Annotated in this window: 56 protein-coding genes, 1 pseudogene and 1 riboswitch; of the genes and pseudogenes, 37 read left to right on the top strand and 20 right to left on the bottom strand. The window is 68.0% G+C overall.

Annotation, left to right across the window (positions count from 1 at the left end; genetic code table 11):
* Nucleotides 1-249: 249 nt before the first annotated feature.
* Nucleotides 250-1,044, bottom strand: coding sequence for an enoyl-CoA hydratase (locus tag OXM58_20290; protein MDE0150703.1), 795 nt, complete (start codon nt 1,042-1,044; stop codon nt 250-252).
* Nucleotides 1,045-1,358: 314 nt separating this feature from the next.
* On the opposite strand from OXM58_20290, the gene OXM58_20285 reads away from it, so the two are divergent.
* Nucleotides 1,359-2,387, top strand: coding sequence for an IS110 family transposase (locus OXM58_20285; GenBank protein ID MDE0150702.1), 1,029 nt, complete (start codon nt 1,359-1,361; stop codon nt 2,385-2,387).
* 472 nt (nt 2,388-2,859) lie between these two features.
* Complete coding sequence (locus tag OXM58_20280) at nt 2,860-3,138, top strand: GYD domain-containing protein (GenBank protein ID MDE0150701.1); 279 nt, start codon at nt 2,860-2,862, stop codon at nt 3,136-3,138.
* 95 nt (nt 3,139-3,233) lie between these two features.
* Here OXM58_20280 and OXM58_20275 read toward each other — a convergent pair whose 3' ends face one another.
* On the bottom strand, nt 3,234-4,373 hold the full coding sequence (locus OXM58_20275) for an alkylhydroperoxidase-related (seleno)protein (protein MDE0150700.1): 1,140 nt from the start codon (nt 4,371-4,373) through the stop codon (nt 3,234-3,236).
* 235 nt (nt 4,374-4,608) lie between these two features.
* Between OXM58_20275 and OXM58_20270 the strand changes: the two genes are divergently transcribed.
* Nucleotides 4,609-4,773, top strand: a complete 165-nt coding sequence (locus OXM58_20270) for a hypothetical protein (protein ID MDE0150699.1) — start codon at nt 4,609-4,611, stop codon at nt 4,771-4,773.
* On the opposite strand, the gene trmFO is transcribed toward OXM58_20270, so the two are convergent.
* Nucleotides 4,757-6,148, bottom strand: a complete 1,392-nt coding sequence (gene trmFO, locus OXM58_20265; protein ID MDE0150698.1) for a methylenetetrahydrofolate--tRNA-(uracil(54)-C(5))-methyltransferase (FADH(2)-oxidizing) TrmFO — start codon at nt 6,146-6,148, stop codon at nt 4,757-4,759. The two genes, OXM58_20270 and trmFO, sit on opposite strands and share 17 nt — an antisense overlap.
* A 247-nt stretch (nt 6,149-6,395) precedes the next feature.
* Nucleotides 6,396-7,193 (bottom strand): enoyl-CoA hydratase-related protein, encoded by a 798-nt coding sequence (locus tag OXM58_20260; GenBank protein ID MDE0150697.1) that lies wholly within the window; start codon nt 7,191-7,193, stop codon nt 6,396-6,398.
* A 181-nt stretch (nt 7,194-7,374) separates the two neighbouring features.
* Here OXM58_20260 and OXM58_20255 point away from each other — a divergent pair, with 181 nt between their 5' ends.
* The 13 genes and pseudogenes from OXM58_20255 (at nt 7,375) to OXM58_20195 (ending at nt 17,728) form a co-directional block, all read left to right on the top strand.
* Nucleotides 7,375-7,653, top strand: coding sequence for a type II toxin-antitoxin system RelE/ParE family toxin (locus OXM58_20255; protein ID MDE0150696.1), 279 nt, complete (start codon nt 7,375-7,377; stop codon nt 7,651-7,653).
* A gap of 22 nt (nt 7,654-7,675) precedes the next feature.
* A complete protein-coding gene (locus OXM58_20250; GenBank protein ID MDE0150695.1) occupies nt 7,676-7,969 on the top strand; it encodes a HigA family addiction module antitoxin in 294 nt (97 codons plus the stop codon).
* A gap of 141 nt (nt 7,970-8,110) precedes the next feature.
* A complete protein-coding gene (locus OXM58_20245) occupies nt 8,111-8,353 on the top strand; it encodes a hypothetical protein (GenBank protein ID MDE0150694.1) in 243 nt (80 codons plus the stop codon).
* Nucleotides 8,354-8,381: 28 nt separating this feature from the next.
* On the top strand, nt 8,382-9,173 hold the full coding sequence (locus OXM58_20240) for an ABC transporter ATP-binding protein (protein ID MDE0150693.1): 792 nt from the start codon (nt 8,382-8,384) through the stop codon (nt 9,171-9,173).
* A complete protein-coding gene (locus tag OXM58_20235; GenBank protein ID MDE0150692.1) occupies nt 9,173-10,039 on the top strand; it encodes an ABC transporter permease in 867 nt (288 codons plus the stop codon). The genes OXM58_20240 and OXM58_20235 overlap by 1 nt, the downstream gene beginning before the upstream one ends.
* 85 nt (nt 10,040-10,124) lie before the next feature.
* A pseudogene (locus OXM58_20230) lies at nt 10,125-10,589 on the top strand (cupin domain-containing protein).
* A gap of 34 nt (nt 10,590-10,623) precedes the next feature.
* Complete coding sequence (locus OXM58_20225; GenBank protein MDE0150691.1) at nt 10,624-11,637, top strand: Rieske 2Fe-2S domain-containing protein; 1,014 nt, start codon at nt 10,624-10,626, stop codon at nt 11,635-11,637.
* A 402-nt stretch (nt 11,638-12,039) separates the two neighbouring features.
* Nucleotides 12,040-12,801, top strand: a complete 762-nt coding sequence (locus tag OXM58_20220) for an SDR family oxidoreductase (GenBank protein ID MDE0150690.1) — start codon at nt 12,040-12,042, stop codon at nt 12,799-12,801.
* A gap of 2 nt (nt 12,802-12,803) precedes the next feature.
* Nucleotides 12,804-13,637 carry an alpha/beta fold hydrolase gene (locus OXM58_20215; protein MDE0150689.1) on the top strand — a complete coding sequence of 278 codons (834 nt, stop codon included), beginning with the start codon at nt 12,804-12,806 and terminating at the stop codon, nt 13,635-13,637.
* The gene (locus OXM58_20210) at nt 13,634-14,425 is read left to right on the top strand and encodes an SDR family oxidoreductase (protein ID MDE0150688.1); all 792 of its coding nucleotides are present in this window, start codon (nt 13,634-13,636) and stop codon (nt 14,423-14,425) included. Before OXM58_20215 ends, OXM58_20210 begins: the two co-directional genes overlap by 4 nt.
* Nucleotides 14,418-16,100, top strand: a complete 1,683-nt coding sequence (locus OXM58_20205; protein MDE0150687.1) for a thiamine pyrophosphate-binding protein — start codon at nt 14,418-14,420, stop codon at nt 16,098-16,100. Before OXM58_20210 ends, OXM58_20205 begins: the two co-directional genes overlap by 8 nt.
* Nucleotides 16,097-16,909: an aspartate dehydrogenase gene (locus OXM58_20200; GenBank protein ID MDE0150686.1), complete on the top strand. Its 813-nt coding sequence runs from the start codon at nt 16,097-16,099 to the stop codon at nt 16,907-16,909. Before OXM58_20205 ends, OXM58_20200 begins: the two co-directional genes overlap by 4 nt.
* Before the next feature lie 114 nt (nt 16,910-17,023).
* Complete coding sequence (locus tag OXM58_20195; protein MDE0150685.1) at nt 17,024-17,728, top strand: gamma-glutamylcyclotransferase; 705 nt, start codon at nt 17,024-17,026, stop codon at nt 17,726-17,728.
* Between the two features lie 43 nt (nt 17,729-17,771).
* On the opposite strand, the gene OXM58_20190 is transcribed toward OXM58_20195, so the two are convergent.
* Nucleotides 17,772-18,026, bottom strand: coding sequence for a hypothetical protein (locus OXM58_20190; protein MDE0150684.1), 255 nt, complete (start codon nt 18,024-18,026; stop codon nt 17,772-17,774).
* 326 nt (nt 18,027-18,352) lie between these two features.
* Between OXM58_20190 and OXM58_20185 the strand changes: the two genes are divergently transcribed.
* The 5 genes from OXM58_20185 (at nt 18,353) to OXM58_20165 (ending at nt 25,366) form a co-directional block, all read left to right on the top strand.
* Nucleotides 18,353-19,189, top strand: a complete 837-nt coding sequence (locus OXM58_20185; protein MDE0150683.1) for a CoA synthetase — start codon at nt 18,353-18,355, stop codon at nt 19,187-19,189.
* A gap of 6 nt (nt 19,190-19,195) precedes the next feature.
* Nucleotides 19,196-19,951, top strand: coding sequence for a CoA synthetase (locus tag OXM58_20180; protein MDE0150682.1), 756 nt, complete (start codon nt 19,196-19,198; stop codon nt 19,949-19,951).
* Nucleotides 19,952-20,198: 247 nt separating this feature from the next.
* Nucleotides 20,199-21,245 (top strand): hypothetical protein, encoded by a 1,047-nt coding sequence (locus tag OXM58_20175; protein MDE0150681.1) that lies wholly within the window; start codon nt 20,199-20,201, stop codon nt 21,243-21,245.
* Between the two features lie 79 nt (nt 21,246-21,324).
* The gene (locus OXM58_20170) at nt 21,325-23,703 is read left to right on the top strand and encodes a TRAP transporter large permease subunit (protein MDE0150680.1); all 2,379 of its coding nucleotides are present in this window, start codon (nt 21,325-21,327) and stop codon (nt 23,701-23,703) included.
* A gap of 28 nt (nt 23,704-23,731) precedes the next feature.
* The gene (locus OXM58_20165; protein ID MDE0150679.1) at nt 23,732-25,366 is read left to right on the top strand and encodes a choline dehydrogenase; all 1,635 of its coding nucleotides are present in this window, start codon (nt 23,732-23,734) and stop codon (nt 25,364-25,366) included.
* A 23-nt stretch (nt 25,367-25,389) separates the two neighbouring features.
* Here the strand turns inward: OXM58_20165 and OXM58_20160 are convergent, their stop codons facing one another.
* Both OXM58_20160 and OXM58_20155 read right to left on the bottom strand, forming a co-directional pair.
* Nucleotides 25,390-26,922 (bottom strand): DNA-processing protein DprA, encoded by a 1,533-nt coding sequence (locus OXM58_20160; protein MDE0150678.1) that lies wholly within the window; start codon nt 26,920-26,922, stop codon nt 25,390-25,392.
* A 1-nt stretch (nt 26,923) separates the two neighbouring features.
* The gene (locus OXM58_20155; protein MDE0150677.1) at nt 26,924-29,002 is read right to left on the bottom strand and encodes a RecQ family ATP-dependent DNA helicase; all 2,079 of its coding nucleotides are present in this window, start codon (nt 29,000-29,002) and stop codon (nt 26,924-26,926) included.
* A gap of 253 nt (nt 29,003-29,255) precedes the next feature.
* Here OXM58_20155 and OXM58_20150 point away from each other — a divergent pair, with 253 nt between their 5' ends.
* The 7 genes from OXM58_20150 to OXM58_20120 all read left to right on the top strand — a co-directional run bounded on the left by OXM58_20150 (nt 29,256) and on the right by OXM58_20120 (nt 35,322).
* On the top strand, nt 29,256-29,699 hold the full coding sequence (locus tag OXM58_20150) for a putative toxin-antitoxin system toxin component, PIN family (protein ID MDE0150676.1): 444 nt from the start codon (nt 29,256-29,258) through the stop codon (nt 29,697-29,699).
* Nucleotides 29,687-29,920 carry a hypothetical protein gene (locus OXM58_20145; GenBank protein ID MDE0150675.1) on the top strand — a complete coding sequence of 78 codons (234 nt, stop codon included), beginning with the start codon at nt 29,687-29,689 and terminating at the stop codon, nt 29,918-29,920. Before OXM58_20150 ends, OXM58_20145 begins: the two co-directional genes overlap by 13 nt.
* 142 nt (nt 29,921-30,062) lie before the next feature.
* Nucleotides 30,063-30,140, top strand: a riboswitch (SAM riboswitch).
* Nucleotides 30,141-30,305: 165 nt separating this feature from the next.
* On the top strand, nt 30,306-31,592 hold the full coding sequence (locus OXM58_20140) for an aminotransferase class I/II-fold pyridoxal phosphate-dependent enzyme (protein MDE0150674.1): 1,287 nt from the start codon (nt 30,306-30,308) through the stop codon (nt 31,590-31,592).
* 277 nt (nt 31,593-31,869) lie between these two features.
* The gene (locus OXM58_20135; GenBank protein MDE0150673.1) at nt 31,870-32,658 is read left to right on the top strand and encodes a PhzF family phenazine biosynthesis protein; all 789 of its coding nucleotides are present in this window, start codon (nt 31,870-31,872) and stop codon (nt 32,656-32,658) included.
* On the top strand, nt 32,655-33,590 hold the full coding sequence (locus tag OXM58_20130) for a DMT family transporter (protein ID MDE0150672.1): 936 nt from the start codon (nt 32,655-32,657) through the stop codon (nt 33,588-33,590). Before OXM58_20135 ends, OXM58_20130 begins: the two co-directional genes overlap by 4 nt.
* A gap of 24 nt (nt 33,591-33,614) precedes the next feature.
* Complete coding sequence (locus OXM58_20125; protein ID MDE0150671.1) at nt 33,615-34,583, top strand: threonine dehydratase; 969 nt, start codon at nt 33,615-33,617, stop codon at nt 34,581-34,583.
* A 16-nt stretch (nt 34,584-34,599) separates the two neighbouring features.
* The gene (locus tag OXM58_20120) at nt 34,600-35,322 is read left to right on the top strand and encodes an alanyl-tRNA editing protein (protein ID MDE0150670.1); all 723 of its coding nucleotides are present in this window, start codon (nt 34,600-34,602) and stop codon (nt 35,320-35,322) included.
* Between the two features lie 37 nt (nt 35,323-35,359).
* On the opposite strand, the gene OXM58_20115 is transcribed toward OXM58_20120, so the two are convergent.
* From OXM58_20115 to OXM58_20095, 5 genes are all read right to left on the bottom strand, one after another.
* Nucleotides 35,360-37,084, bottom strand: coding sequence for an ATP-binding protein (locus OXM58_20115; protein MDE0150669.1), 1,725 nt, complete (start codon nt 37,082-37,084; stop codon nt 35,360-35,362).
* Between the two features lie 107 nt (nt 37,085-37,191).
* A complete protein-coding gene (locus OXM58_20110; protein MDE0150668.1) occupies nt 37,192-37,977 on the bottom strand; it encodes a phytanoyl-CoA dioxygenase family protein in 786 nt (261 codons plus the stop codon).
* Between the two features lie 39 nt (nt 37,978-38,016).
* The gene (locus tag OXM58_20105) at nt 38,017-38,853 is read right to left on the bottom strand and encodes an enoyl-CoA hydratase (GenBank protein MDE0150667.1); all 837 of its coding nucleotides are present in this window, start codon (nt 38,851-38,853) and stop codon (nt 38,017-38,019) included.
* A 35-nt stretch (nt 38,854-38,888) separates the two neighbouring features.
* Nucleotides 38,889-39,545, bottom strand: coding sequence for a 3-hydroxyacyl-CoA dehydrogenase family protein (locus tag OXM58_20100; protein ID MDE0150666.1), 657 nt, complete (start codon nt 39,543-39,545; stop codon nt 38,889-38,891).
* 81 nt (nt 39,546-39,626) lie between these two features.
* Nucleotides 39,627-41,000 carry a 3-hydroxyacyl-CoA dehydrogenase NAD-binding domain-containing protein gene (locus OXM58_20095; protein ID MDE0150665.1) on the bottom strand — a complete coding sequence of 458 codons (1,374 nt, stop codon included), beginning with the start codon at nt 40,998-41,000 and terminating at the stop codon, nt 39,627-39,629.
* Nucleotides 41,001-41,123: 123 nt separating this feature from the next.
* On the opposite strand from OXM58_20095, the gene OXM58_20090 reads away from it, so the two are divergent.
* From OXM58_20090 to OXM58_20075, 4 genes are read left to right on the top strand one after another with little or no spacing between them, the layout of a single operon-like run.
* A complete protein-coding gene (locus OXM58_20090) occupies nt 41,124-41,960 on the top strand; it encodes a crotonase/enoyl-CoA hydratase family protein (protein MDE0150664.1) in 837 nt (278 codons plus the stop codon).
* 11 nt (nt 41,961-41,971) lie between these two features.
* Nucleotides 41,972-42,292 carry a nitrile hydratase subunit beta gene (locus OXM58_20085; protein ID MDE0150663.1) on the top strand — a complete coding sequence of 107 codons (321 nt, stop codon included), beginning with the start codon at nt 41,972-41,974 and terminating at the stop codon, nt 42,290-42,292.
* Nucleotides 42,196-42,633 carry a nitrile hydratase subunit beta gene (locus tag OXM58_20080; GenBank protein ID MDE0150662.1) on the top strand — a complete coding sequence of 146 codons (438 nt, stop codon included), beginning with the start codon at nt 42,196-42,198 and terminating at the stop codon, nt 42,631-42,633. Before OXM58_20085 ends, OXM58_20080 begins: the two co-directional genes overlap by 97 nt.
* A complete protein-coding gene (locus OXM58_20075; protein MDE0150661.1) occupies nt 42,623-43,243 on the top strand; it encodes a nitrile hydratase subunit alpha in 621 nt (206 codons plus the stop codon). The genes OXM58_20080 and OXM58_20075 overlap by 11 nt, the downstream gene beginning before the upstream one ends.
* A 117-nt stretch (nt 43,244-43,360) precedes the next feature.
* Here OXM58_20075 and OXM58_20070 read toward each other — a convergent pair whose 3' ends face one another.
* From OXM58_20070 to OXM58_20050, 5 genes are all read right to left on the bottom strand, one after another.
* The gene (locus tag OXM58_20070; GenBank protein ID MDE0150660.1) at nt 43,361-44,419 is read right to left on the bottom strand and encodes an aryl-sulfate sulfotransferase; all 1,059 of its coding nucleotides are present in this window, start codon (nt 44,417-44,419) and stop codon (nt 43,361-43,363) included.
* Between the two features lie 10 nt (nt 44,420-44,429).
* Complete coding sequence (locus OXM58_20065; protein ID MDE0150659.1) at nt 44,430-45,644, bottom strand: 4Fe-4S dicluster domain-containing protein; 1,215 nt, start codon at nt 45,642-45,644, stop codon at nt 44,430-44,432.
* 71 nt (nt 45,645-45,715) lie between these two features.
* The gene (locus OXM58_20060; GenBank protein MDE0150658.1) at nt 45,716-46,621 is read right to left on the bottom strand and encodes a prephenate/arogenate dehydrogenase family protein; all 906 of its coding nucleotides are present in this window, start codon (nt 46,619-46,621) and stop codon (nt 45,716-45,718) included.
* Entirely contained in the window at nt 46,618-47,721 is a 1,104-nt protein-coding gene (hisC, locus tag OXM58_20055) for a histidinol-phosphate transaminase (GenBank protein ID MDE0150657.1), read from the bottom strand. Before hisC ends, OXM58_20060 begins: the two co-directional genes overlap by 4 nt.
* Nucleotides 47,722-47,762: 41 nt before the next feature.
* The gene (locus tag OXM58_20050; GenBank protein MDE0150656.1) at nt 47,763-48,545 is read right to left on the bottom strand and encodes a chorismate mutase; all 783 of its coding nucleotides are present in this window, start codon (nt 48,543-48,545) and stop codon (nt 47,763-47,765) included.
* 150 nt (nt 48,546-48,695) lie between these two features.
* Between OXM58_20050 and metA the strand changes: the two genes are divergently transcribed.
* Nucleotides 48,696-49,622: a homoserine O-succinyltransferase gene (gene metA / locus OXM58_20045; GenBank protein ID MDE0150655.1), complete on the top strand. Its 927-nt coding sequence runs from the start codon at nt 48,696-48,698 to the stop codon at nt 49,620-49,622.
* Here the strand turns inward: metA and OXM58_20040 are convergent.
* The 3 genes from OXM58_20040 to OXM58_20030 all read right to left on the bottom strand — a co-directional run bounded on the left by OXM58_20040 (nt 49,619) and on the right by OXM58_20030 (nt 51,940).
* Entirely contained in the window at nt 49,619-50,353 is a 735-nt protein-coding gene (locus tag OXM58_20040; protein ID MDE0150654.1) for a methyltransferase domain-containing protein, read from the bottom strand. The two genes, metA and OXM58_20040, sit on opposite strands and share 4 nt — an antisense overlap.
* 355 nt (nt 50,354-50,708) lie before the next feature.
* Nucleotides 50,709-50,951 carry a type II toxin-antitoxin system prevent-host-death family antitoxin gene (locus tag OXM58_20035; GenBank protein MDE0150653.1) on the bottom strand — a complete coding sequence of 81 codons (243 nt, stop codon included), beginning with the start codon at nt 50,949-50,951 and terminating at the stop codon, nt 50,709-50,711.
* Between the two features lie 155 nt (nt 50,952-51,106).
* Nucleotides 51,107-51,940, bottom strand: coding sequence for an isocitrate lyase/phosphoenolpyruvate mutase family protein (locus OXM58_20030; GenBank protein MDE0150652.1), 834 nt, complete (start codon nt 51,938-51,940; stop codon nt 51,107-51,109).
* A 187-nt stretch (nt 51,941-52,127) separates the two neighbouring features.
* Here OXM58_20030 and gloB point away from each other — a divergent pair, with 187 nt between their 5' ends.
* From gloB to OXM58_20010, 4 genes are all read left to right on the top strand, one after another.
* A complete protein-coding gene (gene gloB, locus OXM58_20025) occupies nt 52,128-52,904 on the top strand; it encodes a hydroxyacylglutathione hydrolase (GenBank protein ID MDE0150651.1) in 777 nt (258 codons plus the stop codon).
* A gap of 79 nt (nt 52,905-52,983) precedes the next feature.
* Nucleotides 52,984-53,604: a glutathione S-transferase gene (locus tag OXM58_20020; GenBank protein MDE0150650.1), complete on the top strand. Its 621-nt coding sequence runs from the start codon at nt 52,984-52,986 to the stop codon at nt 53,602-53,604.
* Nucleotides 53,605-53,615: 11 nt separating this feature from the next.
* A complete protein-coding gene (locus tag OXM58_20015; protein MDE0150649.1) occupies nt 53,616-54,236 on the top strand; it encodes a glutathione S-transferase family protein in 621 nt (206 codons plus the stop codon).
* A gap of 893 nt (nt 54,237-55,129) precedes the next feature.
* On the top strand, nt 55,130-55,704 hold a 575-nt coding region (locus OXM58_20010; protein MDE0150648.1), incomplete at its 3' end, for an SRPBCC family protein.

Below are 55,704 nucleotides of genomic sequence, written 5' to 3'. Positions count from 1 at the left end.
CCGTTTCCCTCCGCAATGCGTCAATCGGGCGTCGCGCCCCTTATGGCGCATCTGTCCGCCGCCCGTCACCGGTTTGCGACAATGGGCCGGTCCTTCGAGACGGGCGTTTCGAGACGGCGCTGGCGCGCCTCCTCAACGCCCTCCTCAGGATGAAGCTGAAAATGTTGAACCAATATTCTCTTCATCCTGAGGAGGGGCTGAGGAGCGATCCGTCAGGATCGCGTCTCGAAGCCCCGTCTCGAAGGACGCTCACGACCCGCCCGCCTTGCGGAAGTCCGGCTTCTGCTTGTTCAGGAATGCCTCGAAGCCGATCCGGGTCTCCTCGTCTCTGAACGAATCGGCGATGAAGCCGCCTTCCATGTCGAGCTGTTCGCCGAAGCTGTTGCCCGGCGCGGCGTCGATCAGCCGCTTGATCCGGCCGATGGCGTTCTGCGGCCCATCGGCGAGGCGGCCGGCCAGCGCCATCGCCTCGTCCAGCGCTCCGCCCGGTTCGGTAAGCCGGTTGATCACCCCGTGCCGGTGCAGGGTCTCCGCATCGACCGGATCGCCGAACAGGCACAGCTCGGTCACAAGGTGGCGCGGCAGCAGGCGCATCAGCGAAGCGGTCGCGCCGCCGTCGGGGCTGAGCCCGATCTTGACGTAGGCGACGACATAGCGGGCGTCGCGCGAGGACACGATCAGGTCGCAGGCCAGCGCGAGCGAGACGCCGGCTCCGGCGGCAACCCGCTCGACCGCGGCGATCACCGGCTTGGGACACGCGCGAATTGCCTTGATCCAGCCGTGGAGCAGGCCGACCGAGCCCAGGCTGACCGAACGCGGCTGCTTCCGCCGCTCCGGGAAGTTGCCGACATTGCCGCCGGAGCAGAAGACGCCGTTCGCCCCGGTCAGCACGAGGGCGCGCACCGCCGGATCGCTGCCGGCGTCGACGATGGCCGCGGTCGCCTTCTCGTAAATCTCCCGGGCGATGGCGTTGCGGGTCTCGGGATTGTCGAGGGTCAGGAGCAGGATCTCGCCCCGGCGCTCGATGTGGATGTCAGCAGGCATGGCGGTGTGGCGTTCGGCGGAAGGGATGCTGCGGTATGTCAGGAAATGTCATGAAATGTAATGCGACCTCCACGGCACGGCGCGCGCGGGAAATCATGGTCCGGTGCGGATGTGTCGGGAAATGTCATGATCCGTCATGATCCTGTGTCTCCACTCTCCTTGCCGCCCCGGCCTTGAGCCGGGGCCCAGGGGCGACCCAAAAGACGTTGGCTGGCGGCCCCTGGACCCCGATGGGGTGGACGCCTCCTGCCGACGGCATCGCGATGTGCCAGGTTGGCGGTGTTGTTAAACGCCAAGCGAGGAAGGAGGCGTCCATGGGACAGGTTAGCATGATCGGGATCGATCTGGCGAAGAACAGCTTTCAGCTGCACGGGATGCAGGCGGACGGGTCGGTGGCGTTCCGCCGCAAGCTGGGCCGGGCGAAGCTGCTCGGCTTCGTGGCGGCGCAGCCGCGCTGTGTCGTGGCGATGGAGGCGTGCGGCGGGGCGCACCACTGGGGCCGGGAGATCGGCGGTCTCGGTCATACGGTGCGCCTGGTGCCGCCGTCTTATGTCAAGCCCTACGTCAAGCGGCAGAAGAACGACGCGACGGATGCCGCGGCGATCTGCGAGGCGGCGTCGCGGCCGACCATGAACTTTGTGGCGGTCAAGACCAGGGAGCAGCAGGCGCGTATGATGCTGTTCCGGACGCGCGATCTCCTGGTGCGCCAGCGCACCCAGACCATCAATGCCCTGCGCGGCCATCTGGCGGAGTTCGGCATCGTGGCGCCCAAGGGCCGGGTCCATGTCGGCCGGCTGGCCGAAGCGCTGGCCGACCCGGCGGCGGAACTGCCGGATGCGGTGCGCGCGCTGGGCGGGCTGCTGCTCGGGCAGATCGCCGGCTTCGACGACAAGATCGCCGGTCTGGAGAAGGAGGTGCGTAGCGAGGCGTACCGGGACGAAGACGCGGTGCGGCTGATGAGCGTGCCGGGGATCGGCCCGGTCTGCGCGCTGGCGATCCAGGCGTTCGCGCCGCCGCTGGAGGGCTTCGGGCGGGGCCGCGACTTTGCGGCCTGGCTCGGCCTGGTGCCGCGCCAGCACTCGACCGGCGGCAAGCCGCGGCTGGGCCGGATATCGAAGATGGGCCAGCGCGACTTGCGCCGGCTGCTGGTGGTCGGGGCGATGTCGGTGATCCAGAACGCGGTGCGGCGCGGCAAGATTGACGATCCGTGGCTCGCCGGGATGCTGGCGCGCAAGCCGCGAAAGCTGGTTGCGGTCGCGCTCGCCAACCGGATGGCGCGCATCGCCTGGGCCTTGACGATCAAACAGGAGAGCTACCGGGCGCCCGCGCCGGCCGCCGCCTGAGAACGGGCGGCGGCGGTGCGGACAGCCGTCGGGGATGCGGGCAGGTCGGAGGACGGGTAAGGGCAAACGGTCGACGAGACGGGACCGGGAAAACCATTCTCGATCCGGGGTGCCCCAGAGCACGTGACCCCGAATTGGACCCGGTCCGCGTATCTCCATACAGGCCCGCAGCGCAGCAACCGCCGCATCCAGAGGCCGGACACACGACTGCACCTGACCGCATGACCCGGACCGGACCAAAAACTGCTTGCATCCAGGGAGGCGTCCACACACGGATCGCCGCTGCGCGCCGTCCGGGGTAACAAAGGAGGATTGGGAGGTCATGAAATGTCATGATCCGTCATGACCGGCGCGCCGAAAAGGAAGCGGCGTTGCGCGCCATAACGCAAACTTGCCTTCCCGGCCGGTGCGCGCCTAGGTTCGCCCCGGACCGGCCCCCGACGACCGGGGGCCCCGCAACAGGGAGACTGTCATGAAATATGTGCTGCTCGGCAAGCAGAGCGACGAATGGCTGACCAGGCACGAGGAGCGGATCAGGCTGGCGCGCGCCAAGGCCAGCGAGCTCGGGATCGAGTTCGATTCGATCCACTACACCCAGGGCCGGTACGATTTCGTCGACATCGCGAGCGCGCCGTCGCCGGAAGCCATGCTCAATTTTTCCGTGTGGTATGTGAAGCAGGGATTCGGCTCCTTCGAGAGTCTGCCGGCGTTCGACGATGCGGCCATGGCAGCGGCATCAAGGGACCAATAGCGGCCCTCCTTTCGGACACAAATCCCGAATCCGGCAGTTTAGAGGAATTTAGTCAAAATCCTGCGCCGATCAACAGGTGCGGGCGTGTTGCGGCGTCAGAACTTGCCGGCCGTTGACGGGTAGTCGGCGATGCCCAGCGCGTCCCTGAAATCCGCCGACATCGCGGCTTTCTGGTCTTCCAGCGGAATGCCGGTCGCGTCGGCGATCCGCACGACCGCGTTGAAGATGGCGAGCACGCTGGCGGCGTCGACCAGCGCTGCGCCGCCGATCTCCGCGTGCAGCCGGTCGCGCGCCGCGGCAAAGTCCTGCCCGCCGTCGAAGAAGGCGTCGGCGTAGGCGGTCAGCGCCGCCGCCGCGGCAACACCGCTGCCGCTGCCGCCGTCTTTCTCCCGGTCGGGCACGATGGCCGCCAGATCGTAGTCATCGCCGGTATGCTCGCCGCTCCCCCGGAGCAGCACCGCGTGGCTGGTGGTTCAGTAGACGCACTGGTTGATCGCCGAAACCCGGGCGGCGAGGAACTCGATCTGGGCGTGGGTCAGCGCGCGGTATTCGGTACCGAAATCGCGCAGTTGCGCGTCGGGCAGGTAATGCTCGGCGTCCAGATCGAAGAATCCGACGACCTCCGCCGGCACGAGGGAGAGCGCCCGGTGGATGTTCACGGCGGCCAGTCCGTCATACATGCCGGCCTCCGCCCCGGTCAGGTCCTCGGGCGCGACCGTCGGCATCCAGGCCAGCCCGTCTTTCGCCCCGGCGGGCCGCCGCCGGCGCGGTTCGCCGGGCACCGGCGCCGGCAGGGCGTGGCGCGGCAGGCCCATGGCGTCGCAGAAGCTGTCGACGGCGACGACCGTGGCGATGACGGCGACGGTCTCGACATATTCCGCGTCGCTCAGGCCGCCCGCCAGCGCATCCTCGTAGAACCGACGGGTCAGGCGCTCTGGATCGGTGCGGATGCGGTGGATGACTTCGACCAGCACCTCCGGTAACCCGGTCGCCGCGGTGTGCGTCCCGCTGACGGCATAGGGCGAGAGCGCCGCCTTGCGCTCGATGCAGAAGGCGCAGTCGGGCGCCGCGCGGGTCTCCTCGGCGATCGCGATGCGCATCGCGGCCGGCCACCATTCGCCCGGCTCGCCCAGCCGGGCCCAGGCGCGCCGCTGCGAGGCCGCCAGACCGTCGCGCACCGGCAGCGGGCTGTGACGGTAGTCGAAGGTCTCGACCGTTCCGGTTTCGGCGGGCATGGTCCGGCTCCCGTTCGCGGCGTCCACAGGCTTTGCGGCGCGTTACGGCACAGGGATTATAGCTTGGCGGTGGCCTTGGGAAGAGCCTGGCGCTTGCACCCCTTCTCCGCTCCCCTCCGTGCCGTTGCCGGTCCCGATCGAACCGACTATGTTGGACGTATGACGACCTTCGACGCCCTTGCCGTTGCCCGTGACCTTGAAGCGGCAGGAGATAGAACGCCGGCAGGCTGAAGCCATGGCCGATGCATGCCAGCGGGCTGCGGGTGCAGGGGCGCCGGTGACGCGCCCGGAACTGGAAGCCGCGCTCGCCGCGCTTGAAGCGCGCATGACCTGGCGGCTGTTCGGCGGAATGGCTGCCATGATCGGTCTTGGGGTGGCGATAATCAAATTGCTGCCTTGACGCCGGAGTCCGCGTGCGCGGACGATTCGGCGAGCCAGCGGTCGAGGTCTGCGAGCGCCCGCGCTGCCATGGCCTGTTTGCGGGCGCGGCCCTTGAGGCGTTTGCCTTCGGCCGGCACCGGCGGCGGCATCAGGCCGAAATTGACGTTCATGGGCTGGAAACTGTCGGCCGCCGCGCCGCCGGTGATGTGGCGCAGCAGGGCGCCCAGCGCCGTGGTATCCGGCGGCGGCGCAAAGGTCCGTCCCAGCCGCTCGGCCGCCGCCATGCACCCGGCGAGCAGGCCGATCGCCGCGCTCTCGACATAGCCCTCGACGCCGGTGATCTGGCCGGCGAAGCGCAGCCGGGGATCGGCCTTCAGGCGCAGGCCTTCGTCCAGCAGTTTCGGGCTGTTCAGGAAGGTGTTGCGGTGGATGCCGCCGAGCCGGGCGAAGCGCGCCTTCTCCAGCCCCGGAATCGTCCGGAAGATTTCGGTCTGGGCGCCGTGTTTCAGCTTGGTCTGGAAACCGACCATGTTGAACAGGGTGCCGAGCGCATTGTCCTGGCGCAGTTGCACGACGGCGTAGGCGCGCCGCCCGGTGCGCGGGTCGGTCAGGCCGACCGGCTTCATCGGGCCGAAGCGCAGGGTCTCCCGGCCGCGCGCCGCCATGACCTCGATCGGCAGGCAGCCCTCGAAATAGGGCGTGTCCTTCTCCCAGTCCTTGAATTCGGTCTTGTCGCCGGCGAGCAGGGCGTCGATGAAGCCTTCGTACTGCGCCTCGTCCAGCGGGCAGTTGATGTAGGCCTTGGCGTCGCCGCCCGGGCCCGGCTTGTCGTAGCGCGACTGGCGCCAGGCGACGCTCCCGTCGATCGAATCGGCATGGACGATGGGCGCGATGGCGTCGAAGAAGGCGAGCGAGTCCTCGCCGGTCAGGTCGAGGATCGCCTGCGCCAGTGCCGGGGAAGTCAGTGGCCCGGTCGCGACGATGACCGTGTCCCATTCGGCGGGCGGCAGGCCGGCGACTTCGCCGCGCCGGATTGAGACCAGCGGATGCGCCTCCAGCCGCGCCTGCACCGCGGCAGCAAAGCCGTCCCGGTCGACCGCCAGGGCGCCGCCCGCTGGCACCTTGTGTTCGTCGGCCGCCGCAAGGATGAGCGAGCCGCAGCGCCGCATCTCCGCGTGCAGCACGCCGACGGCGTTGGCTTCGGCGTCGTCCGAGCGGAAGGAGTTCGAGCAGACCAGCTCGGCGAGCGTATCCGTCTGGTGCGCGTCCGTGCCACGCTCCGGCCGCATCTCGTGGAGGATCGCCGGAACGCCGGCCATCGCCGCCTGCCACGCCGCTTCGCAGCCCGCCAGGCCGCCGCCGACGATGTGGATGGGGGAGATCGGAGCGTTCATGGCGGGAATATTGTCGAGCAGCGAATGCCGGGGAAGGGGCAGCCAGACCGGCTATGGCAATTTGTGTGTGACAGCCATGGCGAAGGCGCCCTGCCGCACCTCGTCATTCCGACCGAGCGAAGTGAGTGGAGGGATCTCGGCTGGGCCTCAAAAACAGGCACCGGACGCCGGCGACGAGATTCCTCCACTACGCGATCCTTTCGGATCGCTTCGGTTCGAATGACGGCATTTGGCGTGCCGCGCCACTCTATTCCACCTCCCGGATATCCAGCTCTTCCGCCACCATCCGGCGCATCAGGGCGTTGCCGTCGTCGGAGACGGCGAGGTCGAGAAACAGGCGGCTTTCCAACTGCAGCGTCTCCGGGTCGACGGGCGGCAGGGCGGCGCGCACCAGCCGCTTGATGTGGGCGAGCGCCTGCGGCGGGCGGCGCGCCAGTTCGCGGGCGATGTCCCGGGCTCGCGCGGCGGCGTCCGGCGCGACCTCGTGGACCATGCCCAGCGCAAGCGCCTCCTCCGGGCCGACGGTGCGACCGCGCAGGGTCATTTCCAGCGCCCGCGCTTCGCCGACCAGCCGGGCCAGCCGCTGGGTGCCGCCGGCGCCGGGCAGGATGCCGAGCCGCGCTTCCGGCAGCCCGTAGGCATGGTCGCCGGCCTCGGCGATGCGCAGGTCGCAGGCCATCGCCAGTTCCCAGCCGCCGCCCATCGCCGTGCCGTTGAGCGCCGCGACCACCGGCTTCGGCAGCGCCTCCAGCCCTTCGGCGATCCGGTTCATCGGGTGGTGGTCGACCGGCGTCGTCTCGTCGAAGCGCCGGCCCCTGGCGCGCAGGGCATCGGACAGCGCGGCCAGTTCGGCGACCGAATAGTGCCAGATGAACACGCCCGGCACGCCGCCTTGCAGGATCACGGCCCGCACATCGTCCGCCGCCATCGCCGGCAGCAGGGCGAGCAACTCCTCCGCCATCGCGCCGGTGAAGAACCCCTCCGGCGGGTTGGCGAAGGTGACGGTCAAAATGCCGTCTTCGAGGGTGTGGCGTACGGCGGTCATGGCATTCGGGTTCCTTCCCAGGGAAAATTCTGCACTGCGCGATTCCTCACCCCCCTCAGATACCGTGAAGGCTTCCGGAAGCAACGGTCGGAAACCCGCTGTCGGGTCTTCGGGCGAGCGGGTTTAAGACTCTCCGCGCTTGGTTGCATATCGCATACCGATATGCGATATTTTGGAAGGTATGATTCGGAGCTTCCGCTGTAAGGACACCGAGCGCCTTGCCAATGGCTATCGGGTGCGGCGTTTCGTTGGCTTCGAGCGGGTTGCGCAGCGCAAACTCACGCAACTGGATGCCGCCGCAACACTGGACTTTCTCCGGGTTCCGCCCGGGAACCGTCTGGAGGCGCTGCGGGGCGACCGGAAAGGCCAATACAGTATCCGGATCAATGACCAATGGCGGCTCTGCTTCCGCTTCGTCGATGGAGACGCTTGGGATGCCGAGATCGTCGATTACTACTGATCTCAATCGAGGACACACCGACATGACCTTGTTGGAACCGGTACATCCCGGCGAAGTTCTCAAGCACGATTTTATGGAGCCTTTCGGCTTGTCCGCCACGGCGCTGGCGAAGGCGATCGGGGTGACACCGGCGCGCATTGCCGAGATCGTCCGCGGTCGCCGCGGCATCACCGCCGAGACCGCGCTGCGTCTGGCGCGGTACTTCGGCACCGACGCTCGGAGCTGGATGAACCTCCAGGACCGGTATGAACTCATGCTTGCGGAACGGAACGAAGCCTCCGCCCTGCGCGCCATTCGTCCGCGCAAATCGGCGTGAGCGCAGCCGATTCGGCCCGATACGATGCGGTCCGTTTTCTTCCGGTAACCCCGGAAGCGCAACGAGGCCCCAAAGCTTTTGACCTGCAAAGGGCCGCCCGCTAGGGTCGCGCCTGTCCCGGAAAACGACGACCGAACCGGCATGACCAGCCCGCGCATGATCCACCCGCTCGCCGGGATCGACTATCCCCGTCAGTGCCGCGACTGGGAGGAGACGCCCTATACCAAGGCGCTGGGCGATGCGCTGGAAAGCCTGTTCGACCGCAGCGTCCACGATCTCGACGGCATCGTCGCCGGCCTGAACGAAGCCGATGTGGCGCCGCCGGACGGCGGGCGCTGGACCGCCGAGATATTCCAGGCCGAAATGGCCCGCCTTGGCACCTGACCCGCGGTCCGGACCGCTTCTGGCGCCCATGCTCCGGCTCAGCTTCAAGGATGTCTCGCGCTATTTCCCGCCGGTGCGCGGCCGGACCGGCAGCGAGGGCGTGCTCGCGGTCGAGGGCGTCAGCATCGACATCGCGGATGGCGAGGTCGTCGCGCTGATCGGGCCGAGCGGCTGCGGCAAGAGCACCCTGCTCAACCTGGCGTCCGGCCTCGACCGGCCGTCCCAGGGCGAGATTTTCGTCGACGGCGAACCGGTCAGCGGGCCGAACGAGCATGTCGCGTTCATGCTCCAGAAAGACCTGCTGCTGCCCTGGCGGACGATCCGCAAGAATGTCGAGTTCGGCCAGGAAATCCGCCGCATGGACGCGGCGCAACGCGAAGAGCGGGCGCGGAAATTCCTCCACCGCTACCATCTGGACGGCTTCGCCAACCATTATCCGCACGAACTGTCCGGCGGCATGCGCCAGCGCGCGGCGCTTGCCCGCACCATGATGATGGACCCGGACGTGCTGCTGCTCGACGAGCCCTTCTCGGCGCTCGACGCCCAGACCAAGATGGTGCTCCAGCAGGACCTGGCCCAGACCGTGGCGGAAGAGAGGAAAACCGCCTTCCTGATCACCCACGACCTGGTCGAGGCGCTGGCGCTGAGCGACCGGGTGCTCGTCATGTCGCGCCGACCCGGCCGGATCATCGAGGAGATCCCGGTCGACATTCCCGGCCGAGACGATCCGATGCGGCGGCGCCAGCACGAGAAGATCGGCCCCATGACCGCCCGGCTGATGTCGCTGCTCGACATCGGCACGGTCGAGCAGACCGTCTGATGGCGGACGGCGCCCCGCTCGCGGTCACGCCCGACCGGGCGCCGGCGGAATCCGCCCGGTTCAGCCTGGCGTCCGCCGTCCAGCGCCGGGAGGTCTGGCTGAGCGCGCTGGCGCTCGTCGCCTTCCTGGCCGGCTGGGAATGGGGACCGCCCCTGCTCGGCATCGCGCCCTACAACATCCCGCGCCTGTCCGCAGTGTTCGAGGAAGGCGTCCATATGTGGGTGAACGGCGAGCTGCTGCGCCACACGCTGATCACCTGCTTCGAGGTCATCGTCGGCTTCGGCCTCGGCTGCCTGATGGGCGCCGTGATGGGCTACGTCCTCGGCATGTCGCGCCTGATGGAGGTCGTCGCCTCGCCCTATATCCTGGCGCTGCAGATCGCGCCCAAGGTCGCCTTCGCGCCGCTGTTCGTGATGTGGTTCGGCTACAACATCACGCCGCGCATCCTGACCGCGATCCTGATCGTCTTCTTCCCGGTGCTGATCAACGTGCTGACCTCGGTGCGCAGCGTCGATCCGTCGATGATCGACCTCGCCCGCCTGTTCAAGGCGACCCGGGCGCAGATCTTCTGGAAGATCGAGTTTCCGTGGTCCCTGCCGGCCCTGTTCAGCGGCCTGCGCATCGGCGCGACCCTGGCTGTGATCGGCGTCACCGTCGCCGAGCTGGTCGGCGGCAATGTCGGCCTCGGCGCGGAACTGGCCAAGGCGGAGGGCGGCGCCAACACGGCCGGGGTGTTCGTCACCATCATTCTGCTTACGGTGATCGGCATCCTGGCGTATGTTCTGGTGATCCTGGCCGAGCGGGCGGTGCTGCGCTACGCGCCGCAAAGGCCGGCCGGGGGAGCCGCCGGCGACATCGCCGGCTGACGGGAAAAAAGCGAGGGAGACAGGCATGGCCCCCGATTCCGGTCCCGCTCCGGTCGAGACGGCGGCGGAGCCGCTGGCGGCGCGGATCGAGACCCGCATCGCCCGCTACGCCACGCGGACCTACGACTGGGACGCGCTGAAATTCCAGGCCGATTTCGATCCGAAATACCGGCGCGCCCAGATGCGCTACATGGGCACCGGCGGCACCGGCGTGGACAGCGACGCCAACACCGTGCCGTCCGAGCATTTCACCTTCTCGACCATGGTGCTGCCGCCGGGCTGCGAGGGACCGCTGCACGTCCATGACGATGTCGAGGAGGTCTTCTTCATGCTGCGCGGCCGGGTGCGCCTGTTCTTCGAGGACGGGGGCGAGCGCTGGGAGACCGAGCTGGGCGAGCGCGACCTGATCTCGGTGCCGCCGGGCGTCTATCGCGGGCTGCTCAACGAGTGGGACGAGGAAGCCCTGATGTGCGTGATGCTGGGCGCCTCGAAGCCGCAGATTCCGACCTATCCGCCGGACCACCCGCTGGCGTCGGTCAAGCGCGGCTGAGCGGCGGCAACGCGAAACGGTAGGGGAAAGACGCATGACCACCGGCGCGGAGATCGACGCCCTCCTCGAAACCGGGCTGCCGGAGCAGTGGTACGCCCTGCTGCCGGCGAACTGGGTCAGGGACGAGCCGGTCGGCATCACCCGTCTGGGCCGGCGCCTCGTGTTGTGGCGCGACGGCGACGGCGCGGTCCGCGTCCACACCGACCGCTGCCCCCACCGCGGCGCCCGGTTCAGCCAGGGCCACGTCATCGACGGGCTGCTGACCTGCACCTATCACGGCATGCAGTTCGACGGCGACGGCACGGTCGTCCGCGTGCCGGCCTATCCGGGCTGCCAGCTGGAAGGCATGCAAGGCGTCCAGACCTGGCCGGCGGTCGAGAAGGCGGACTGCATCTTCGCCTGGATGGGGGAGGGCGAGCCGGCGCCGCTATCCTTCCCACCGGAATTCGACGATCCGGAATGGTCGCATTTCCTGTGCACCGGGACGTGGCAGGGCAGCTACCTCTACGCCCTGGAGAATGTCGTCGACCCGATGCACGGCACCTATCTGCACGCCAAGAGCTACACGCTGGCCTACGGCTCCGGCGCGGACGAGATGGAGATCGAGCGCACCGGCGACGGCTTCACCGTCCGGCGCACCCAACAGGTCGGCAGGAATTTCGACTGGACCGAGTTCCATTCCACGGGTGCGGACTGGGTCCGCCTCGACCTGCCCTATCCGCCGGGCGCCGGGCCGGGCGGCATGTTCCGCATCCTGGGCTATGTCACGCCGGTCGATGCGGACGCCTGCCAAGTCTTCTTCTGGCGCCTGCGCAAGGTCGAGGGCTGGCAGCGCGACCTGTGGCGCTTCATGTACAAGAGCCGGCTCGAGGAACGGCACTGGCATGTGCTGGAGCAGGACCGGGTGGTGATCGAGCAGATGGAGCCGCCCGAGGCCGAGTTGCTCTACCAGCACGATATCGGCGTCACCCACCTGCGCCGCCTGCTGCAAAGGCGGGCGCGGGACTACCTGAAGAGCCGGGCCTCGCCGCCGCTCGCCGCCGAATAGCCGGATGCCCCTTTCTGCGGACCTGGGCCCCGGATCTCCGCTGCGCTCCGTCCGGGGCGGCATGGAGTATTCGTTCCGGAAAGGCGCACGCATCTCGGTGCGCGGACGCCGAGCGTGCACGCAACGCCGTGGGGGAGGGTTTCAAACCCTCCCCTACGATGCCAACCGAATCCCGCTGCCCCAGGGATTCCCCTGCGAAACGGGCCAGGCCGCCGCAAAGTTGTCCTTCCCCCTCTTCAGAGGGGGAAGTGGCCGAGCGCAGCGAGGTCGATGGGGGTGTCCCCGCGCCGGAAAGGCCGTGCCGGCGCCACGGCACCCTCACCTGGCCTCCCCCTCTGAAGAGGGGGAGGAACAGGAAAGCGTCCGTTGGCGGATACTTGCGGTTTTCGGAGAAGAATCCTGATGGGCCTCCTCGACGGCAAGATCGTGGCGGTTACCGGGGCCGGGCGCGGGCTTGGGCGGGCGTTTGCCGAGGCTGCGGCGGTGGAGGGCGCGGCCGCGGTGATCGTTGCGGAACTGGTCGAGGACCGGGGCCGCGAGACGGCCGCGGCGTTGGCGGCTCGCGGTGTCGACGCTCCGTTCATGCCCGTCGATCTCGGCGATCCGGCGAGCGTCGCCGCCCTGGGCCGGGACATCGCCGCGCGCTACGGCCGGCTCGACGGGCTGGTCAACAACGGCGCGATCGCGGCCGGCGTGGGCGGGAAGACCTTCGAGGAAATCGACGTCGAGGCCTGGGACCGGGTCATGGCCGTCAACGTGCGCGGCACCTGGCTCGCGGTGAAGGAACTGGCGCCGCTGCTGCGCAAGGCCGAGGGCGGCGCGCGCATCGTCAACCTCGCGTCCGACACCGCGCTCTGGGGCGCGCCGAAGCTGCTGCACTATGTGTCGAGCAAGGGCGCCATCATCGCCCTGACCCGCTCGCTGGCGCGCGAACTCGGGCCCGACGGCATCGCCGTCAACGCGGTCGCGCCCGGCCTGGTCATGGTCGAGGCGACCGAAGACGTGGCGCAGGCGCGCAAGGACCTCTACGTCTCCGGCCGCGCCATGCCGCGGGCGCAGCATCCCGACGATGTCGTCGGCGCGGTGATGTATCTGCTGTCCGAAGGCGCGGCCTTCGTCACCGGGCAGGTGCTGCCCGTCAACGGGGGGTTTGTATTCAACTAGCGATGTCCCTTCCCGAAATCGAAATCGTCCAGATCGGAAGCCGCCGGGTCGAAATCCGGCAGGCGGGCAGCGGGCCGGTGCTGTTCCTGCTGCACGGCATCGGCTCGGCCTCGCGCGGCTGGATTCACCAGTTTCCCGCCTTCGCTGATCGCTACCGGGTGATCGCCTGGGGCGCGCCGGGCTACGGACAATCGACCGACGTGGACAGCGAAACGCCGGTTCCGCGCGACTACGCCCTGGTCCTGCGCGACCTGGTCGACGCGCTGGAGATCGAGCGCGCGATCCTGTGCGGCAATTCCCTGGGCGCGCTGTTCTCCGCCGCCTTCGCCAATATCGCGCCGGAGCGGGTCGCCGGCCTGTTCCTGTCCGACGCCGCCCAGGGCCACGGCCGGCTTTCCGAAGCGGAGCGGGAAGCAAAACTGCGCGCCCGGCTGGAACCGCTGGAACGGCTGGGCGTCGAAGGCATGGCGCAGGCCCGCGCCGGCAACCTGCTGGCGCCCGACGTGCCGGAGGAGCTGCGCGACACCGTCGCCGGCATCACCGCGGAAATCCGCCCGGTCGGCTACCGGCGGGCCGCCCGGGCGCTCTCGATGGGCGACCTGATGGCCGAGGTCGCGGACTATGACGGGCCGATGGCGGTGGTCTGCGGCGCGGAAGACCGGGTGACGCCGCCCGACACCAACCGCGAGATCGCCGCCAGCCGGCCCCAGGCGAGCTTCACGCTGATCCCCGGCGCCGGACATCTGCCGTACATTGAGCAGCCGGACGCGTTCAACGCGCTGCTCGCCGGATTTGCCGATCCGCTCGCCGATCCTCTCGGGGGGGCCGCCCGATGAATCTGGGACTGTCGGGCAAGCGGGCGCTGGTGACGGGCGGCTCGTCGGGCATCGGCCTGGCGACGGTGAGGCTGCTGCTCGAAGACGGCGCGCGGGTCGCCCTGTGCGGCCGCAGCGCCGACCGGCTGGAGACCGCCGCCGCGCCGCTTCATGAGCGGTTCGGCGACGCCGTGCTGCCCGTCGTCTGCGACGTGCGGGACGAAGCGGCAGTCGCGGCGATGCAGGGCCGGGTGCTGGAGGCTTTCGGCGGGCTGGATATCCTGATCAACAATGCCGGGCAGGGGCGGGTCAGCACCTTCGCCGATACCGACGACGACGCCTGGCGCGACGAGTTCGACCTGAAATTCTTCTCGGTCATCCGGCCGACCCGCGCCTTCCTGCCGGCGCTGAAGGAAAGCGCGGCCGGCAGCATCGTCGTGGTCAATTCCCTGCTCGCGCGCCAGCCGGAGTCGCACATGGTCTGCACCGCGGCCCTGCGCGCCGGCGTCCAGAATCTCGTCAAGTCCATGAGCGTCGAGTTCGCGCCCGACGGGGTGCGGGTCAACGCCATCCTGCTCGGGCTGGTTTATTCGGGCCAGTGGCAGCGGCGGTACGAAGCTAGGTCCGACCCGGCCCAGAGCCTGGAGGACTGGATGGCGGCTCTGGCGGTCGAGAAGAACATTCCCCTCGGCCGGCTGGGCGCGCCGGATGAGGCCGCCTCGGCGGTGGTCTACCTGGCCTCGCCGGCTGCGGCCTACATCTCCGGCGCGGCGCTCGAAGTCTCGGGCGGGACTTCCCGCTTTGCCTGAGGCCCCGTCGACCGTCGGCGACCTGGTCGCCGCCTTTCTCGACGCCTGCGGCGTGCGGACCGCCTTCGGCGTCATCTCGATCCACAACATGCCGGTGCTCGACGCCTTCGCGCGCGGCAACCGGATGCGCTTCGTGCCGGCGCGCGGCGAGGCCGGCGCGCTCAACATGGCCGACGCCTTCGCCCGGGTCTCCGGCGGTCTCGGCGTCGGCGTGACCTCGACCGGCGTGGCGGCGGGCAATGCCGCCGGCAGCCTGGTCGAGGCGCGCACGGCAGGCTCGCCGGTGCTGCATCTGACCGGCCAGATCGAGCGCGGCTGGCTCGATCGCGGCTGGGGCTATATCCACGAGGCGCCCGACCAGCCGACCATGCTGAAGGGGGTATCCAAGGCGTTCTTCCGGGTCGGCGCGCCGGAAGAAGCGCTCGCCGTGCTGCGCGAGGCGGTGCGGACCGCGCGGACGCCGCCGGCCGGGCCGGTCAGCGTGGAAATTCCCATCGATGTGCAGGCGGCAGCGGTCGACATGCCGGAGTCGCCGGCGCCGCCGAAGATCGCTCGCACCCGGCCGGCGCCGGCCGATCTGGATGCGCTGGCCGAGGCGGTCGCCGGGGCGCGGCGGCCGGTGCTGTGGCTCGGCGGCGGCGCGCGCGGTGCGGACTCGGCGGCCCTGCGCCTGGCCGATATGGGCGTCGGCATCGTGACCAGCACGAACGGCCGCGGCGTCGTGCCGGAGACCCATCCGATGACGCTCGGCGCGTTCAACGCCGCAACGCCGGTCGAGGAATTCTACGGCACCTGCGATCTCCTGGTCGTCGTGGGTTCGCGCCTGCGCGGCAACGAAACCCTGAAATGGAATCTGGGCCTGCCGGAAAACCGCTGGCGCGTGGACTGCGACCCGTCGATGGACGGCCGTGGCTATACGACCGCGCGCTTCGTCCGGGGCGACGCGGTGGCGGCGCTCGGCGGGTTGGCCGACCGGCTGACCGGACGGCTGCGCTTCGACCCGGCGTTCGCCGCCGATCTCGGCGCTGCGAGGCAGGCGGCGGAGGCCGGACTGACGGCCAATCTGGGCGAGAGCTGGAGCGCGGTGCTGGACGCGGTGAAGGCGCACTTTCCGGCCGGTTCGCCGTGGGTGCGCGACATTACACTTAGCAACAGCATCTGGGGCAACCGGGCGGTGCCGCTCACCGGTTCGCGCCGGGGCGTGCATTCGCTGGGCGGCGCGATCGGGCAGGGCCTGCCGATGGCGGTCGGCGCGGCGCTCGCCGAACCGGGCCGCCGGACGGTCGCGCTGGTCGGCGACGGCGGCTTCGCCCTCAATCTCGGCGAGCTGGCGACGGCGGCGCAGGAGAAGGCGCCCGTCACCGTCCTGCTGATGAACGACGGCGGCTACGGCGTGATCCGCAACATCCAGGACGCCCGTTACGGCGGCCGGCGCCACTATGCCGACCTGCTGACGCCGGACTTCGCCGCCCTGTGCGCCAGCATGGGCGTGCGCCACCTGAAGGCCGCGAGCGTCGAGACGTTCGGGCAGCTGCTGCCCAAGGCGCTGGACGGCGAGGGCCCGGCGGTATTGGAGGTCGACATGGCCGGCATCGGCCCGTTCGCCCGGCCCTTCGCCGGCCCGCCTGTGCGGGAGAAAAAGGTGCGGGAAAAGGGGAGCGGGGGCAAACCATGACGGACCGGGCGCAAAAGGCCGTCGCCATCGTCGGCTACGGCGCGATCGGGCGCTACACCGTCGGCGCGCTGGCGGACGATGCGACCTGCCGCATCGCCGCCGTGATCGTCCGTCCGGCCCGGGTCGCTGAGACGCAGGCGGCGCTCGGCCCCGACATTCAGGTCACCGACAGCATCGCGGCGCTGGCCGAACCGCCGGGCCTGATCGTCGAGGCGGCGGGCCACGGCGCGCTCGGCGAACACGGCGTGCCGGCCCTGCGCGCCGGTCACCGTCTGCTCGTCGTCTCGGTCGGCGCGCTCGCGGACCGGGCCCTGCTTGCGAAGTTGGAACGGGCCGCAGAGGAGGGTTGCGGCACGGCCGAGATCGCGCCCGGCGCGGTCGGCGGCATCGACGCGCTCGCCGCGGCGCGCCAGGGCGGGCTGGAGCGCGTGACCTACACCTCGCGCAAGCCGCCGCCGGCCTGGAAGGGCACGCCGGGCGAAGCCCTGTGCGACCTCGACCGGCTCGACGCGCCCTTCACCCTGTTCGAGGGCCCGGCCGACGAAGCCGCGCAGACCTATCCGAAGAACGCCAACGTGGCGGCGACCGTGGCGCTGGCCGGCGCCGGCTTCGACCGGACGGACGTGCGCATCGTCGCCGACCCGCAAGCGCCCGGCAACGTGCACGAGATCGAAGCCACAGGCGCGTTCGGCCGGATGGCGCTGCGCATGGAGGGCAGGCCGCTGCCCGACAATCCCAAAACGTCGAGCCTCACCGCCTTCTCCGTCCTGCGCGCGATCCGCAACGAGGCGGCGGCGATCCGCATCTGACGCTTGCGGCTCCTGCATAGGGGGCCGGACCGCCGCGCCGGGTGACGCGCCCTCCGTCCTCGCCTATAAGGCCGCGTTCTTCCTGAAACGCCTCCTATCGAACAGCCCTTGCCGATGCGCGATACCGACGCGAGCGAATTCCGGCTGACCCGCGAGGTTATCCTCAGCGGCGTGCTGCGGGAGTATATCAGGGCGAACGCGCCGGACGTGCCGATCCTGTCGGACGAGGAGCTGGAAGCGTCGTGGCGGGAGACCTTGGCCGCCCGGCCCGGCGGCTCTCCGGCACGGGGCGGCGATGTCTGGGTGTTCGGCTACGGCTCGCTGATCTGGAACCCGGCGATCCACTTCGTCGAACGGCGGATCGCGCGGCTGTACGGCTATCACCGGCGCTTCTGCCTGTGGACCCATCTGGGGCGCGGCACGCCGGAGCGGCCCGGCCTGATGCTGGGGCTGGAGCCCGGCGGCTCCTGCGTCGGCATGGCGTTCCGGATCGCCGCGCAGGCGGTGGCCGAAGAGATCGGGATCGTCTGGCGGCGCGAGATGTTCGGCGACGCCTACCGGGCGCGCTGGTGCCGCGTCGCAACCGGCGAAGGGCCGGTCTGGGCGGTGACCTTCCTGATCAACCCGGCCCATCCGCGCTATGCCGGCCGGCCGCCGGAGGCCGAGATGGTGGATGCGCTGGCCCATGCCGCAGGACCGCTCGGCACGACGCGCGCCTATCTCGACAACACGCTCGCCCACCTGGCCGAATACGGCATCCGCGACCGCCCCCTCGCCCGCCTGCAACGGCTCGCGGCGCTGGAGGCGGGGGTGGGATAGTCGATCCTGATTTCCGGGTTTCGAGGCGGTTCCGAACGGCGAATCAGTCGCCAGCCTCGCCGCGCAGCCGGTCGATCGTTTCGTTCGTGACGAAGCGGCCCCCGCGCTTCCGAAAGGGGCGAAAGCCGAACTCTGCAACGGGCTGATCCATGCTGTCATCCGCGTCGTTTCGGCCGGCGCCGGTCAGCGACCGCCTGAGCAAGTCGGAGACCACGGCGCCTGCCGGTCTCGATTCGCTGTTCGCGATTTCCCGGATCGCCTGCAACACATCGTCGTCGATGTTCAGCGTTGTGCGCATCGTCCGGCCTTGTTCATGTCGATTATGGACCGATGAAAATGGGCGTTCGAGCGTCCGCCATCAACAGGTCAACATTGCAAAAAGAAACCACAATGTTGCGCCGGACCCGATCCGGCGCTCAGAGGCCGTCCGAACGGCGGTAGCCTGTGGCTCTGGGCCCCGGATCTCCGCTTCGCTCCGTCCGGGGCGACATGTTTTTGGGTTTGAAACGTTATCGAGAGTAAACCCTATGCGCCGGACGGCGGCTTTCCCGCCCGCCGGCCGCCATTGAGCTTGCGGGCCGGGCCTGTCACACTGGCGCCGCCGCAACGAACCGGAGCCGCCCCATGTCAGATGTCCTTCTCGCCGATGTCGACGCCCTCGCCGCCGAGGTGCCGGACGGCGCCAAGCTCGCCGTGTTCAAGGCGGAAGGCGGCTGCGCGGCGATGGCGGCAACCTTTGCGCTGATCCGGCGCGGCGTGCGGGACCTGCATCTGGTGACCGTCCCGACCAGCGGGCTCCAGGCCGACATGCTGATCGGCGCCGGCTGCGTCGCTACGGTCGAGACCAGCGGCGTGACGCTGGGCGAATACGGCCAGGCGCCCTGCTTCGGCCGCGCCGTCCGGTCCGGCGCAATCCGGGTCATCGACAGCACCTGCCCGGCGGTCTACGCCGGCTTGCAGGCGGGCGAGAAGGGCATCCCCTTCATGCCGCTGCGCGGGCTGATCGGCTCCGACATCGTTCGCCATCGCGACGACTACCGGATCGTCGACAACCCATTCGCCGAAGACGATCCCATCGTCGCCCTGCCGGCGATCGTGCCGGATATCGCGCTGTTCCACGCGCCGCTGGCCGACCGGTCCGGCAACGTCTGGATCGGCCGCCAGGCCGAACTGAAGGTCATGGCCCATGCCGCGCGGACGACGCTGGTGACCTGCGAACGGCTTTATGACGGCAACCTGCTGCAGGACGAAGCGCTGGCGCCGGCGACGATCCCCGAAATGTATATCGGCGGCGTCGCGGTCGCCGAGCGGGGCGCGTGGCCCTATGGCGTGACCGGCCTGTACGAGGACGACGCCGGCCGGTTCACAGCCTATGCGGGCATGGCGAAAACGGAGGATGGTTTCGCCGCTTGGCTCGACGAGACTGTCTACGGCAATGCGCCGGCCGTCGCGGCCGAATAGCGGCGGATGTCTACCGACTTTGCCCTCGAAGAACTGCTGATCGCGGCGATTGCCGATCTGCTCGAAGGCTGCGGCCACATCGCCGTCGGCGTCTCCTCGCCGATCCCCGGCTCGGCGGCGCTGCTGCGCCGGCACCGCGACCGGGCGGCCGGCAAACGCACCCGGGTCTCGATCATCGGCACCACAATCCCGGCCTACAGGACCGACGGCGGCGTCGACCTGTTCGACAGTGCCGGCCAGGGCCGGGTCGACGCCTTCTTCCTGTCCGGCGGTCAGATCGACGGCAGGGCGAACATCAACCTGGTCGGCGTCGGCGAAGGCTATCCGCAGCAGACGGTGCGCTGGTCCGGCTCGTTCGGCAGCGCCTATCTCTATTTCATGGTGCCGAAGGTCATCCTGTTCCGGCTCGAGCATTCCCGGCGCACCATGGTCGAGGCGGTCGATTTCATCAGCGCGCCCGGCGTCAGCCCGCCCGGCGTCCACCGGCCCGGCGGTCCCTTCGCCCTGGCGACCGACCTGTGCCTGTTCCGCTTCGACCGGCAGCGGGCGCGGTTTACGCTGTCGAGCGTGCATCCCGGCCGCACGGTCGAAGAGGTGCGGGACAACACGGGCTTCGATTTCGACATTCCCGAAACGGTGCCGGAGACCGCGCCGCCGGATGCGGAAACCCTCGCCGTCCTGCGCGAAACCGTGGCGCCGGATATCGCCGACCCCTATCCCAAATTCGCCCGGAGGGTGTGGGGCGTTTCTGCGGCGGCATAGCGCGTCGCGGCGCAATACTTAACATGTTAATTTTCAGGCTGGCGGCCCGCCCGCCGATCGGCAGCCGGTCAGCCTGCGGCCCCGCGCCGAAAGCCGCATCGTGCGCGGCACGCCTGCACTGCGGCCTCGAACGCGATCCAACTTTCCCGGCCTCGCCGATGCCGCTATAGAAAGCCGGTCGTTGACCATGCAACGAAATGGGCAACGAAATGGGCAACGGAATTGGGCAAAGAATTTGGGAGGAATCATGTCCGGAAAACTCGCACTGACCGCCTTGGCGGCGACCATGGCGTTCGCCGTTTCGGCCAACGCCCAGCAGAACCTGACCGCGGAGACCGCCAGCCCCGGCGGCGTGCCGCACGCAACGATCACCACCCTCGCCGAACTGGCTTCGGCGGCGGGAATCGCCAATTTCCAGGTCGCCGAGGGCCAGACCCTGACCAACTCGCTTCAGAACCTGGCCCAGGGCAAGACGGATGTCGCGGCGGTCCCGCTCATCCTGCCCTTCCTGCTGTCGCGCGGCGCCGGGCCCTACGGCAAGCTCGGCAAGAAAAAGGGCGCTGAGCTCGTCAAGAATACGGCGGCGCTCTACACCTACACCTACGGCGGCTACGGGCTTTATGCCTTCGACAGTTCGAGCGTCAAAGGCTGGAAGGACATCAAGGGCAAGACGATCGTCAACGGCCCGCCCCGCGGCGCGGCGCTGAACATCGCCCGGGCGATCGTGAGGATCGTGACCGGCTATTCCGACGGCAAGGACTACAAGGGCGTGCAGTCCAACTGGGGCCAGATGGTCAAGACCATCACCGACGGCACCGGCGACGCCATGGTCCTGCCGATCACCTTCCCGGACACCCGGATCCTGCGGTCGCTCGGCTCCGGCAGCATCACCCTGTGGTCGGTGCCCAAGAAGGCGTGGGACTCCAAGGCCATGCAAAGATATCTCAAGGCGCCGGGAACGGCCCCGTGGGTTATCGATCTCAAGACCGTCAAGCCGATCAAGGGGCTCACCATCGTCTCCGAGGACGGCACATACCGCGCCCCGGGCACGGCGGGCGCCGAGATGGTCCAGACGTCGATGAGCTTCGACCTGGCCAAGGCGCTCACCAAGGCGGCGATCTCCAACGTGAAGAAGTTCACGTCGAAGGCGCCCTACATGGCGAACATCTTCCTCGGCGAAATCGACCCGGCGAAGACCGGCATGTGCGGTCCGATACCGGTGAAATACCATCCGGGCGCCGTAGCGGCCTGGGAGGAAGCCGGCCACAAGGTTCCCGATTGCGCCAGACCGTAGTCTGAACCGGCTTCGGGGCCGCGGTTTCCGCCGCGGCCCTCCCGCCGCACCCTTTCCGCCGCACCGGGCGAATGCACAAGTGTCCGAAAATGTCATTCCGGGCCCCGCCCGCCGCGGCCTCAGTCATCGTATTGTCTATGTTCTGTCGATCGCGCTCGTCGTCGTCGGCCTGATCAACATGATGCCGGGAATACCCGGCCTCGACGATCTGGCGCGGGATATCGCGGGCAATCCCCGCTTCATCATCCGCAAATTCCCTTACGAATATTATTATCCGCTCTACTTCGCCGCGATGATGCTGACGGTTGCGCTGCATCATTCGATGTGGCGCGCCTGGACCGACAAAAGCCGCCTGCGCCGCGGTTTCGGCCTGTTCATGGACCTGGCGCTCGTGACGATGGCGATCGCCATCTCGCTCACCTACCTCGTCGAGTTCGAATCGGTCTGCCTCATCGACCGGATCACCGGCGACCGCGCGCGCCTGATCGCCGAGAGCCTGAAGGTCGAGCAGGAGACCGCCAAGATGCTCGGCCTGCCCGAGCCCCTGACGGTGGAAGACCCGCAATGCCTGTACACCACGGGCGGCTGGATCGTCGCGATCGTCGGGCTCGCGATCATGGTTTTCCTGACCTTCAACATCAAGGTCTGGGGGTTTCCGCTCGTCCTTGTCGCCCTTCTGATCGCCGCCTACACCATCGTAACCATCCTGATCTGGTACGTTTACGGCGCCCAGGACATCGACAAGTATCTGGTGACCAAGCTCGGCGGCGAGCCGCGATCGCTGGCGGACGGCCGGCCCCGGGTCCATGACATTCTGACCAACAACGCATCCGGCCTGCTCGGCCGGTTCATCGATATCACGCTCAACGAGATTTTCCCGTACCTGATCCTGGGATCGCTGTTCGGCGCCTCGGCCGGCGGCCGGTCGCTGATCAAGCTCGCCTTCCGCTGGACGCGGCGCCTGCGCGGCGGGCCGGCGCATGCGGCCATCGTGTCCTCGGCGATGTTCGGCACGATCTCCGGCGGGCCGATCGTCAACGTGCTCTCGACCGGCGTTCTGACCATCCCGATGATGATGAAGCGGGGCTTTTCGCGCGTGTTCGCCGGCGGGGTGGAGGCCGCGGCCTCGTCCGGCGGCTCGATCATGCCGCCGGTCATGGGCGTCGCCGCCTTCGTTCTGGCCGCGATGACGGGGGTTCCCTACAGCGATGTGATCGTCGCCGCCGCCATCCCGGCGTTCGCCTATTTCCTCTGCCTCTTCCTGTCCGCGGTCTTCCAGTCGCGCAAACAGAATATCGAAGCCCTGGGCGTGCTGACGCCGGACATGCACCTGTCGCGCCAGGACATCTACAACCTGATCATGATCTTCGGGCCGATCCTGATCATCCTGTTCCTGCTGCTGACGCCGAAGCAGAATGTCGGCTGCGGCTGGTTCGACGGCCTGCTCGGCGCCGAGCGCGTCTTTGCCGCGGGGGTGTGCAAGGTCTCCGAACTGCCGTGGCTGCTGAAACTGGTGCAGAACGCCGCCGGCGATGCCGGAAGCGCGGGCTGGTGGGCCGTCGCCCTGCTGATTTGCCTGCTCTTCCTCGATCCCGAAATGCGCGCCCGGCCGCGCAAACTGCTCGATGCGTTGTCGAATGCCGGTATCCTGATTTCCACGCTCTACCTCATGTTCCTGGCGGTTTCGATCATCGATTTCTGCCTGAAATTTACCGGCCTGCCCTTCTTCATATCGCTCGACGTGCTGCAATGGCTGCAGAGCCTCAACCTGGGCGCCGGCGGCTCCGTCGTGTTCCAGTTCATGGCGCTCGCCATGACCATGCTGCTGGCGGTGCTTCTCGGCATGGGCATGCCGGCGGTGCCGGCCTATGTGAACGTCGCCCTGCTGATGGGGCCGGTTCTCGCCGGGCTCGGCATCTCCATCTTCACCGCGCACATGTTCATCTTCTATTTCGCCGTGGCGTCGGCGATCACCCCGCCGGTGGCGATCGCGGCCTTCGCGGCCAGTTCCATCACCAAGGCCGAGCCGATGGCGACCGGATTCTCCGCGGTCCGCTCCGGTATCGTCATGTTCGTCATCCCCTTCGCGTTCGCGGTCTATCCGGAATTGCTCGTGATCGAGGAAGCGTTTCTGGATCCCACGGCGAGCGGCACCAAGGTTTCCTACCTGCCCGGCTATGACGGCACGGTGGATGCGGCATCCCTGCTGTGGCTGATCGCGCGGCTGGTGCTCGCGCTCTACCTGCTTGCGAGCGCGCTGGCGCGGTTCGACCGTGCCGGACTGCCGTTGTGGGACACCGGGCTGCGCCTGGCGCTGGCCCTCCTCGTCATTTCGGCGGATCCAACTGTCTACGGCCCCGCCATCGCCGCCGCGGCCCTGTGGATCGGCTGGCACGGTTTCCGGACCCGCCGTCTCGGCATTTCCGGCGACACCGCACCCCAACCGATCCGCGACTGAGCGACGGCCGGCGCTCCCGATCTCTTCGATGGCCGAGGAATTCGACTATATCGTCGTCGGCGCGGGCAGCGCAGGCTGCGTGCTGGGCGCCCGATTGTCCGAAGACCCTTCCGTCCGCGTGCTGGTGCTCGAGGCCGGCGGGCGGGACTGGATGCCGCTCTACAAGGTGCCGATGTTCGCCGGCATCCTGTTCCGCAAGCGCTACAACAACTGGAACTATGTCACCGAGCCGGAGCCGGGCCTGGACGGCCGCCGGCTGAACTGGCCGCGCGGCAAGGTGCTGGGCGGATCGAACCAGATCAACGGCATGATCTACACCCGCGGCCATCGGCTGGACTACGACAGCTGGCGCCAGATGGGCTGCACGGGCTGGTCCTATGACGACGTCCTGCCCTTTTTCACCAGGTCGGAGGATTTCCAGGGGCCGGACGCGGACCATCACGGCAAGGGCGGGCCGCTCACCGTCCGGCCCGGCCGCGCCACGGCGCCGCTCTACGATGCGCTGATCGAGGCTGGCGCCCAGGCCGGCTATCCGGTGACGGAGGATTTCAACGAACCGGAGCGCGAGGGTTTCGGCCGCTACCATTTCACGATCCGCGACGGCCGGCGCTGGACCACGGCGCAGGCCTTTCTCAAGCCGGCAATGGAGCGGCCCAACCTGACGGTGCGCACCGGCTGCCATACCACCGGCATCGCGCTTGAGCGGGGCAAGGCGGTCGGTCTGCACTATCGCAGCAAGGGCCGGATGCACGAGGTCTGCGCGGCGCGCGAAATCGTGCTGTCCGGCGGCGCGATCGCCTCGCCCCAACTGCTGCTGCTGTCGGGCATCGGCCCGGCCGACGCGCTGAGAGAGGCCGGCGTGCCCGTCGTGCACAACCTGCCCGGCGTCGGCGAAAACCTGCACGATCATCTGGTTGCGCGCATGCAATACGCCTGCAACGCGCCGGTCGGCATCTACGATGAGCTGCGGCTGGATCGTGCCACCTGGCACACCGTCAACGCCCTGCTGCGGGGGCGCGGCTTCGGGGCCGAATTCGCCTTGCAGGGCGGCTGCTTCATCCGCACGCGGCCGGAACTGGCGGCGCCCGACATCCAGCTCAATTTCGTTGCCGCCATGAAGCCCGTGACCCATCTGCCGTTCGCGAAACCGGGGCCGGACGGCGACCACGGCTTCTACGCCGGCGTGCACATGACCGTTCCGGAGAGCCGCGGGCGGCTGTGGCTGGCTTCGGACGATCCGTTCGCGCCGCCGCGCCTCAACGCCAACTACCTGGCGACGGAGGGCGACCGCCGCACCATGCGCGCCGGCGTCAGGGCCCTGCGCGAGGTGTTCCGCCAGCCGGCGATCGCCCGCTATATCGAGCGGGAACGGGCGCCCGGCCCGGACGTCGAGAGCGACGCCGATCTCGACGCCTGGATCCGCAGCGTCGGCGATACCGTGTTCCACCCGGTCGGCACCTGCAGGATGGGCGCTGACGACATGGCCGTGGTCGATCCGCGCCTGCGCGTCCGCGGGATCGAGGGCCTGCGCGTCGCCGACGCCAGCATCATGCCGGTCATCAACGGCTCCAACACCAACGCGCCCACCATCATGATCGCGGAAAAGGCTGCGGCGATGATCGCCGAGGACCGGGAGAGCGCGGCGCGTAACCCCGCATCGTGAAGCCGGAGAATTGCCGCGCCCCGTCACTCGGGGCGGCTGTATCGGACCGGCTTTCCCGATTTGCGGATTTTGTTGCCGGCGACGCTGCGCCGGAGCCAAATTTGCACCTGATGGCGCGTAACGTCGACGAGGCTTTGCGCGACGTTATCGGCGGAGCACGGTTCGGCGGCTGTCAATTCATCCAACCGTGCCTGAAACAAGTCCTGAAATTCCGTCCGATGTAACGATTCCGCCGATGCGATTTCCGGATCCGGCAGCGCCGACGGCTCCGGCGGCGGTTCGTCCAGCGGCAGGGAGTGTTCCCGGGGCGGGGCCCGGTATCGGACCGGCCCCGTCACCCTTTCGACCTTTCCAACGGCGACGCCGCGCGCAAGCCATTTTTTTGCCTGAGTTTTCGCAATATCGAAGCGTTGCGCGATCGCGTCTCCGGAAAGCGGTTCTTGGGCCGTCGCCGCCGTCAGCTTCGCCAGAAACAGGCCATAGAATGTCAGATGGTTCGGAACCGTCGGAACATGGTGTTCCTTCCCGGCGCTCGCTGTCGAAACAGGCGTATCGGACGCGGGTGCATAGGGGGATTGCGGTTCCCCGAATACCCTCTCCGGAACCGGCGCCGGCGCGGCGTCCGGCTGTTCGAACAGGGCGGCCAGGGAGTCCAGCCGGTCGGGCAGCCGGCGTGCGCCCTTCTGTTCGACCAGATCGTGATTGCCCGAATTCGGATCGCTTGTGTGCCTGACCCAGAGCGGAACCCAGCCTTCTTTCGCGTTCTCGCACGCCCCGGACCAAGTGCCGCCGCTGCCACGCGCGCTGGCCACGACGACGGCGGCGTCGGCCAGACAGTAGATGTAGCGGTTGCGGGCCATCGCATTGCCGACATTGAACCCCGTCTCCGGGTTGACCGCCGAGACCAGCGCCAGATCGCCGGACAGGAGCGGGCGACGGTAGAGCGCGGATGTCGCCGCGTGCAGCAGACCGTCGGCGAGCACCGCAACGGCGGTGCCTTCGCTGTCGAGCGCGCCTTTCATTGCGGCCCGGTCGACGCCGCGCGCGCCGCCGGAAACGATCGAGCGGCCGTCGCGCGCCGCCGCCGCGCCGAGTTTCCCGCTGAACGCCAGCTCTTCCTCGCCGGCGCCGCGCGACCCGACGACGGCAAGACCGCTGCGATTCGGGTTCAGGAGCACCGCACGGCCGCAGCCGAACAGGACGGGAGGCGCCTTTCGCTCGAGGCGTTTCTCGAGACGGGCCGGATAGCCCGGATCCGGCCGGGCCAGGAGCCACAGACCGGCGCGCTGCCACTTTTCCGCCGCCAGACCGAGCGCCGCGCCGCGGCCGAGAAGACCGTCCAGCCGCCCCGGTGTGACTGTCCGATCCACCCAGCCCGACAGCAGTGCTTCGGGATCGCCCGTCATCAGGGCGGCGGGGTCGAGATCGCGGTCCTCAAGCCATTCCGCCAGCCGCGCCCATTCACTGGGCGAAAGCGGCTTCGCTCCGTCCCTGTCCGCTCTGCCGAGCGAGACCGTCAGCAGCAGCACCGCCTGCGTCCGGAGGTCCGCGATCATATCAGCCCGCCATGCTCGCGCTCGCCAGGGCCAGCGGCCAGACCGGCCCACTGCCGGCACGTCTCAGGAGCACGGATATCACTGTCAATGTCCATCCCGAATCCGCAACATCGTCGACGAGCAGCACCGGACCCGGGCGAACCGTGTCCTCGATCGCGAAAACGCCGTCGAGATTGCGGCATTGACGGTAGGAATTGTGCTGCGCCTTCTGCTCTTCGTTGTCGCGCAGCTTGACCACGGTTTCCTCGAACGGCAAGTCCAACGCCCGGGCAAGCCGGGCGGCATAGTCGGGCACCAGCCGGGGGCGCTTTCGGGACGGAACGCAGGCGACCCAGGCCGGCCAGGGCGCCGGCCGCCAGCGTTCGCGCAGCATGTCGGCGGCGGCTTCGACCAGCTCGTCGCGAAAGCGGCCCTTCTGCTTGTCTTCCGCGACCGCGCGGCCCCAGGGCGGATCGCCCCAGCGGGACAGGACGCGCCCGGTTTCGGCGCGCCAGTCGGCGGGCAGTCTTCCGCTCAAATTGTATTCCGCAAAAGCGTCTTTGGGAATTTGTGCCTTGCAGCGCAAGGGCTGTTCGGATCGGGCGAGAAAGCGCGCTGCGGTCGGCGCGGTCGCACGATCATACGACGGCGACACGACCGGGCGGTCCAGGCACGAAGCGCATTTTCCGCACGGTCCGGGCTCCGGGTCGTCCAGCGCGTGGGCGAGATACGCCATCAGGCACCCGCGGTGATCGATGTAGCGTTGCACCTCGCCGCATTCCGTTTCGCGCTGGCCGGTCAACCGGCGGATGCGTTCGCGGTCCATGCTGTAGGGAACCGGGGTCCGCCGCCACTTCGAGCCGACCTTGACCGCCGGCGCCGGGCTTTCGACGGAGAGAAATTTCAACGCTTTCTCGATCTGGCCGTAGCGCAGGTTGATCGCCGTTTCCAGTTCCCGGATGCTCAGCCCGTCGCTGTCTTCGAGAGCGTCCAGTATCGAGGTTACCCACCCCTCGTCCGGAAAGGCCGTGCGCCGGAAAAATTCGTGGATGCGGCCGTCTTCCTCGCCCGACAGGACGACCCCGACCGCACGGTCGATAGCGCGGCCGGCGCGCCCGACCTGCTGATAGTAGCCGATGATGGACCCGGGCGCCTGGAAGTGCACGACGAATCCCAGATCGGGCTTGTCGTAGCCCATGCCGAGGGCGGTCGTCGCGACCAGGGCCTTGATGCGGTTTTCCAGCAACCGGTCTTCGAGGTGGCGGCGGCGGTCGTCTGCAACGTCCGAGTGGTAGGCCTCGGCGGCAATGCCGTTACGGGTCAGCCATCCCGAAACCCGGTAGGCATCGCGTTTTGTGAGGGTGTAGACGATCCCCGTACCCGGCAGCGCATCCATATGCGTGGCGAGCCAGGCAAGGCGCTCGACCGGCGACGGCAGACGGATGTTTTGGAGCGCGAGGCTGCGGCGGCGCAGGCTCCCGCGCTGGATGCCGATATCGCCGAGCTGTGCCCTGATATCCGCGATCACGCGGTCGTTCGCGGTCGCGGTCGTCCCCAGGATCGGCACATTGCCGGGCATGAGCCGCAAGAAGTTCACCAGGCGCCGGTAATCGGGCCGGAAGTCGTGGCCCCAGTCGGAAATGCAATGCGCCTCGTCGACCGCGAGCAGGCCGATACGCCCCGCCATCGGCATGAGCGTGTTCTCGAGGAAATCCTCGTTGGCCAATCGCTCGGGAGATATCAGAAGAATGTCGACACGGTCCTCCTGCAGCGCCCGGTCGATTTCCGCCCACTCTTCACGATTAGTCGAATTTATCGTGCGCGCCCGCAGGCGCAGGCGTTCGGCGGCCTGGATCTGATTGCGCATCAGCGCCAGAAGCGGCGAGACGATCAGCGTGGGTCCGCGCCCCCGATCGCGCAGCAGCCGCGTCGCGATGAAATAGACGAAGCTCTTTCCCCACCCGGTCCTCTGGACGACGAGCATGCGCTCGCGCCGGTTCGCCAGCGCGTCGATGGCCTCGAACTGGCCGTCCCGAAAGTCGGCCGATTCATCGTCCAGGGCCTTCCGTAGAAGAGCGAGCGCTTCCGCGTAGCTGGCCAATCCCGCATTTCTCCCGTCATTTTCCGGTGCTCCGGTGCGCCCGGTTCCGGGGCGCTTCGACCGGGCAATAGCGCCGGGCGCATCGCACGGCAAGGTCGAGGTCGCCGGACGCCCGACAGGCGAAACGGACAGAAACGATGCGCCGGCCGCACGGCGGGCCGGCGAAACCTCCGCCGTCCGATGTGGCCGGAACCGGGAAGTCCCGTCTTTACCCTGTTGAATTCTTTCATGACAGCATATATGCTGTCACATTATGGTGCGCAGGATCGTTGTCGATACGAACATTCTCGTCTCCGCGATCCTGTCGCCCGACGGCGCCGCGCGGGAGGTTCTCCGGCGGTGCCTGACGGGCAGATACCGGCCCTTGATCGGCAATGCCCTGTTTCTGGAGTATGAGGATGTCCTGTCGAGGGAAAAGCTCTTTGCCGCGGCGCCGGTCGGTCCGGAAGACCGGGAAGCCCTGCTCGATGCGTTTCTCGGAGCGTGCCAGTGGATCGAGATCGTCTTTCTCTGGCGCCCGAACCTGCCGGACGAGGCCGACAACCACCCCGTCGAACTCGCGGTTGCCGGCAACGCGGAAGCGATCGTTACTCACAACGCCAGGGATCTGGCGGCAGGAGAACTGGCGTTCGACAGTTTTCGCATCGTCGCGCCGGGCGACCTGCTGAAGGAGGAGAGGCTGACATGGCGACCCTGACCATCCGGCTGCCCGACGCCCACCGCGACCGGCTGGCGGCGATGGCCGCGCGCCGCGGCCTGAGCCTGAACAAGCTGATGGAGGAGCTGTCCGTGCGGGCGCTGGCCGAACACGATACCGAACTGCGCTTCCGGATGCGCGCCGCACGCGGCAATGCCGACCGCGGCCTGGCCGTTCTCGACGAACTGGACCGGCGGTACGGCGGGCTCGCAGAGCCCTGATACGACAGCAGCCCGCCTGCCTCCGCCGGCCCGGTGGACGGTCCGGTGGACGGTGGGACGGACGGCCGGCCGCACGGCGGGGTGCGGCCGGAGCCTTCAAGGCGGCTTGGCTCTTGCCAAGCGGTGCCGCTGCCGCTACATCCTGCGACGCTGCGCCGATTTGAGCACCAGCTTGCGGGCGCATAACAAATGCAGCTAAAGCGGCGCCGTGTATCTGGCCCCGCTGGCAGAAACGCTGAAGCGGGTTTTTTGTTGCCCGTTTTTTCCTTTTCTGTCCGCGCCCGGCCGACCGGCGTTGCCGGCTGGATTTGCCGGATTCAAGACCGGCTCCAAGTACCGTGCCCGGGTTCCCGCCGGGCCGCGCAACAGGCCAGGAAAAGGATTCATGAGCCAACACCCTGAAACCATCGCCCTTCATCACGGCTGGCGCGCCGACCCGACGACCGGGTCCGTCGCCGTGCCGATCCACCAGACGACGTCGTACCAGTTCAACGACACCGACCATGCGTCGAACCTGTTCGCGCTGGCCGAGCTGGGCAACATTTACACGCGGATCATGAATCCGACCAACGACGTGCTCGAGCAGCGCGTCGCGGCGCTCGAAGGCGGCGTGGCGGCACTCGCCCTGTCGTCCGGCCAGGCGGCCTCGGCCTTCGCGCTCCAGAACCTGGCGCGGGTCGGCGACAACGTCATCAGTTCGACCGATCTGTACGGCGGCACCTGGAACCTGTTCAACAACACGCTGAAGGACCAGGGCATCGAGGTCCGCTTCGTCGATCCGGCCGATCCGGAAGCCTTCCGCGCTGCCATCGACGACCGCACGCGGGCAATCTACGCCGAGACGCTGCCGAACCCGAAGCTGCACGTCTTCCCGATCGCCGAGGTCGCCGCCATCGGCCGCGAATACGGCATTCCGCTGGTCATGGACAACACCGCCTGCCCGATCCTGTGCAAGCCGATCGAGCACGGCGCCGCGGTCATCGTCCACTCGACGACAAAGTATATCGGCGGCCATGGCAACTCCATCGGCGGCCTGATCGTCGACGGCGGCAACTTCCCTTGGGCCGAGCATGCGGAACGGCAGCCCGCGCTCAACACCCCGGACCCGAGCTATCACGGCGCGGTCTGGGTCGAGGCGACGGCGCCGCTCGGCCCGGTCGCCTACATCATCAAGGCGCGCACGACCCTGCTGCGCGACCTCGGTTCGTGCATGAGCCCGTTCAACGCCTTCCTGTTCATCAACGGTCTCGAAACGCTGGCTCTGCGCATGCAGAAGCATAGCGAGAACGCGGCGCAGGTTGCCGACTGGCTGGCGACGCGCAGCGACGTGAGCAAGGTCATCTTCCCCGGCCATCAGTCCGGCGAATTCCGGGCCCGCGCCGACAGGTATATGAACGGCGGTTACGGCAGCCTGGTCGGGTTCGAGTTGAAGGGCGGCCGCGCGGCCGGCCGCAAGTTCATCGACTCGCTGGAGATGCTCTACCACGTCGCCAATATCGGGGATTCCCGGTCGCTGGCCATTCATCCGGCGAGCACCACCCACAGCCAGCTGACGCCGGAGGAGCAGCTCCAGACCGGCGTGACGGACGGCTATGTCCGCCTGTCGGTTGGCATCGAGCATATCGACGACATCATCGCCGATCTCGAACAGGCCCTTGACAAGGCGGCCTGAGGCGGGGCGCTCGCCGATAGTCGCCGTCATATCGACCGGAGCGGCCCGCAGGGCCGCGGAGCGGAGATATCTTTCCCGTGCGGTGCCCGGTCCGAAGCATCGTGCGGAAAGATTTCTCCGCTCGCTCCGCTCGGTCGAAATGACGATGGGGAACGGGTTGGAGCCTGTTCCGGGAGGGCTTGTGCCTCTTTCGCGCATTTCCGGATAGAGCAGCCCGTTCAGTGCGAATTGCCGGAGCGCGGAAATCGGCGGGCCGGAACCGCAGGGAACTTCCGCTATGCAACTGAAGCTCTACCAGGTCGACGCTTTCACCGAGCGGACGTTCGGCGGCAATCCGGCGGCGGTCGTGCCGCTCCGGGAATGGCTGCCCGACGCGACGATGCAGGCCATCGCGCTGGAAAACAACCTGTCGGAAACAGCGTTCTTCGTGCCGCGCGGTGGCGGCGGGTTCGACCTGCGCTGGTTCACGCCGCTGATCGAGGCCGACCTGTGCGGCCACGCCACGCTGGGCACGGCCTGGGTCCTGTTCAACCGGCTCAGCCATGCCGAAGAGGCTGTCACCTTCCACACGCGCAGCGGCCCGTTAACGGTGGCGCGCGACGGCGACCGGCTGGTGATGGATTTCCCGGCCCAGCCCCCGGAGCCGGCGGATATCGGTGACGTTGCCGGCGCCTTGGGCGTCGCGCCGGAGGCGGTGCTCGCCGCACCCTACGCCCTGGCCGTGCTGGACAGCGAGGAAGCCGTGCGCGCCGTCCGGCCGGATTTCCGCCGGGTCGCCGCGCTCGACATCCCCGAGCTGATAGTCACCGCGCCGGGCGCAAAGGGCGGAGACTGCGATTTCGTCTCGCGCTTCTTCGCGCCGACAGGCGGCATCGACGAGGATCCCGTGACCGGTTCCGCCCATTGCATCCTGATCCCCTACTGGGCCGAACGGCTCGGCAAGACGGAGATGTTTGCCCGCCAGGTTTCGGTCCGTGGCGGCGCCCTCTGGTGCGCGCTCAGGGGCGACCGGGTCTCGATCGCCGGCCACGCCGCGCCCTACCTCGAAGGAACCATCACGGTTTGACCGCCGCGACCGCGACCGACGCCGAGCCCGGCGGCGCCGGCCGCGGCCTGCCGCCCGTTGCTCTGGCCGCCGCGCTGACGACGCTGATCTGCTGGGGCGGGACGGTCGTGGCCAACCGGGTCGCGGTCGAGACCATCGACGGGACGACCGCCGGTGTCCTGCGCTCCATGCTCGCCGGCTTCATCGGCCTTGGCATCGCTCTGGCTTTCCGGCTCCCCTTTCCCGAATCCGCGCGCCACCGTTGTCAACTGGTGATTTCGGGCTGGCTGAATTTCGCGCTCTGGCCGACAGTCCTCAGCATCGGGGTTGCGCTCGCCAACGCCAGCCATGCCGCGCTGATCATGGCTCTGCTGCCGGTCACCACCGGCCTGTTCGCCGCCATTGCGAACCGCGTGAGGCCGCGCTTGGGCTGGTGGCTCGGCGCGGCGGTCGCCATCGCCGGCACGGTCCTGTTGATTCTCTATACCCAGCCGGCCGGCGACCTGACCCTGTCGCCGACCTGGCTGATCGGCGACCTGGTCGTTTTCGTCGGGGTCTGCCTGTGCTCGGCGGGCTATGTCAGCGGCGCCAGGCTGGGGCCGGTCGTCGGCAGCTGGAGCGCGACCTTCTACGGCCTCGGCGCCGCCCTGATGCTGACCGTCCCGGCCATGCTGATCCTCTACCCTTATACCGATTGGACGGCAGTAACGTCCGCCAGCTGGCTCGGTATCGGCTGGCTCGTCCTGCTGTCGTCGCTCGCGGGTTACGCGCTCTGGTTCCTGGCGATGAACCGGGGCGGCATCGCGCGGATCGCGGTGTTCCAGTTCCTCCAGCCTGTCTTGTCCGTCGCCGCCGCCGCCGTCATTCTGGGCGAGCGGATCACCTGGACCATCCTCGCCGCGGGGCTGCTCATCCTGCTCGGCACCTGGATCGCCCAGAAATACGCCCACTGACGCCTTTCCCTGCGGGAGACAGTGATGAACCTTCCGGACCTTGCGGCCATCGAAACGGCGACCGGGACCGTCCGCGCTGTCATGCCGCCGACGCCGGCCCATTGCTGGCCGCTCCTGTGCGCGCGCACCGGCGCCGAGGTCTGGGTCAAGCACGAGAACCACACGCCAATCGGCGCCTTCAAGATCCGCGGCGGGCTGGTCTACATGGATCGGCTGCGCCGCACCGAGCCGGCGGTCGAAGGCGTGATCGCGGCGACCCGCGGCAACCACGGCCAGGCCATCGCCACCGCCGCGCGGCGCAACGGCCTGACGCCGGTGATCGTTGTGCCCGAGGGCAACAGCCGCGAGAAGAACGCGGCGATGCAGGCCCAGGGCGGCGAACTGATCGTCCACGGCAGCGATTTCCAGGAGGCGCTGGAACATGCCGAGGCGCTCGCCGACGCGCGCGGGCTGCACATGGTCGCCTCGTTCGCCGAACCGCTGGTGCACGGCACGGCGACCTACGCGCTGGAATTCTTCCGCGCCGTGCCGGACTTGGACACGGTCTATGTGCCCATCGGCCTGGGCTCCGGCATCTGCGGCGTGATCGCGGCGCGCGATGCGCTCGGCCTCGCCACCGAGATTGTCGGCGTGTGCGCCGAGAACGCCGCCTGCTACGCCCTGTCCTTCGAAGCCGGCGAGCCGGTCTCGACAAATTCCGCCGATACCATGGCCGACGGCATGGCCTGCCGCGTGCCGGCGCCGGACGCGGTCGCCATCGTCAACCGCGGCGCGGCGCGCATCGTCACGGTGAGCGAGGCGGAGATCGAGGCCGCCATGCGGGCCTACTACACCGACACCCACAATATCGCCGAGGGCGCCGGCGCAGCCGCGCTGGCTGCGCTGGTCAGGGAGCGCGAGACGATGGCGGGCCGCAGGGCCGGCCTCGTGCTGAGTGGCGGCAATATCGACCGCAAGGTCTATCTGCGCGTGCTGGGCGGCGGCGAGGCGTGACGGCGAAGAGGATTCCATGACCGAAGAACTGTTCCGCAGCGACGCCTATCTGAAGACCTGCGAAGCCACGGTGCTGCGCGTCGGGCCGGAGGGGATCGTGCTCGATCGCACGGTGTTCTATCCGGAGGGTGGCGGCCAGCTTGGCGATACCGGCACGCTCGCACTGCCCGGCAGCGGCGAGACCGTCATCGCCGATACCCGCGTCGACCGGGCGAGCGGCGAGCACCGGCACATCCCGACGGACGGTGCGGCGCTTCCGGCAACCGGCGACGCCGTTACGTGCGCCATCGACTGGGACCGGCGCTATCGCCACATGCGCGTTCACACGGCGATGCATCTGATGTGCGCCGTGATCGACGGCGCGGTAACCGGCGGCCAGGTCGGCGACGGCAAGGGAAGGCTGGATTTCGACCTGCCCGACACGTCCCTCGACAAGGCCGCCATCGGGGCCGCGCTCAACGACCTGATCGCGGCCGATCTGCCGGTCGGCGCGGAATGGATCGCCGACGAGGAACTGGCCGCCCGGCCGGACCTGGTGCGCACCCTCTCGGTCAAGCCGCCGATGGGCGCCGGCTCGGTCCGCCTGCTGCGGATCGGCGACGCCGCGAACACGGTTGACCTCCAGCCCTGCGGCGGCACCCATGTCGCCCGGACCGGCGAGATCGGCCCCGTCGCCATCGGCAAGATCGAAAACAAGGGCCGCCGCAACCGGAGGGTGAATCTGCGGCTGGCGGAGTAGGGCGGGGCGACGTGAGAAGCCGGCGGTCGGAACCTCCTTACCTAGTGCCTGATACCTTTTCGATTTCGTCTTTGACACCGTTCTCGATGGCCCAAACGGTGCTGTCGATTCGGGCGCTGCGGGTATCGACTTCGGCATAGCGAACATGTTCGTCGAGCTTGGTAAGCTGCGTCTCGTTGACTGTAGCCGTCCGCAAAAAACCTTCGGATTCGAGCGTCCATTCGAGAAATACGACAATATTGAATTCACGGATTCGGGCGCCGTTATAGTTCTCGAAACGATATTCTTTGCCAATTTTCAGCGGTCGCTCATCGCTCAATGAGAATCCAGGTTTCGCAATGTATTCGGCTTTGGTTCTTTCCCAGTCACCGATTCCCAGTACGCTTCCTGATACTCCTCCTCTACCGCTGGGTTTAACAGAATCGCTTGGTCGAAAACTCGTAAAGAGCGAAGCCAGATGTTTCTTCAAGGAACCATCGAGTACATCGAGCGTGGGGCGGATATTCCTGCGGTAGACGTTGTCAAGAATATCGATGTCGGCTCGGGAGGGCTCCGGAGCCATTCTTTCCTCGACGAAAGCGACCATTTCCGGATCGTTCTCAAAACGGTCGAGAAAGCCACGCAGATCATCGAACGGCACGACCTCGCCAGCGTTCCGGGATTGGCGATCCGGGCCGCCATACACGACGGCTTTCATGCCGATTTCCGGAATCGCACTTGCGACGGCATTGAGCGAAGCGAAGAAGTCCGGGGCGATCGTCGCGCCCGATTTGATCTCGATGGCGCCGATGCCGCTTCCGGTCTCGAAAAGGAGATCGCATTCCAGGCCCCGGCTGTCCCGGAAGAAAGAAAGGTTCGATGACCGACCGCGGTTGAACCGGTGTTTCAGAACTTCCACGACGACCATGTTTTCGAACAGCGACCCGCGCAGGGGATGGGACGCGACCTGATCGGCCCGTTCGATTCCGATAAGGTAGGCGGCTAGGCCGACGTCGTAGAAATAGAGTTTGGGAGTCTTGACCAGACGCTTACGCAAATTGGCGTGAAACGGCGGCAGGCGAAAGGCGATGTAGCTTCTCTCCAGCAGATCCAGCCAGTTCCGCACCGTCGTATGGGAAACCCCCGCATCCGAGCCCAGAGACTCGAAGTTAACCAATTGCCCAACCCGGCCGGCGCAGAGGCGGACGAAGCGCTGGAAATTCGCTACGTTGCGAATCTCGCCCAGCCGGCGCACGTCGCGCTCGACATAGGTTTCGAAATAGTCGCCGAGCGCCTGCCGCGGATCGATGCCCTGATCGTAGATCCGCGGATAAAATCCAGAATAGAGAATGTCATCCAGCGTGCCGCCGGCGCCCGACTGCTCCCTCTCGGCAAGCGTGAAGGGCAGGAGGCGCAGCAGCGCGGTTCGTCCTGCCAGCGATTGGCCTATGGCTTCGGACAGCTTGAAATGTTCGCTGCCCGTCAGAATGAAGAGGCCGTTCCGCCCCCTTTCGTCGGCAACGACCTGAAGATACGACAGGAGGTCCGGGACGCGCTGGATTTCGTCCAGGATGGCGCCTTCGTCGAGGCGGGAGAGAAAGCCGCGCGGGTCGGATTCGGCGAATTCCCGGTGATCGGGGGCTTCCAGATTGACGTAGGCAAGATCCGAAAAGGTCTCACGGCAGAGCGTGGTCTTGCCCGATTGGCGCGGCCCGGTGACGGTGACGAAGGGATATTGCCCGAAAAGCCGTTTGAGGCGGGGCGCGATTTCACGTTCGATCATAGATGCAGCTTAGCAAGAATTTGCACAAATCGCAATTTCTACTTTCAGATTGTGCAAACGCCCTTACGGCAACGATTTTTTTGGCGTTCAGCGCCGCCTCGGCACGGTCATTCCGCCGCCGCTTCGAGCAGGCAGTCGTCCGGGAGGGGTTCGACCGGGGTCAGGTCCCGGTGGTGCTGGTGGTCGGGCCGCCGGTGGCGGGTCAGCGCGTTGGCGACCGGGTTGAGGATGAGCGAGAAGATGGTGCGCGGCCACGGCGTCATGTTGATCGACGAGCCGTGGACCAGCGTGTCGCCGAAGATCAGCACAGTGCCCGGCGGCCCCTTGGCGGCGACCAGCCCGCCTTCGTCCACCAGCCCGGTCACGGTCGCGTCGTCGACCACCCAGAGCGGATAGCTCGTCGTCTCGGTGTCCAGCGTCGCCGGTGCGGCGCCGCGCCGGTGCGAGCCGCGGATGAAGACGATCGGCCCGTTGAACTCGTTCACCTCGTCGAGCAGCACGTGCAGGTTGAGCGCCAGCGGCTCGGGCACGCCGTCCTCGCCGTGATGGGTCGCGAAATCGTAGTGCCATTGCCAGACGTCGCCGGAGAAGGCCTCCTTGGCGTTGACCTTGACCTGCTGGACGTAGAGCCCGTCGCCCAGGATCTGCTTCGCCGGCTCCACAAGCCGCGGATGGCGGATCAGGCGGGCATAGACCGCGCTGCGCAGGTGCAGGGCCATCGCCGTGCGCACGGCGTCGCTGCTCTTCTCGCGGAAATTCTCCGGCCGGCGCTCGGCGAACAGACGCGGCAGTTCCGCCTTCAGGACCGCGACCTCCGCCGCCGAGAACAGCGACGGCAGGATGAGGAAGCCGTCGTCCCGGAACCGCGCGATCTGTGTTTCCGTCAGCTTCATAACGCTCTTTCGGCCGTGGCCCGCCCTGGAGCGGGAACGCTACCGGCCGGTGAATTCCGGCTTTCGTTTCGCCATGAAGGCTGCGACCCCTTCGAGATGGTCCTCGGTCCGGGCCGAGCGGATGGTGCGGTCCGCCTCCATGTCGAGGCAGGTCTTGAGGTCGGCGACGGCGGCGCGGTTGAAATTCTCCTTCATGTAGCGCAGCGCGACCGGCGGGCCGGCGGCGATCGCGCCGGCCAGTTCCCGCGCCCGCCCGGCAAGCTCGGCATCCGGCACGACCTCGTTGAAGATGCCGAGTTGGAGGGCCTCGGCCCCGTGGATCCGGCGGCCCGTGAAGTAGATCTCCTTGGCCCGCCCCGGGCCGACCAGCCGGGTCAGGAACCAGCTTCCGCCGTAATCGCCCGACAGGCCGATATTGACGAAGCCGGGGGCGAGGAAGGCGCCCTCGGATGCCAGCCGGATGTCGCAGGCGAGCGCGATCGACATGCCTGCGCCGGCCGCCGGGCCGGGCAGCGCCGCGATCGTCGGCTTGGCGAGGTGGTAGAGCCGCAGGGTCAGCGTGTCCTGCTTGTGCTGGAGGCCGCGGATCGCGTCGTCGGCGCTGCGGCGCGGCGCCTGCGCCGTTCCCTCGTTGAATGGCCGGCCCAGGCCGGTCACGTCGCCGCCGGCGCAGAAGGCGGTTCCCGCACCCGTGACGATCACCGCCCGCACATCTGGATCGGCCTCCACCCTGAGCAGCGCTTCGCGCAGCGCCGGCGTCAGCGTATCGCCCAGCGCGTTGCGCTTCTCCGGCCGGTTCAGCGTGATCGTCGCAATCCGGCTGTCGATCGCGCACAGCAGTTCGTCCGTGCCGGTGTCGAGCATTCGTGCGGCCATGTCCTGCCCCCCGGTGTTCGCCGGCCCGCGCGCCCTCACGCCGCGAGCGCCGCTACGTCTTCGGGCGGGGCGAAGCGGGGGCCGTGCCGGTCGGCGAGGGCGTGGCACTGGTCCTCGAACGCCGCGGCGCCGACCTGGCCGACCCAGGAGAGCACGCCGCCGGTATACATCGGGAAGCCCCAGCCGAGGATCGAGCCGACATCGGCGTCGGCCCGGCCGGTCACCACATTTTCGGCCCGGCAGCGCAGCGCCTCGACCGACTGGATATGGAGGAGGCGCTGCTTGACGTCTTCGACGTCCGGCTGTTCGGCGGCGCGCGGGAAATGGCGGCCGAGTTCCGGCCATAGGCATTTCGTTTCGCCGGCGCGCCCGTCCGCCGGCCAGTCGTAAAAGCCCCGGCCCGCCTTGCGGCCCGGCCGGTCCAGCGTCTCGACGAACAGCTCGAACACGTCGTCCGCCGGATGGCCGGCATACGCTTCGCCCAGGTCCTTCTTCCACTGGCGCCGGATGGCGAGCGACAGGCCGAGGCTGGTGTTGTCGACGACTTCGAGCGGACCGACAGGGAAGCCCGCGATCTTGCCGGCATTCTCGATCAGGGCCGGCGCGACGCCCTCCTTGAGCAGCGCGACGCCCTCCATGACGTAGGTGGCGAAGACCCGGCTGGTGAAGAAGCCGCGGCCGTCGTTGACCACGATCGGCGTCTTGCCGATGGCCTGGACGTAATCGAGCGCGAGCGCGACCGCGGCGTCGCCGGTCTCCGCGCCGCGGATGATTTAGACCAGCGGCATCTTCTCGACCGGCGAGAAGAAGTGGATGCCGATGAAATTCGCGGGCCGGGCGCTGGTCTTCGCGAGGCCGGTGATCGGCAGGGTCGAGGTGTTGGAGGCGAAAACGGCGTCGTCGGCGAGGCGGGCTTCGGCGGCCTTCGTCACGTCGGCCTTGATCGCCCGGTCCTCGAACACCGCCTCGATGACAAGGTCGCTGCCTTCCAGGGCGGCGTAGTCGTCGGTTGGCGCGATGCGGTCGAGCAGGGCGGCCATCCGATCCTCTTGCATCCTGCCCTGTTTCACGCGGCGTTCCAGAGGTGCCGCGGCGCGCGCCTTGCCCGCTTCGGCGGCTTCCCGGTCGACGTCCATCAGCACGCAGTCGATGCCGCGGCCGGCGCTCACCGACGCGATGCCGGCGCCCATCATGCCGGCGCCGAGGATGCCGAGCTTGCCGATCCTCGCTTTCGGGACGCCTTCGGGCCGGCCCTTGAGCTTGCGCGCCTTGGCCATTTCGAAAAAGCCGGTGCGCACCATCGCCTTGGTCACCGGATGGCGGATCATGTTGACCAGATACTTGCTCTCGACCCGGAGGCCGACATCGATGTGGCGCTGGCAGCCCTCGTAGACGCAGGACAGGATCGCCTGGACCGCCGGATAGTTGCCGAAGCTGCGCTCCCGCCCCATGGCGTTGGCTGCGGGGAACAGCTGCATCCCCGTCGGGCTTTGCACGTCGCCGCCGGGAATGCGGAAGCCCTTGCGGTCCCACGGCTGGGTCGCGTCCGGGTTGTCGAGCGCCCATTTTTTTGCCGCATCGAGCAGGTCTTCCGGCGGCACAACCTCGTCGACCAGCCCCAATTTGGCTGCCTGGGCGACCGTGTGCTTCCGGCCGTCGAGCAGCATCTTGAGGCCCGCCTGCAGGCCGAGCATGCGCGGGATGCGCTGGGTGCCGCCGCCGCCCGGCAATACGCCGAGGCCGATCTCCGGCAGGCCGATGCGCGCCTTCGGGTTGTCCGCCGCGATCCGGTAATGGCAGCACAGCGCGGTCTCGAAGCCGCCGCCCAGCGCATGGCCGTTGATCGCCGCGACGAAGGGCTTGCCGCAGGTCTCCATCGCGCGGCCGACCTTGTCGAACATGAGGAACTGGGGCAGCAGGGCCTCGACGCTCAGGTCCTCGAGAAAACCGTCGATATCGGCGCCGGCGATGAAATCGTCCTTGGCCGAGGCGATGACGACGCCCTTCACCGCATCGTCGGCGATCGCCTTTTCCACCTCGTCGCGGAAGCCGGCCATCGTGGTCTCGTTCATCACGTTGACCGGGCGGTCCGGGATGTTCCACTTGATGACCGCGATGCCGTCGGCGTCGATGCTGGTTTCGAACATGGCGGGAAAGTCCTTCGGGGGCTGGCGCAGGCTGGCCGGACTATAGGGATGGGGGGTTGAAAGACGAAGGGTCCGGGTGTCACATTCGGCCGGGAGCATCCCTGGAACAGCCGGAATTTGCCGATGAACGACGTCGCCGCGACAAGCAGGGCAGGGCAGGGCGCCGGCTCCGGCCCCGACCTTGACCCCGACCGGGGCCGCATCGCGACCGAACGGCGGGGCGGCCTGTTCCTGATCGGCATCGACCGGCCGGCGAAGTTCAACGGCTTCACGCCGGAAATGTGCACGGCGCTGGCGCAGGCCTTTACCGATTACGAGGCCGACGACGAACTGCGCTGCGCCGTGGTCCATGCCGCGGGCGCGCATTTCACCGCCGGACTGGAGTTGAGCGCCTTCGACATCACGGAGCCGGATTTCTTCCCGCGGGACCTGGTCGACCCGTTCGACCTGCGCCCGCCGTTCCGCACCAAGCCGGTGGTCGCGGCGGTCAAGGGCATCTGCTTCACGCTGGGCATCGAACTGATGCTGGCGGCGGACATCGCGGTCGCCGAGGAAGGGACGCGTTTCAGCCAGCTCGAGGTCAAGCGCGGGCTGATGGCCTTCGGCGGCGCGACCATCCGCTTCGTCGAGCGCGCCGGCTGGGGCGACGCCATGCGCTGGCTGCTGACCGGCGACGAGTTCGACGCCGAAACCGCGCTGCGCCTCGGCTTCGTGCAGGAGGTCGTGCCGCAGGGCGACGGCCTGGACCGCGCCGTCGAACTCGCCGCAAGGATCGCGAAACAGGCGCCGCTCGCCGTGCGCGCGAGCCGGGAAAATGCCGCCATCTCGGTGCGGCAGGGGCCGGACGCAGCGGTCCGGGCCTTCCGGGGCCAGCTTGCAGAGATCGCGGCGAGCGAGGATTTTGCGGAGGGCGTCCGCTCCTTCGTCGAGCGGCGCGAAGCCGAATTCAGGGGACGTTAGGAGGCCCGTTCATGCCCGACTACGACAATATCCGCCAGCAGCACGACATGGGCGGCCTCGACAAGGGGCCGGTCGCGCCGTCCCAGCACGAGATCGAGCCGTGGGAGAAGCAGGTCGAGGCGACCATGCGGCTGCTGTCGATGCGCGAGGACAAGATCGTCACCGTCGACGAGCTGCGCCGGGGCATCGAGGAACTGCCGCCGGAGCTCTACGACACGATCGGCTATTACGAGCGCTGGATCATGTCGCTGAGCAACATCCTGGTCGAAAAGGGCGTGCTCGACCGCGCCGAACTCGACGCGCGGGTGCGCGAACTGGAGGCCGGGGCATGAGCGCGCCGTCTTTCCGGCCCCGCTTCGGTCCGGGCGACGCCGTCACCGTGTCGGCCCGCTTCCCGACCGGCCGGCGGCATCTCCGCACACCCTTCTACATCCGCGGCAAGACCGGCGCGGTCGAGCGGGTGTGCGGCGCCTACAGGAACCCGGAGGAACTCGCCTTCGGCACCTACGACGGCGCGCGCCTCCCGCTGTACCGGGTGCGCTTCGACCAGGCCCATGTCTGGGACGACTATGCCGGCAACCCGGCCGACACGATCGATATCGAAATCTACGAAACCTGGCTCGAGCCGGCCGGCGGCCCGGCCCATGGGGGAGACGACAGCAATGCCGCATGATTCCCACGAACACGCAGCCATCGAGGCCGACGAGCCGCAGGGCTACTACCAGCATCTCGTCGCGGCGACGCGCAGCCTGCTGATCGAGAAGGGCGTGTTCAGCGCCGGCGACATGCGCGCGATGATCGAAAAGATCGACGAGCGCTCGCCGGCCGTCGGCGCCAGGATCGTCGCCCGCGCCTGGACCGATGCCGCGTTCAAGGAACGGCTGCTCGCCCAGGGCAAGAAGACGATGAAGGAGGAGATGGACATCGACCCGGTGGTCGCCGACATCGTCGTCGTGGAGAACACGGCCGACGTCCACAACGTGGTCGTCTGCACCCTGTGTTCCTGCTACCCGGTCTTCATACTCGGCCGGCCGCCGGACTGGTACAAGAACTACGCCTACCGCAGCCGGACGGTGCGCGACCCGCGCGGCGTGCTGCGGGAGTTCGGCACGGAGATCGACCCCGGCCGCGAGGTCAGAGTCCACGATTCGACCGCCGACATGCGCTATCTCGTGCTGCCCATGCAGCCCGAAGGCACCGAAGGCTGGCCGGAGGACAAGCTGGCCGGAATCGTCACCCGCGACACCATGGTCGGCGTCGCCGAAGTGCGGGCGGCGGGGTAGGGGCGCGTCATTTGTTGCCGGGATGTAGGGGAGGGTTTGAAACCCTCCCCACGATGCTGGCGGATACCGCTTCGCTATGCTGTCGGGCGGCGACTGAAAAACCTTCCTTCGTCCCCGCTACACGCGGCCCTTCAGCTCCGGGGCGTCGGGGGCGTAGCGGCGGGCGCGGAAGATCCAGTTCAGTTCGGTGCCGAAAATCCGCGAATAGGCGGTATGGGGCGACAGGTATTCCCACACCACGTCGCCGTCCGGGGTGACCTCGAACAGGCAGCCGCGAGCGCCCTCGCAGATGAAGGTGTTGCCGCTCCACAGGCGCTGCACGCCGGAAATATTGGCCGAATAGAAGCTCTGCGGCGGCTTCGCGTCGTAGCGCCAGACGATCTCCTTCGTCTGCGGATCGATCTCGAAGATATGCGAGAACATGTCGTCGGTCCGGCCGTGGAAGCCGTTGGCGAAGATCAGCACGTTGCCGTTGTCGATGAAATGGCAATCGTGCTGGTGGCCGAGGACGGGATCGCACATTTCCCACACGATCTGCCCGGAGTCCCGGTCGACGATGCAGATCAGGTTGAGCACCCGGAAGCTCAGCATCACGTTGCCGTCGTCGAGCGGCGCGCAGGTATTGGCATGGCCGAATTCGGCCCGGTCGCAGATGCCGCAGATCGGATACTTCTCGATCTCGATGTCGCGAATCCGCCATTCCCACACCGTCCTGCCCGACGGGTCGATCTCGCGCACGAGGTCGCCGTATATCTTGCCGTCCACTTCCGTGCCCGGCAGGCCGCCCTGCACCCGCCGTGCGGTCGCGTCGTCGAGCAGGTCCCAGGCGATGTAGAGGGTGTTGCCGTTCTCGAGCCGGCGCGCATCGTGATGGTGGTTCTCGTCGTAATGCTCCCAGACGATGTTGCCGTCCCAATCGTATTCGCGCAGCAGGCCGCCCTTGCCCGCCATGAGCGACGGGCCGTCGAGCGTGGCCTGGGTGACGAACAGGTTGCCGTCGCCGGTCAGCTGGCAGAGGTTGACGCCGCCCAGGCCCTGAAGTGCCCATTCGTGGACCGGCCGGCCCTCCATGTCGATCAGGAAGGCGCGGTCGCTCCGGATCGCCGAGAACAGCGTGAATCCCGGCGTTGCGCGCGCTTTGTCATGGGTCCTGAGACCCGGTTCGGGATTTTGCATTCCGCGGCCCCTACCGGCTGCCCGACCACCAATCCCGCGGTCGCAGCCGTTGTGCACGGCTTGACCGGTCGTCCAGCCAGAGCGCCAGCCGGCGCAGCGGCGAGAGGGCGAGGCGCAGCCACAGCCGGTTCGTCCAGCGCCGGAAATCCCGGTTGAAGGGACAGACGCGCAGGCAGATCGCGCAGTCGGAGGCCAGCTTCGCCCAGTATCCGAAACACTTCTCGGCATCCGACGTCCACTTCACCACACCCCGGATGGCGGACCGGTTCGGGCGGTCGGCCTTCGGCGGGCCGTAGGGCAGGGCGTTCACCGGGCAGGCGTCCGCGCAGCGCGTGCAGACGGCGCAGAACTCCGCGACGCCAAGCTTGCGCGGCGCATCGTGCGCCAGCGGCAGGTCGGTGAAGATCTTGGAGAAGCGCAGGCGCGGGCCGGTCTCCGGGGTGATGACGAGCTGGTTGCGGGCGTATTCGCCCAGACCGGCCTTGAGGGCGTAGGGAATCACGAGCGCCGTGTCGTTCATGGAGGCGACCGCCCGGTAGCCGAGCGCCCGGATATAGGCCGCGGTCTGCATGACGATGGCCGCCTCGTGGCTGTACTCCCGCCCCGTCGCCGCACCGGCCAGCGCGGAGGGGTAGGTCGCGACCAACCCCTCGTCCATTTCGTGGCCGAGCACGATGACGCTTTCCAGGTCGTCCGGCAGACCCGCCGGCGCCTCGGAGAAGTCGCGCACGTCGACCCGCGACTCATAGGTCCATCGCTCGTCGTATCCGGTGATTCCGCACAGGCTCGCGCCGAAAAACCGGGCGACCTTCTTGATCTCGGCCGCCATGGCCGCCCGGTCCTCGACAACGACTTTCTCCGCGACGACCGGCGTGTCGTCCGAGATCGCCGCCTGGAATCCTTCCCGCCGGCCCTGCCCGACATGGCGGTTGGTGATGAGGTCGGAGATCAGCCAGGAGGCGTTGCGGAGCGCGAAATCCCGCTGGTTGAAGCCGTCGCCCCGGCGCGCGGTGAAATCCGCCCGGTAAGAGTCGAAGAAGGCGTCCGACTCCTTCGTGCGCACGCGCTCGTCCCAGAAGGCCCGCGTGAAGACATCGTCGATCTGCCGGAACGGCGTAAAGTCCCCGGTCGTCTCGATCCCCGCCGCCGCATCGCTCTCGGCGTAGCGCGCCCGCCAGCGCGTGCGGCGGTCTTCGAGGCTTTCCTCGTTTTCGGGCCAGCTCATCGGACCGAGTCTAACCCGGATTTCCCGCCAGGGTCACGGCCTGCCTGCCGGGTTGGGCCGAACGGGTAACCCTACCGCCGCCACTCCGTATCCTGCCCCAGGGCGATCACATCCTTGCGGACCTGCTGGGTGCGGGCGAGGCGGGCCATGATGGCATCGGCGTCGCTGCGCCGGACCGCGCGGCGCAGGGCCGAGAGGTCCTCGGTGAAGCGGTCGAGCATCTCCAGCACCGCTTCCCGGTTGGTCAGGAACACGTCGCGCCAGAAATCCGGCTTGGTGGCGGCGATGCGGGTGAAGTCGCGGAAGCCGCCGGCCGAGAATTTGACGACCTCGGCCTGCACGTCCTCCTCCAGCTCGGTCGCCGTGCCGACGATGGTGTAGGCGATCAGGTGCGGCAGGTGCGAGGTCATGGCGAGCACCAGGTCATGGTGCAGCGGGTCCATGATCTCGATCTCGGAGCCGGCGGCGCGCCACAAGGCGGCGACGGTTTCGACTGCCGCCGGGTCCGTCCCTTCCGGCGGGGTCAGAATGCACCAGCGGTCCTCGAACAGTTCGGCGAAGCCGGCATCGGGGCCGGAAAATTCCGTGCCGGCGATCGGGTGGCCGGGCACCAGATGGACCCCGTCAGGCAGGGGCGGGCCGAGGGCGGCGATCGCGACCTGCTTGGCCGAGCCGACGTCGGTGACGATAGCGCCGGCCTTGAGATGCGGGCCGATCGCCTCGGCCAGTCCGGCGTAGCCGCCCAGATGGATCGCGACGACGATCAGGTCGGCGCCGGCGACCGCCTCCGCCGGGTCCTCGACCGCCCGGTCGACGATGCCGAGCTCGAGGATGCGCGCCCTTGTCTCGGCGCGGCGAGCGCAGCCGACCAGCTCGTCGGCCAGCTTCTCGCGCCGCATGACGCGCAGCAAAGACGAGCCGATCAGGCCGGTGCCGATCACCGCGGCCCGGCCGAAACGGGGCGCGCTGCCGCTCATCGGCCGACGAAGGCCCTGAGCGAGGCCACCACCGCCCGCATTTCGTCCTCCAGGCCGACGGTGATGCGCAGGAAGTCCGGCAGGCCGTAGCCGGCGACCGGCCGTGGAATGATGCCGTCGCCCTTCAGATGTGCTTCCGCCGTCGCCGCGTCCCGGCCCTCTTCGGCGGGAAACCCGACCAGCACGAAATTGCCGATGCTGGGCAGGACGGTCAGTCCGAGCTGTTCGACCTGCTCGGCGAACCAGGGCAGCCAGATGTCGTTGTGCGCCCGTGCCCGGTCGATATGGCCGACATCGTCGAGCGCCGCCAGCGCCGCCGCCTGGGCCGCTGCGTTGACGTTGAACGGCCCGCGCGTCCGGTGCAGCACGTCGCACACCGCCGGAGCGGCAAAGCACCAGCCGACCCGGAGCGCGGCGAGGCCGTAGATCTTGGAGAAGGTGCGCATCATCGCGACATTTTCATACGCCTCCGCCAGTTCCAGCCCGTCGGTATAGTCGTTGCGCGTGACATATTCGGCATATGCGGCGTCGACGACGAACAGGACGTGCGGGGGCAGGCCGGCATGGAGGCGTTCGACCTCCCCGGCGGTGACGTAGCTGCCGGTCGGGTTGTTCGGGTTGGCGAGGAAGACGATCTTCGTCCGCTCGCTGACCAGTTCCAGCATGGCGTCGATATCGGCGCGGTAGTCGGTCTCCGGGGCCATGACCGGGGTTGCGCCGGCCGCCAGCGTCGCGATCGGATACATGGCGAAGCCGTGCCGGCTGAACAGCACCTCGTCGCCCGGCCCGGCGTAGGCCTTGGTGACAAGGCCGATGATCTCGTCGCTGCCGTTGCCGACGACGATCCGGTCGGGATCGATTCCGTTGCGCGCGCCGAGCGCCCGGCGCAGGTCCGCCGCGCCGCCTTCGGCATAGCGGTGCAGCGAATCCTTCGCCGCCGCGTAGGCCGCGATGGCCTTCGGGCTCGGCCCGAGGGCGCTTTCGTTGCTCGCCAGCCGAATCGGGTCGTCGAAGCCGGGCAGGCCGCCTTCGCCGCCGACATAGCGGGCGATCTTCATGATGCCCGGCCTGGGCTGCGGGCGCTGTTCAGACGCGCTCATGGCGCATGCTCCATAGGAGTGACGGAATGCGCGGCACTAAATCAGATTACCAGCGGCGCCGGGAACCGGCCCAATTGCAGCACCGGGCGATCGTCGGCCGACCCCGTATTTTCCGGCGCGTCGGCCAACTCGCCGTCGACGGCGAGCACGGCCCGGCCGTCGGGCAGGGAGCACAGGGTCTCGATCGCCGGATCGTCGGGCACTGCGTCGAGCGGCACGATGGCGACCGTGAGGTCGTCGCCGCTTTCCTCGGCGACACCGCGACCGACCGCGATCCAGCCGCCGCCCGGCACGGTGAAGGGCAGGCGCCACAGCAGGGCGCAATCCGGCCGCGCGGCCAGCAGATCCGCCGCCGCCTTCCAGGCGTCGCCGTCGAGCACCGGAAAGAGCGCGATGTCCGCTTCGCCGCTCGCCACGTCCACGATCGGGCTGGCCGCCCAGGAATAGCGCTGGCTGGTGCCGAAATGGAGCCGCGCGGTTTGTTCCGCCGCCCTGTCCGCCGCGGCGACGACAAGCGGCCGCTGGACCGCGATGGACGCGCCGATGACCTCGCGCCAGACCGCGTGGATTGCCGTCGGGTCCATCGGTCCGTCGTAACGCGCGATCAATGCCCGGATCAGGGCCGCTTCCCTGCCCGGACGATGCACCGGCGCGCCGTCGTCCGCCGTCCCGCCGGCGCTCTTGGCGGCGCCGACCTGCTGCGCAATCTCTACCCGCTCGGTAATGGCGGCGAGCATACGGGAATCGACATCGTCGATCCGGGCGCGCAGCGCGGCGAGGGTATCGGCAAGAGCGGCCGCGGCCTTGTCGCTGTCGGCAGGCATATCGAGGCGTTGTCCCGGTATCGCGGGAGAGAGTTGCGCCTCCTCCCCTACACCGGCCGGGGCATGGCGTCCATGTTCCCGCCATCTCGACAACCGCGCCGCATATGCCATATCAGCGTTCCGCAGCCCAAATTGCCGCCGAGCGCGTCCATGCCGATCAAGATCCCCGACGACCTGCCCGCCGCCAACATCCTGCAGAAGGAAGGCGTCGACGTAATGCGCGAGCAGGATGCCGTCCGGCAGGATATCCGGCCGCTCAGGATCGCCCTGCTCAACCTGATGCCGAAGAAGATCGAGACCGAGACGCAGCTCTCGCGGCTGATCGGTTCCAGCCCGCTGCAGGTCGAGATGACGCTGGTCTCGCCGTCACACTACATTCCGTCGAACACGCCGCAGGAGCACATGCTCGCCTTCTACAAGCCGTGGGCGGACATCCGCGACGAGAAGTTCGACGGGCTGATCGTCACCGGCGCGCCGGTCGAGGAGATCGAGTTCGAGGAGGTCAAGTACTGGGACGAGCTGGAAGCGATCATGGACTGGTCGAGGACCAACGTCCATTCCAGCTTCAACATCTGCTGGGGCGCCCAGGCGCAGCTCTATCATCACTACCGCGTCCCGAAATATCTGCTGCCGCGCAAGATTTCCGGCGTCTTCGGCCATCGCGTGGCGCGGCGCACCGACCCGATGGTGCGCGGCTTCAACGATGTCCTGCCCGTGCCGGTCTCGCGCTACACCGAATGCCGCGCCCGGGACATCGAGAAGCACGAGCCGCTGAGTATCGTGCTCGAATCCGACGAGGCCGGCGTCTGCATGGTGACCGACAGGGCGCTCAACGCCGTCTACATGTTCAACCATCTCGAATACGAATCGCGCACCCTCTACAACGAATATGTCCGGGATATAGAGGCGCGTCCGGATACGGTGCGCATTCCGGAAAACTATTTTCCCCACGACGATCCGTCGAAGACCCCGCGCAACACCTGGAAGGCGCACGGCCATCTGCTGATGGGCAACTGGATCAACAAGCTCTACCAGACCACGCCGTTCGCGATGGACGAGATCGGCGGCGGCGCTTAGGAGGATTCTCTCGCCGCCGCCGGGCGCACCGGGGCGGGCAGGATGCGGAAGGGCGAGCGCACCGGCAGCGCGACGGCGGAATAGACCTGCTTGGTCGCCTCGGTGAGCGTCACGCCCGCGATCAGGCCGAGCCAGCGCTCGCCGGCCCGTTCCCAGGCCCGCGCGGTCGACAGGATCGCGCGACGCCGGATCGGCGGGGCGAACAGGGCGGCCTCGCTGCGTACCGGGGTGAACTGGGTCTCGCGCAGCAACTGGCGGATCTGGCCTTCCGAGAAGGGCCGGCCCTGGCCGAACGGCGTGCGCTCAAGCCGGGCCCAGATGCCGCGCCGGTTCGGCGCCACGACGATCATCCGGCCACCGTCGGACATGACGCGCCAGCATTCGGCCAGCATCGGGCGCAGGGCCTCGCTCGCCTCGACGGCGTGGATCAGCAGCAGCCGGTCGATGCAACCGTCGGGCAGGGGGAACATCGTTTCGTCGGCGAGGCCCGCGGCGACCTTGCCGCCCAGGGTCCATTGCAGGATGCCCTGTTGCGGCGGCATGAGGGCGCAGACCCGCACCGCCTCGCGGTGGAATGTGCGCAGATAGGGCGTCGCATAGCCGAAGCCGAGCACCGTCGCGCCGCCGACATTGGGCCACATCAGGCGCAGCTTGCGTCGGATCAGCCGCCGCGCCATCAGGCCGGTCGGCGAGGCGTAAAACGCATGCAGGTCGGCAACGTCGGTCCACATGGGGGGTCATTTTAAGGGCGACCCGCCCGCGCGCAACGCCGGGGCTTGGCGGATGGATCGGCCCAAGCCATCGCCGTAGACCGTGGGCCGGACCCGGATTCTTCACCACTGAATTTCCCTGACGATTCGCAATTGGCCTGCGCTGCGCCACCGGTACCAAACAGTTTGCGAGGACCAAATCTTGCCACCCCGGATGGAGCGAAGCGGAAATCCGGGGTCCAGAGTCGCCCGGCACGGCCTAGCCTCACGGCTCTGGGCCCCGGATTGAATCCGGGGCGGCAAGGAAAGGGTTCGCGATACGCGCCGCTGGCGTCGCGTCAATCCTTGACGACCGAGCAATCGAGAACGAATGCCGTCAATACCTGCGCGCGTCTTCGACAATGCCGTGGACCGACGGTTCTCCGAGGCTGTGGCTCTTTTGAAACGCCTTTAGGCCTGCAATTGCCGATAGCACTTTTTCGCGATCGCGCGGCCGGAAGGGGATCAGTTCGGCCACCGGCCGGTTGTGCCTGGTGATGACGAACCGCTCCCCGGCCTCGACGCACCGGAGCAGCCGGGGAAGATGGGTTTTCGCTTCGAGTACACCGATTTCGGACACGGGGCGACCTCATGCCGGAAGCAAGATTCGACCAGTCACAAGCTGTTCTGACCAAGAAGAACAGTCAAGCGGCGGCGGTGAATTCGGCGACTGAAATGCCGCATTAACGCCAATACTCCCGCCAAAAGACTGGACAGCTTTCTTGGAAACGACACCTACCCGCGCATGAAGCCGGCGATGTCCGGCGTCGACATCGAAGTGTCGACATAGGCGAACGTCCCCTTTTCCAGCGCCTCGGCCGCCGCCTCGACCATGCCGGTCATTGCCGCGCGGTACAGCGAGGTCGCGAGGCTGATGCGCCGCGCCCCGGCTGCTGCGACATCCGCCGCGGGAAAGGATCTGCCACGGACGCCGACCATGAAATTGACCGGTTTCGACACGGCCTGGCACACCGCGCGGACCGCGGCGATGTCCGGCAGCGCCGGCGCCATCAGGACGTCGGCGCCGGCCCGCTCGTAGGCCTGTAGCCGGGCGATGACCTCGTCGAGGTCCGGGAGGCCGCGGATGAAACATTCGCTCCGCCCGGTGAGCGTGAATCGGAAGCCCACGGAACGGGCGGCTTCGGCCGCCGCGGCGATGCGTTCGGCGGCCAGGCCGCGGTCGTAGAACGGGGAGTCCGGATCGCCGGTATAATCCTCGATCGAACAGCCGACCAGGCCCGCCTCGGCCGCCCGCGTCACGGTCGTCGCCGCGGCCTCGGGCTCGTGGCCGAAGCCGTTCTCCAGATCGCCCGAAACCGGCAGGTCGACCGCATCCGCGACGGCGCGGGCATGGTCCAGGGCCTCGTCGCGCGTGACCTCGCCGTCGCGCCGGCCGAGCGTGCCGGCAAAGCCGCCGCTCGTCGTCGCCAGCGCCGCGAAGCCCAGACCGGCCAGGATGCGGGCCGAACCGGCATCGAACGCGTTTGCGAGGATGAATGGCTCCGCGCCCATGTGCAGGGCATGGAAGCGCTCGGCCTTTTCAGCCTGGGTGGGGCGATCGTCGGCCATCGGTCTGTCACCTTCCGCAGCGGTTTAACGGTTTGATGGTGGAGGGGCTGTTGCCCGCCTGTCAACGGCCCGCCTGTCGATGGACATCGCCGCGCGGCCCGGTTGCAGTTTGCGCACGACTGTTGGCCCGGTCCGGACACAATGCTAGATATCGGCGGCATCCCATTCTACTGCCGGATACATAGCGATGTCGCAGCTGGAAGTCGTCCGCATTCCCGTGCTCAACGACAACTATGTCTGGCTGGCCCGTGAGCCGGAGCGGAATCTGACGGCGGTGGTGGACCCGGCGGTTGCCGACGCGCCGCTCGCCGAGGCCGCGCAACGCGGCTGGGCGATCACCCATATCCTCAACACCCACCACCACGGCGACCACACCGGCGGCAACCGCGAGATCAAGGCCGCGACCGGCTGCACCATCGTCGGCCCGCGCGCCGACCGCGACCGGATTCCCGGCATCGATATCGAGGTCGGCGACGGCGACACCTACGATTTCGGCGGCGCCCGCGCCGAGGTTTTCGACGTGCCGGGCCACACCCGCGGCCACATCGCCTACTGGTTCGCCGGCAGCGACGCCCTGTTCTGCGGCGATACCCTGTTCCTGCTCGGCTGCGGCCGCCTGTTCGAGGGTACGCCGGCGCAGATGTGGACCAGCTTGGGCAAATTGCGCGCCCTGCCGGACAGCGCCAACGTCTATTGCGCCCACGAATACACCCAGGCCAACGCGCGCTTCGCCGTCACCGTCGATCCGCAGAACGCCGACCTGACGGCGCGGGCCGCGGAGATCGACCGGATGCGCGCCGCCGGCATCGCGACCGTGCCCGGCAAGCTCGGCGTCGAGAAGCGCACCAACCCGTTCCTGCGCGCCGACAGCGCCGGCGTCGCCGCTGCGGTCGGCCTCGCCGGCGGCTCGCCGGTCGAGGTCTTCGCCGAGGTCCGGCAGCGCAAGGACGTGTTCCGGGGCTGACCGCCGCCCCTTTTCCCCCGGGCCCGAATCCCGACCGAAAACCCGACAAGCCCCTTACAGGCCCCTACAGGATAGACCGATGAAACTGTTTGCCGCCCTGGCCTCCCCCTTCGTGCGCAAGGTCCGTATCTTTGCCATGGAATGCGGTCTCGACGACCGGATCGAGCTGCACGTCCTTGCGACCGCGCCGCACCAGCCGGACCCCGCGCTCGCCGCCGTCAACCCGGTCAAGAAGATCCCGACCCTGGTGACCGACGACGGCGCGGTGCTTTACGATTCCGGCGTCATCACCGACTATCTGAACGCCGAGAGCGGCTGCCGGCTGGTGCCGGCCGACGGTCCGGCGCGCTGGACCGCCAAGCGGCAGGAAGCGCTCGCCGACGGCCTGCTCGACGCCGCCGTGCTGTGCCGCTACGAGACCTTCGTCCGGCCCGAAGAGAAACAATGGGACGGCTGGATCGCGGCCCAGATGGGCAAGATCGACGGTGCGCTGGAACAGATGAGCGCGGAGGTGGCGGACCTCGGCGACCCGGCGGCGGCGGAGACGAGCCTCGGCGCGATCGGTTTCGGCTGCGCCCTCGGCTATCTCGATTTCCGCTCCCCCGACAAGGACTGGCGCAGCGGGTGGCCGGCGCTGGCCGACTGGTACGCGACCTACGCAAAGCGCCCGGCCATGCAGGCGACCGTGCCGAGCGGGTAGGGGCTACCGCTATGACCGGCGACCTCGCGCTGTATTGGGCGCCGACCTCGCCGTTCGCCCGTGTCGTCATGGCGGCGGCCCACGAACTGGGCGTGGCCGGCCGCTTCCGGCTGGTCGAAGCGACCGTCGAAAATATCGTCGATGTCGTGTCGCCGGCGAACCCGCTGGCGCAGATCCCGACGCTGGACCTCGGCGACGGTACGATCCTCTACGATTCGGCCGTGATCGTCGCCTGGCTGGATGCGCAATTCGGCGGTGCCCTGGCCTCGCCGCTGGGCGGCGCAGGCGACGACCGCTGGCGCATTGCCGCTCGCACTGCAGCCGCGACCGGCCTGATGGATGCGGCGGTCGCCGAACGGCACCTGTCGCTTCAGCCCGAGGGCCACCGGCCAGACGGGTTCATCGAGCGGCTGCGCGGCCGCCGGGCGCGCGTGCTGACCCGTCTGGGCGAAACCGTCGCGCCGGTCGACGCGCCGGTGACGACCGACGCCATCGCGGCCGGCTGCGCCCTCGGCTATCTCGATTTCCGTTATCCGGACGAGGACTGGCGCAGCGGCCGTCCGGCGCTGGCGTCCTGGTACGACGGCTTCAGCCGCCGCCCGGCTATGCAGGCGACCGAACCGGGCGGGTAACGGGCGCGCTACGGGGCGCCGCGAGAATCCCCTTTCCCCTTGAGGATTCCTCTGTGAAAGGGTGTGCCGGCAACGGAGGGGAACGGTCCAGACGTCGGAAAACGGCCGGATTTTGAATAAATGTTCAAAATCATTTCGTCTAAGTCTTTGAAATTGCTCTGTTTTAGAATTTAACAGACCGTTCTATTTAATTTGATTTTTTTGGCACCCGGCATCCCTAACCCTTTGGAATCGTTGGAAAGACGCCTCTCGAAAATGCGCAAAAACAATTTCGATAGGAAATTTTACAGCCTCTTGGACGAACGGGAGTGCCGCTCGACACTCGACACCCGCGGGCGGCGTCCTTCGAGACGGGGCTTCGAGACGCCCCGGATCAAGTCCGGGGCTCCTCAGCCCCTCCTCAGGATGAAGCCCTTCGAGACGGCTCAGGCGTTCGCCTTCGCCTCCTCAGGATGAAGGGTTGTGTTTGCTTCACCAATACAGCTTCATCCTGAGGAGAGGCTGAGGAGCGATCCGTCAGGATCGCGTCTCGAAACCTCGTCTCGAAGGACGAAACGCCCGTCTCGAAGGACGGAATGACGGGCGGAGGCGCTGTGCGAAGAGGTCTCGGCCGGCCGCGGCAGGCGCACTTCGGGCGTTGACGGGGCCGATATAGGGCGCGGAATCTACAGTGTCAAGGAATATTATCGAAAAAAAGGAAATATTTTAGGAGAGCGGCCCGGCGGAGCCTGCCGTAAGGGGAGTGAGACCAACGCGCCGAAGGGCGTCCGGCTTGCTGATGTCGGATGGTCCGCGACCTTGTGGGCGGTCCGGGCCATCGTCCACGCGGCTCGATTTGCTGTACGCAGTGGCATGTACATGGATAATCGCCTGCCTGACGAAACGGAGAAGCCATGGACCTGGATGTCGAACGCCTGCTCGGCGCCGTGGAGCGCACGGTGTCGTCCCCGGAGCGCGACGGACAGGCCGCGCGCGCGGTCACCCTCGCGCGCAGCTACGCGACGACGGTGGAGGACCTCTGGGACGCCGTGACGAGCGCGGAACGAATCCCGCGCTGGTTCCTGCCGGTCAGCGGCCGCCTCGAACCCGGCGGTCGCTACCAGCTGGAGGGAAACGCAGGCGGCACGATCAGGCGCTGCGAGCCACCTTCGCATCTCGGGCTGACGTGGGAGTTCGCCGGTGACGTGAGCTGGGTGGAGGCGCGTCTGTGCAGCGACGGTACCGGCCGTTCGCGCCTTGCGATTACGCATACCGCGCCGGTGTCGGACCACTGGCACGAGTTCGGTCCCGGCGCCGTCGGCGTCGGCTGGGAGATGGGCCTGCTGGGGATGGAACTGCACCTTGCGCGGCCGAACGAACCCAAGCTGGACGCTGCAACGTTCCACACGACCCGTGACGGAAGGGCGCTCATCCTCGGAAGCAGCGCGGCGTGGGGCCGGGCGGCCGAGGCAGCGGGAACGGACCCCGA

This window comes from Rhodospirillaceae bacterium, assembly GCA_028819475.1.
In the GTDB taxonomy this organism is placed as follows: domain Bacteria; phylum Pseudomonadota; class Alphaproteobacteria; order Bin65; family Bin65; genus Bin65.
This window is presented reverse-complemented; position numbering and strand designations above follow the sequence as displayed.

Excerpts from the sequence above, each read along its gene's own strand:
- OXM58_20290 (MDE0150703.1), bottom strand. The coding sequence starts at position 1,044 with ATGCCTGCTGACATCCACATCGAGCGCCGGGGCGAGATCCTGCTCCTG.
- OXM58_20285 (MDE0150702.1), top strand. The coding sequence starts at position 1,359 with ATGGGACAGGTTAGCATGATCGGGATCGATCTGGCGAAGAACAGCTTT.
- OXM58_20280 (MDE0150701.1), top strand. The coding sequence starts at position 2,860 with ATGAAATATGTGCTGCTCGGCAAGCAGAGCGACGAATGGCTGACCAGG.
- OXM58_20270 (MDE0150699.1), top strand. The coding sequence starts at position 4,609 with ATGGCCGATGCATGCCAGCGGGCTGCGGGTGCAGGGGCGCCGGTGACG.
- trmFO (MDE0150698.1), bottom strand. The coding sequence starts at position 6,148 with ATGAACGCTCCGATCTCCCCCATCCACATCGTCGGCGGCGGCCTGGCG.
- OXM58_20260 (MDE0150697.1), bottom strand. The coding sequence starts at position 7,193 with ATGACCGCCGTACGCCACACCCTCGAAGACGGCATTTTGACCGTCACC.
- OXM58_20255 (MDE0150696.1), top strand. The coding sequence starts at position 7,375 with ATGATTCGGAGCTTCCGCTGTAAGGACACCGAGCGCCTTGCCAATGGC.
- OXM58_20250 (MDE0150695.1), top strand. The coding sequence starts at position 7,676 with ATGACCTTGTTGGAACCGGTACATCCCGGCGAAGTTCTCAAGCACGAT.
- OXM58_20245 (MDE0150694.1), top strand. The coding sequence starts at position 8,111 with ATGACCAGCCCGCGCATGATCCACCCGCTCGCCGGGATCGACTATCCC.
- OXM58_20240 (MDE0150693.1), top strand. The coding sequence starts at position 8,382 with ATGCTCCGGCTCAGCTTCAAGGATGTCTCGCGCTATTTCCCGCCGGTG.
- OXM58_20235 (MDE0150692.1), top strand. The coding sequence starts at position 9,173 with ATGGCGGACGGCGCCCCGCTCGCGGTCACGCCCGACCGGGCGCCGGCG.
- OXM58_20225 (MDE0150691.1), top strand. The coding sequence starts at position 10,624 with ATGACCACCGGCGCGGAGATCGACGCCCTCCTCGAAACCGGGCTGCCG.
- OXM58_20220 (MDE0150690.1), top strand. The coding sequence starts at position 12,040 with ATGGGCCTCCTCGACGGCAAGATCGTGGCGGTTACCGGGGCCGGGCGC.
- OXM58_20215 (MDE0150689.1), top strand. The coding sequence starts at position 12,804 with ATGTCCCTTCCCGAAATCGAAATCGTCCAGATCGGAAGCCGCCGGGTC.
- OXM58_20210 (MDE0150688.1), top strand. The coding sequence starts at position 13,634 with ATGAATCTGGGACTGTCGGGCAAGCGGGCGCTGGTGACGGGCGGCTCG.
- OXM58_20200 (MDE0150686.1), top strand. The coding sequence starts at position 16,097 with ATGACGGACCGGGCGCAAAAGGCCGTCGCCATCGTCGGCTACGGCGCG.
- OXM58_20195 (MDE0150685.1), top strand. The coding sequence starts at position 17,024 with ATGCGCGATACCGACGCGAGCGAATTCCGGCTGACCCGCGAGGTTATC.
- OXM58_20190 (MDE0150684.1), bottom strand. The coding sequence starts at position 18,026 with ATGCGCACAACGCTGAACATCGACGACGATGTGTTGCAGGCGATCCGG.
- OXM58_20185 (MDE0150683.1), top strand. The coding sequence starts at position 18,353 with ATGTCAGATGTCCTTCTCGCCGATGTCGACGCCCTCGCCGCCGAGGTG.
- OXM58_20180 (MDE0150682.1), top strand. The coding sequence starts at position 19,196 with ATGTCTACCGACTTTGCCCTCGAAGAACTGCTGATCGCGGCGATTGCC.
- OXM58_20175 (MDE0150681.1), top strand. The coding sequence starts at position 20,199 with ATGTCCGGAAAACTCGCACTGACCGCCTTGGCGGCGACCATGGCGTTC.
- OXM58_20165 (MDE0150679.1), top strand. The coding sequence starts at position 23,732 with ATGGCCGAGGAATTCGACTATATCGTCGTCGGCGCGGGCAGCGCAGGC.
- OXM58_20160 (MDE0150678.1), bottom strand. The coding sequence starts at position 26,922 with ATGATCGCGGACCTCCGGACGCAGGCGGTGCTGCTGCTGACGGTCTCG.
- OXM58_20150 (MDE0150676.1), top strand. The coding sequence starts at position 29,256 with ATGGTGCGCAGGATCGTTGTCGATACGAACATTCTCGTCTCCGCGATC.
- OXM58_20145 (MDE0150675.1), top strand. The coding sequence starts at position 29,687 with ATGGCGACCCTGACCATCCGGCTGCCCGACGCCCACCGCGACCGGCTG.
- OXM58_20140 (MDE0150674.1), top strand. The coding sequence starts at position 30,306 with ATGAGCCAACACCCTGAAACCATCGCCCTTCATCACGGCTGGCGCGCC.
- OXM58_20135 (MDE0150673.1), top strand. The coding sequence starts at position 31,870 with ATGCAACTGAAGCTCTACCAGGTCGACGCTTTCACCGAGCGGACGTTC.
- OXM58_20125 (MDE0150671.1), top strand. The coding sequence starts at position 33,615 with ATGAACCTTCCGGACCTTGCGGCCATCGAAACGGCGACCGGGACCGTC.
- OXM58_20120 (MDE0150670.1), top strand. The coding sequence starts at position 34,600 with ATGACCGAAGAACTGTTCCGCAGCGACGCCTATCTGAAGACCTGCGAA.
- OXM58_20115 (MDE0150669.1), bottom strand. The coding sequence starts at position 37,084 with ATGATCGAACGTGAAATCGCGCCCCGCCTCAAACGGCTTTTCGGGCAA.
- OXM58_20110 (MDE0150668.1), bottom strand. The coding sequence starts at position 37,977 with ATGAAGCTGACGGAAACACAGATCGCGCGGTTCCGGGACGACGGCTTC.
- OXM58_20105 (MDE0150667.1), bottom strand. The coding sequence starts at position 38,853 with ATGGCCGCACGAATGCTCGACACCGGCACGGACGAACTGCTGTGCGCG.
- OXM58_20095 (MDE0150665.1), bottom strand. The coding sequence starts at position 41,000 with ATGTTCGAAACCAGCATCGACGCCGACGGCATCGCGGTCATCAAGTGG.
- OXM58_20090 (MDE0150664.1), top strand. The coding sequence starts at position 41,124 with ATGAACGACGTCGCCGCGACAAGCAGGGCAGGGCAGGGCGCCGGCTCC.
- OXM58_20085 (MDE0150663.1), top strand. The coding sequence starts at position 41,972 with ATGCCCGACTACGACAATATCCGCCAGCAGCACGACATGGGCGGCCTC.
- OXM58_20075 (MDE0150661.1), top strand. The coding sequence starts at position 42,623 with ATGCCGCATGATTCCCACGAACACGCAGCCATCGAGGCCGACGAGCCG.
- OXM58_20070 (MDE0150660.1), bottom strand. The coding sequence starts at position 44,419 with ATGCAAAATCCCGAACCGGGTCTCAGGACCCATGACAAAGCGCGCGCA.
- OXM58_20065 (MDE0150659.1), bottom strand. The coding sequence starts at position 45,644 with ATGAGCTGGCCCGAAAACGAGGAAAGCCTCGAAGACCGCCGCACGCGC.
- OXM58_20060 (MDE0150658.1), bottom strand. The coding sequence starts at position 46,621 with ATGAGCGGCAGCGCGCCCCGTTTCGGCCGGGCCGCGGTGATCGGCACC.
- hisC (MDE0150657.1), bottom strand. The coding sequence starts at position 47,721 with ATGAGCGCGTCTGAACAGCGCCCGCAGCCCAGGCCGGGCATCATGAAG.
- OXM58_20050 (MDE0150656.1), bottom strand. The coding sequence starts at position 48,545 with ATGCCTGCCGACAGCGACAAGGCCGCGGCCGCTCTTGCCGATACCCTC.
- metA (MDE0150655.1), top strand. The coding sequence starts at position 48,696 with ATGCCGATCAAGATCCCCGACGACCTGCCCGCCGCCAACATCCTGCAG.
- OXM58_20040 (MDE0150654.1), bottom strand. The coding sequence starts at position 50,353 with ATGTGGACCGACGTTGCCGACCTGCATGCGTTTTACGCCTCGCCGACC.
- OXM58_20030 (MDE0150652.1), bottom strand. The coding sequence starts at position 51,940 with ATGGCCGACGATCGCCCCACCCAGGCTGAAAAGGCCGAGCGCTTCCAT.
- gloB (MDE0150651.1), top strand. The coding sequence starts at position 52,128 with ATGTCGCAGCTGGAAGTCGTCCGCATTCCCGTGCTCAACGACAACTAT.
- OXM58_20020 (MDE0150650.1), top strand. The coding sequence starts at position 52,984 with ATGAAACTGTTTGCCGCCCTGGCCTCCCCCTTCGTGCGCAAGGTCCGT.
- OXM58_20015 (MDE0150649.1), top strand. The coding sequence starts at position 53,616 with ATGACCGGCGACCTCGCGCTGTATTGGGCGCCGACCTCGCCGTTCGCC.